The sequence below is a fragment of the Cellulosimicrobium sp. SH8 genome (assembly GCF_025818875.1).
GTDB classification, from domain to species: Bacteria; Actinomycetota; Actinomycetes; order Actinomycetales; family Cellulomonadaceae; genus Cellulosimicrobium; species Cellulosimicrobium cellulans_D.
Genome location: NZ_JAMXMH010000010.1, coordinates 115,056 through 171,918 on the forward strand (window position 1 = coordinate 115,056; position 56,863 = coordinate 171,918).

A 56,863-nucleotide genomic window follows, 5' to 3' on the forward strand; every position below is an offset into this window, starting at 1 on the left:
TCGTGGTCGTCGACGAGCTCGCGGACCTCATGATGGTCGCCCCGCGCGACGTCGAGGCGTCGATCCAGCGCATCACGCAGCTCGCGCGCGCCGCGGGGATCCACCTCGTGCTCGCGACGCAGCGGCCGTCGGTCGACGTCGTCACGGGCCTCATCAAGGCCAACGTGCCGTCGCGCCTCGCGTTCGCGACCTCCTCGCTCGCGGACTCGCGCGTCGTGCTCGACCAGCCGGGCGCCGAGAAGCTCATCGGCCAGGGTGACGCGCTGTTCCTCCCGATGGGCGCCGCGAAGCCCATGCGCGTCCAGGGCGCGTGGGTCTCGGAGTCCGAGGTGCACTCGGTCGTCGAGCACGTCAAGGGCCAGCTCAAGCCGGTCTACCGCGAGGACGTGGCTCAGTCCGTCACGAAGAAGCAGGTCGACGAGGACATCGGCGACGACCTCGACCTGCTCCTGCAGGCGACGGAGCTGGTCGTGACCTCGCAGTTCGGCTCGACGTCGATGCTCCAGCGCAAGCTGCGCGTCGGGTTCGCCAAGGCGGGTCGCCTCATGGACCTCCTCGAGTCGCGCGAGATCGTCGGCCCGTCCGAGGGGTCCAAGGCCCGCGAGGTGCTCGTGACGCCGGAGGAGCTGCCGTCCGCGCTCGCGCTGATCCGGGGTGAGCCGGCGCAGGAGGTCTTCGACGGGCAGGCTTCCGCGCCCTCCGCCGCCCCCGGTGGGCGCGCGGGGCACGACTACGGCGAGGGCACCGACGGGCACATGCCGCCGGTGGCGACGGACTACCACGACGGGGCCGACGTGGAGTCGGGCTGGCGCTGAGCAAGCGACCGCGGGGGCGGGCCGCGGACGGGGCACCCCGGGCGACCCCCTAGGCTGGTGACGTGGTCACTGCCGTCCCCTCGCCGTGGAACTCCGCGAACCTCGTCACCATGGCGAGGATCCTGCTCGTCCCGTTCTTCGCGTGGGCGCTGCTCGTCGACGGCGGGGAGTCCGTCACGTGGCGGCTGGTCGCGACGGGGATCTTCGTCCTCGCCGCGACGTCGGACCGCCTGGACGGCTACCTGGCGCGCAAGTACGACCTCGTCACGGACCTCGGCAAGCTGCTCGACCCGATCGCGGACAAGCTGCTCGTCGGCACCGCGCTGGTCCTGCTCGCGTGGCCGCTCGGCGAGCTGCCCTGGTGGGTGCCCGTGGTCGTGCTCGCGCGCGAGCTCGGCGTCACGCTCCTGCGGTTCGCGGTCCTCAAGTACGCGGTCATGCCCGCGTCCCGCGGCGGCAAGCTCAAGACGGTGCTCCAGACGGTCGCGATCACGCTCTTCCTCCTGCCGCTGGCGCACCTGCCCGCGTGGATCGGCGTCGTCGCGTGGGTGGTGCTCGCCGCGGCGATCCTCGTCACCGTCGTGACGGGGGTGGAGTACGCCTACCAGGGCTGGCGGCTGCGGCGCGACGCGATCCGCGCGGCCCGCCTCGCCGAGCGCGGGGCGACGCCGGACACCGCCTCGGCGTCGTGACGGGGGCGGCGCGCGACGCCGGTGCGGGGACCCCGGTCGCCCGACCGGACGTCGTCGGCCTCCTCGCCGCGCTCGAGGCGCGCGGGTGGACCCTCGCGACCGCCGAGTCGCTCACGGGTGGCCTGCTCTCCGCGACGATCGTCGACGTCCCGGGCGCGTCGCGCGTGCTCCGTGGCGCCGTCGTCGCGTACGCGACGGACGTCAAGCGGTCGGTGCTCGGGGTCGACGGCGACCTCCTCGCCGCCCACGGGGCCGTCCACCCGGACGTCGCGCGCCAGATGGCGGAGCGGGTGCGGGAGGTGCTCGGCGCGGACGTCGGGGTCGCGACCACGGGCGTCGCGGGACCGGACCCGCAGGACGGCCAGCCGCCGGGCACGGTGTTCGTCGCCGCCAGCGGGCCGCGGGGGACGCAGGTGCGGCGGCTGCACCTCGGCGGCGAGCGCGCGACGGTCCGGGCCGGGACGGTCGCGGCGGCGGTCGACCTCGCGCGCGCGGTGGCCGAGGAACAGCCTCTCGAGGACCGGCGGGGTGAAATCCGCGGGTGAACCGCGGTCGTCAGAGACGCCTGCCGACCCCGGGCCCGCGGCGCGCGTGGAGAGGTCGTGAACGTGCCGCGGGGGGTTCGCCGGGCGGCGGGGCGCGGGAACAAGGCCCCACGTCGGGACGTTGCACAGCACGTGATCGCCAACAGGACCGTCAACCGACCGGTGGGCCGCACGGACAACGCGCCGACGGCCGGTCCGGCACGCCGAAACGGAGACGTGAGCGGACCGCGGGCGGGGTACGGTAGGACGACCCCGTCACGCGGGGCAGTGAACAGGAAGACCGGCACGAGCAGTTCGCGCACCCCGGTGGGGGCCTCACCGGCTCCCGGGGGCGCACAGGACACGGAAGGGGGTCGCCAGATGATTGTTCTTCGACGAGAGATCGGGGACGTGCTGCGAGACGCTCGCCAGCGACAGGGGCGCACCCTGCGAGAGGTGTCCTCCGCCGCACGGGTCTCGCTGGGCTACCTCAGCGAGGTCGAGCGCGGTCAGAAGGAAGCGTCGTCGGAGCTCCTCGGCTCGATCTGCGAGGCGCTCGACATCCCGATGTCGTTGGTGCTGCGCGAGGTCAGCGACCGGGTCGCCGTCGCCGAGGGTCTGCTCATCCCGGACACGATCCCGGCAGACTTCGCGACCGCGGTCCTCGGGCGGCAGAACCCCGAGGGCACGGCACGACGAGAGGACCTGCAGCCCGTCGGCTGACGGTCCACGCCGGGGGCCGCCCCGGAGCAGGTGCCGGGCAGCGACGCTCGCGCTCACCCGCTCGCGGGCGGCGCCTGGCACGAGGGACACCAGAAGACCGGACGTTCGTACGGCGGCTCGTTCGCCGTACCTTCTGCGACAGGCGTGCCACAGACGTGGCACGCCTTTCGTGTGCGCGCGTGCACGTGGCGCACGACGCCGGCCCGGGGGTCGAACCCGTGCCGCACGGTGCGCTGCATGAGCGCGCGGGCCGTGAGGAGGAGTCCTTCCAGGTCCTCGACGTCGCGCACGGGCGTCCAGGGGTAGACGCGCTCGGCGAAGAGCGACTCGGCCGTGTAGATCGTGCCGATCCCCGCGACGAGGTGCTGGTCGAGGAGAGCTTCCGCGACGGGGACGCCGGTCGCGGCCCGCTCCGGCCGGTGCCGGGGGCCGCTCCCGCCCGTCGCGTCGTCGGCCCGCATGCGCGCCACTGCCTCGGGCAGGCCGGTCTCCGGGAAGTCGTCGCCGAGCACGTCGGGCCCGAGCGGCCCGACGACCAACCGCTCGTCCGCGGTGCGCAGCACGTGCAGCATGCCGATCCGGTTCCCGACCGCAGTCCACCACTCGTTCGCGAGCACCACGCGCACGTTCGGCTCCGTGCCGCGCGCGTCCCGCGCACCCGTGCGGGCGATGCGCCACGACCCCTCCATGCGCAGGTGGGTGTGCAGCGACCGGCCGTCGTCGAGGCGCGTGAAGAGGTGCTTGCCGTACGCGACGTTCTCGACGACGGTCCGGCCGGTCAGGTCGACCTCGGCGGCGCTCGGCCAGCGCAGCTCCGCGCGCACGAGGACGCGGCCGGCGAGGGCCTCGTCGAGCCGCGCGGACACGAGGCGCAGGATGTCACCCTCGGGCACGGCTGCACCCCCTGGCGGCCGCGACGGGGCGGCGGCGCGCGCGTCCCGTGCCCTCGGCCGTCACTCAGGCCGCCCGCAGCCCGCGCGGCGTCGCGCGAAAGCCGGCGTCGAGGAGGGCGCGCACCGCGTCGTCGGCGGGGGTTGCCGTCGTGCCCGCGCCGGCCAGTGCCTCGACGCCGTCCACCCGCTGCACGACGACCTTGCCGAGCCTCCCCGCGCGGACCGCCCGGACGAGCTCTGCGCTCGCCTCCGCGAGCCGCGGGCCGTCGACGAACGACAGGACAGACCGGCCCCCGCGCTCGACGTACAGCGCGAGGTCGCCGTCGCTGAGCACGACGACGGCCCCGGCCTTGCGCCCGGGCCGGTGCCCGCGCGACGTGTCGGCACCGGTCGCCGCGCGGTCCGCAGGCGCTGCGCCGCCGCCGGCGTGCGACGCGACGGTCGTGGTGGTCGCGGCACCCGGCCCGGCGGGGGACGGTCGCGCCGGCCACGGCAGCGCGGCGCCGTAGGGGTTGGCGGGGTCGGTCGCGGCGAGGAGGACGGCACCCGGGCGCGGACCGCCGCGCCCGGTCCGGGTGCTGCCGAGCACCGGGCCACCGAGCGTCGGGCCGTCGCGAACCGCGTCGTCGTGCATCGGGTCGCCGGGCGCCGGAGCGAGACGGTCACCGGGCGCACGGCGCAGCCCGCGGGCCGCGGCCGCCTCGAGCGCACGCTCGCGGTCCTGCCCGTCGGTCCGGAGCTGGTCGACCGCGCCCGGGAGCGCGAACTGGGAGCCGCCGAGGTGCTCGACGAAGTATCCGCGCCGCGCGGCCCCCGTCGCCTCGAGCTCGCTGAGCACGCGGTAGACCGCGCGGAACGATCCCGCGACACCCTCGGCGGGGGCGACGGCGCGCGTGAGCACACCGTGCCGGTCGAGCAGGACGCGCGCGAGCGCGTGCGCGCGCCGGGTCGGGTCCGGCTCGCGCGGGGGCAGCGCCGACCAGCGGCCGGCGCCTCCGCGCAAGGTGGTGTCGGGGGAGACCGGGGGGCGCAGCCCGGCGAACCGCCCGCGCCCGACCGGCCGCGCGCGCGCCGGCGCGCGGGGTGCGCGGTGGGCGCCGCCCCCGGCACCGAGCCGGGCGCGCAACGAGCCCAGCCCGTCGTTCGTCACGTGGCCGGACCACACGAGGTCCCACAGCGCCTCGAGCGTCGGGCCGACGTCCGCGCCCGCCCGCTCCGCGAGGCGCGGGAGGAAGTAGCCGCCCGAGCCGTCGAGGAGGTCGAGGAGGGTCGCGTGCAGCCCCGTCTCGGGCGTCGGACCGGGGTCCGGGAGCGTGAGCGGCGCCCACTCCGCGAGGTGCAGGCTGACCAGCCCGTCGCCGCCACCGGACCCCGGGAGGGCCGCATGACCGCACCAGACGACCTCTCCGGTCGTCGTCAGCTCGTCGAGCATCGTCGGGGTGAAGTCCGTGACGCGGGACGGCAGGACGAGCGTCTCCAGAGCGGACGCGGGCACGGCCGCTCCCGAGAGCTGCTCCACGACACGCAGCAGGCCGTCCGTCCCGCGCAGCGCCCCGAGCCCCTGCCACCGCGGCAGGAAGACGCCGAGGGTCTCCGCGGGGACCGGCTCCACCTCCGCGCGCAGCGCCGCGAGCGAGCGGCGTCGCAGCACGCGCAGCACCTCGGCGTCGCACCAGTCATCCCCGGTGCCACCGATCGACTCGGGCCGCAGGCGCCCCCGGACCACGAGGCGTGCCGCCTCGAGCCGTTCGAGCGTCTGCACCACGACCGCGACGCCCAGGCCGAGGCGCGCGGCGAGGTCGGCGGCGGTGAACGGGCCGTGCGTGCGCGCGTGGCGGCGCACGAGGTCGCCGAGCGGGTCGGGGACGGGCTCGGTGAACACCTCGGGGATGCCGACCGGCAGCGCGACGCCCAGCGCGTCGCGCAGCCGCCCGGCGTCCTCCACGACCGCCCACTGCACCGCCCGCTCGGGAGCGACGCCCGCCAGCCGGACGCGGATCACGCGCCGGGCCGCCTCGAGCTCGCGCACCCACGCCCCGGCGTCGGTGCGCACGTCCTCGCGGGTGCGGGCCGCGACCTCGGCGTCCGTGAGCGGCCCGACCCGCCGGAGCACGTCCCACACGTCCTCCGCGTGGCGGGCCTGCCGCTCCGGCGCGAGCGCGCCGAGCTCGGCCTCGGTGCGCTCGATCTGCGCCGGGTCGAGCAGGTCCGCGAGCTGGGCCGCGACGCCGTCGCCGCCCAGCAGCTCGGCGAGCAGGGTCGGGTCGAGCGAGAGCGCCGCCGCCCGCCGCTCCGCGAGCGGGGCGTCGCCGTCGTAGAGGAACTGCGCCGTGTACCCGAACAGCAGGGACTGCGCGAAGGGCGAGGGCGTGGGCGTCGTCACCTCGACGAGGCGCACGCGCCCCGCTGCGAGGTCGCGCATGAGCTCGGTGAGCGCCGCGACGTCGAAGTCGTCCTGGAGGCACTCGCGTGCAGCCTCGAGCACGATCGGGAACTCGGGGTACTGCGACGCGACCGAGAGGAGCTGGGCCGAGCGCTGGCGCTGCTGCCACAGCGGCTGGCGGCGGTCCGGGCGACGCCGGGGGAGCAGGAGCGCGCGCGCCGCGGCCTCGCGGAACCGGGACGCGAACATGACCGACCCGCCGAGCTCGTCGCGCACCGCGTCGAGCACCTCGTCGGGGTCGAGCAGCAGGTCCTCCACCGGGACGACGGGCGCGTCGCCGCCGAGCCCGCCCGTCCCGTCGCTCGATCCTTCCAGCCACGAGTCCCCGGTGTCCGGCAGGCGCAGGACGATGCCGTCGTCCGCGTGCATCGCCGCGGCGTCGACGCCGTACCGCTCCCGCAGCCGCGCGGCGAGCACGAGCGCCCACGGCGCGTGGACCTTCGCCCCGTAGGGCGAGTGCACGACGACGCGCCAGTCGCCGAGCTCGTCGCGGAAGCGCTCGACGACGACCGTCCGGTCGTCCGGCACGCGTCCGGTCGCGTCGCGCTGCTCGCGGAGGTAGGCGAGCAGGTTGTCGCTCGCCCACGCGTCGAGCCCGGCGGCGCGCAGCCGGTCGGCCGCGGCGTCGTGGTCGTCCGCGGCGAGGGTGTCGGTCTCGCGCACCCAGGCGCCGAGCGCGCGCCCGAGCTCGGCGGGCCGGCCGGGGGAGTCGCCCTTCCAGAACGGCAGGCGCCCGGGGATGCCGGGCGCCGGGGTGACGAGCACGCGGTCAGGCGTGATGTCCTCGATGCGCCAGGTGCTCGACCCGAGGGTGAAGGTGTCGCCGACGCGCGACTCGTACACCATCTCCTCGTCGAGCTCGCCGACGCGCTTCCCGCCGCGTGGCGCCCGGCCGCCCGCGGTGTCCGGGTCTCCGGCGACGGTCCCGGTTCCGGAGTCCGTCGCGAGGAAGACGCCGTACATCCCGCGGTCGGGGATCGTCCCGCCGCTCGTCGCGGCGAGGCGCAGCGCGCCCGGGCGCCCCGTGATCCGGCCCGACGCGCGGTCCCACACGACGCGTGCGCGCAGCTCGCCGAAGTCCTCGCTCGGGTAGCGCCCCGCCAGCATGTCGAGCACGGCGTGCAGCGACGCGTCGCCCAGGTGGGCGTAGGGCGCGCTGCGCCGCACGACGGTGGCGAGCTCGGCGACGGTCCACTCGTCGACCGCGACCATGGCCACGACCTGCTGCGCGAGCACGTCGAGCGGGTTCGCGAGCACGTGCAGCTCCTCGATGCCCCCGGTGCGCATGCGCTCGGCCACGACGGCCGACGGCACGAGGTCGCCCCGGTGCGTGGGGAACACGACGCCGTGCGACACGGCGCCCACCTGGTGCCCGGCGCGCCCGATGCGCTGGAGCCCGGACGCGACCGACGGCGGGGCGCCGACCTGCACGACGAGGTCGACCGCGCCCATGTCGATGCCGAGCTCGAGGCTCGACGTCGCGACCACCGCGGGCAGGCGGCCGTCCTTGAGCTCGGTCTCCGTGCGCGTGCGCTCCGCGCGGCTCATCGACCCGTGGTGGGCGCGCGCGATGACGGGCTCGACGCCCGAGCTCGCGCCCGACTGCGCCTGCACCTGCGCGGCGGTGATCGTGCCCGGGTCGAGAACGTCCTCGCCCTGGCGCTCCGCCCAGACCTCGTTCATGCGTGCCGTGAGGCGCTCTGCGCCGCGTCGCGAGTTGGTGAAGACGAGCGTGGAGCGGTGGTCGGCGACCAGGTCGACGACGCGTTCCTCGACGTGCGGCCACACCGACGGCCGCGGAGGGCGCACGTCCGGCGCCCCGGTGGGTCGCGAGGTCGCCGGTCCTGACAGGTCGGGCTCGCTCGGGGGCAGGGGCGGGAGGCCGTCGAGGGCCGTCCCCGGTGCCGTGCCACCACCCCCGCGGCCACCTGGCGCCGGGCGCGCCGCCGTCCGTCGCGAGGTGTCGGGAACGAGGGCCGCCGAGCCGAGGTCCGCGAGGTCGGGGACGGGCACCACGACGTCGACCTCGATGCGCTTGCTCGCGGGCGGTTGCACGACGACGACCTCGCGACCGGCCTCCGCCTCCGGGCGGTGGCCGCCGAGGAACGTCGCGACGGCCTCGACGGGCCGGACCGTCGCCGACAGCCCGACGCGCTGCGCCGGCGGGCGGTCCTGCGCCTCGAGGAAGGCGTCGAGCCGCTCGAGGGACACCGCGAGGTGCGCGCCGCGCTTGGTGCCCGCGACGGCGTGGATCTCGTCGACGATCACCGTCTCGACGCCCGCGAGCCCGGCGCGCGCCTGCGAGGTCAGCACGAGGAAGAGCGACTCGGGCGTCGTGATGAGGATGTCCGGCGGGTGCGTCGCGAGGCGGCGGCGCTCGCTCGTCGGCGTGTCGCCCGTGCGGGTGCCGACGACGACGTCCGGCACCTCGAGCCCCAGGCGCACCGCTGCCTGGCGGATGCCCGCGAGCGGCGACCGGAGGTTGCGCTCGACGTCCGCCGCGAGCGCCTTGAGCGGCGAGACGTACACGACGCGGCAGCGCTGCCCACGCGCGACCTCCGCGCCGGACGCCGGCGCGGCCATGATCCGGTCGAGCGACCACAGGAACGCCGCGAGCGTCTTGCCCGACCCGGTCGGGGCGACGACGAGCGCGTGCCGGTCGCTCGACACCGCGTCCCACGCCCCCGCCTGCGCGGCGGTCGGGGCGTCGAACGCGCCCGAGAACCAGGCGCGCGTGGGCGCGGCGAAGCGCGCGAGCGGGTCCACGGTCACCCGCCCATTGTCGTCGTGCCCACCCACACGCCGCGCGACGGGACGCTGGCACGCCCCGCCCGCGCGAGGGAACCGTCCGAGCGCTGCGTCGGCGGGCGAGCGATGCGTCCCGGGACGCATCGCTCGCGCACGGCCGCAGCGCTCGTCAGGCGGGGGACGGGACGGCGGTCCGTCCGTGGGAGGCTGGTGCCGTGCGCTACCGCGAGTTCTCCGAGCTGGTCGACGAGGTGTTCGGCGCGTCCCTGGGACGCGCCTACGTCCGCGAGCAGGTGCTGTCCGCGCTCGACGACCGGACCGCCGCCCAGGCCCTCGAGGACGGTGTCGAGCCGCGCGTCGTCTGGCACGCCCTGTGCGACGCCCTCGACGTGCCCGACGCGCGGCGCTGGGGCCACGACGACCACCGCCAGGCCCCGCCGCGCCGCTGACCTGGTCCGCGCCTGCCGGCCGGTGACGGCCGAGGGGCGCGACGGGCCGCGCGCCGCGATGATGGCCGCATGAGCGCTCCCGCCCGAGGCCGCGCCGCGGTCCGCGTGACCGCGGCCGACGTGCGCGGAGCGGTCTGGTCGCTCGTCTCGACGACGTTCGGCCTCGGGCTCGCGATCTGGTTCGTGCCCGGGGTCGAGGTCACCAACCCGTGGTCGCTCGTCCTCGCGGCGCTCGCGGTCGGCCTGGGCGACGTGCTCCTGCGCCCCGTGCTGCGACGGCTCGCGCACCGGTTCGGCGTGGTCGGTGCGCTCGTGTCCGGCGTCGTCGCACAGCTCGCGGTCGCGTGGGCGGCCCTCACGTACCTGCCGGGGTTTCGGAGCGGCTCGTGGGTGGACGTGCTCGCGGTCCTCGTGCTCGCGGCCGTCCTCATGGCGCTCGGGCGCTGGGTGGTCGGGGCGAGCGACAACGAGTACGTCCTGGGCGACCTCCTGCGGCGCGCGCGCCGGCAGGCGGGACTCTCGCGGCGGGACCTCGGGGCGGAAGGTGCGGCGGGTGCGGCCGGGCGGCCGGCAGGGCTGCTCGTCGTCCTGCTCGACGGCGTCGCGCGTCCCACGCTCGACTACGCGCTCCAGGCAGGCCTGACTCCGACGCTCGCGCGCTGGCTCGGGAGCGGTAGCCACCACCTCACGACGTGGTGGGCGCGCGTTCCCGCGACGACCCCCGCCTCGACGATCGGCCTCCTGCACGGCTCGACCGAGCACGTGCCCGCGTTCCGGTGGTGGTCGCGCGCGCTCGGCCGGCTCGTCGTGACGAACCGCCCCGCCGACGCGGCGGCGGTCGAGGCGCGCACGAGTGACGGTTCCGGGCTCCTCGCGGGCGGGGGAGTCGCCGTCTCCACGATGTTCTCCGGCGACGCGGCGACGAGCCTGCTCGTCATGAGCCGAGCCCGCGAGGGGCTCGGGCCCGGCCAGATGTTCGTGCACTTCTTCGCGAGCCCGTTCGTGCTCGTGCGCGCGGTCGTCGTCGCGCTCGGCGAGTTCTTCAAGGAGCTCTACCAGGGCTGGCAGCAGGCCGTGCGGGGCGTGGAGCCCCGGGTGTCGCGCCTCGGGTGGTACCCGGTGCTGCGCGCGGTCACGAACGTCGTGCTGCGCGACCTCAACACGACGCTCGTCGCGGAGCAGCTCGTGCGCGGGGCGCCGGTCGTGTGCGTCGACCTCGTCGACTACGACGAGATCGCTCACCATGCCGGGCCGCTGCGCCCCGAGTCGCTGCGCGCGCTGGAGGGCCTCGACCGGGTCGTCGGGCTCTGGGAGCAGGTCGCCGCGGTGGCCCCGCGCCGCTACGACGTCGTCGTGCTCTCGGACCACGGGCAGTCCCTCGGGTCCACGTTCGAGCAGGTCGAGGGCCGGTCCTTCCTCGACGAGGTGCGTCGGCTGATGGCGCTCCGACCCGGCCCGCACGACGGGCCGCGCCCGGGCGAGGGCGCCGCGCGCGGCGAGGGGCGCCGTCGGGCCACCGCCCCGGACAGCGAGGCCTGGGGCCCGACCAACACCGCCCTGAACGCCCTGCGGCCGACGGCGCCGGACGCCGCCCCGGAGGGCGCGGGCCGCATGCTGGTCGGGCCGGACCGCTCGGAGCGACGTGGCGGACCCGAGGCCGCCGCGCTGCCCGAGCTCCCCGAGGTCGCCGTCGTCGGGTCCGGCAACCTGGGCATGGTGTGGTTCCCGCGCGAGCCGCGGCGGCTCACGGGGGACGAGGTCCGCGACCGGTGGCCGGGGCTGCTCCCGGGGCTCGTCGCCAACCCCGCGGTCGGTGTCGTCGTCGAGCGCGGGGCCGGTGGGGAGCCCCGGGCGCACGGGCGCGGCGGCTCGCGCGACCTGCGCACCGGGGAGGTCGTGGGAGAGGACCCGCTCGCGGGCTACGGGTCCCGCGCGGCGGCGGACCTGCTGCGCGTGGCGGGTCTCGAGGAAGCGGGGGACCTCGTGCTCGTCTCGCGCGTGGACGAGGTCGGGATGGTGCACGCGTTCGAGGGGCTGGTCGGGTCGCACGGCGGCCTCGGCGGGGCCCAGAACGAGGCGGTCCTGCTGCATCCCGCGCACCTGGTGCTGCCCGACGACGAGCTCGAGGACGTGGACGGCGCGCGGATGCTCGTCGGGGCCGAGGCGGTCCACCGGCGCCTCGTCGCCTGGCTCGGCGACCTCGGCCTGCGACCCGCTGCGCCCGCGGCGGAGGGGGCGCGGCGGCGGGAGGGGGAGCCGTGAGCGTCCGGGTGACGTGGCTCGGCCACTCGAGCGTCGTCCTCGACGTGCCGTCCGGTCGCTCCGGCGTGCCGGGCGTGCGCCTCGTCACCGACCCGCTCCTGCACCGGCACGCCGGGATGCTGCGGCGGCGCGGGGAGCGGCCCGCCGCGGTGTGGCAGGACAGCGACGCCGTCCTGCTGTCCCACCTGCACCACGACCACGCCGAGCTGCGCTCGCTGCGCCTCCTCGGCGACGTGCCCGTGCTCACGGCTCCGGCGAACGCGCGGTGGCTGCGCGCCCGGGGCCTGCGCGGGGTCGGTCTCGACGACGCGTGGCACGCGGTCGGCCCGGCCGCCGCGGGGGTCGAGGTGCGCCTCGTGACGGCGGTGCACGGCCACCGGCCGATGCCGCACCGGCCCAACGCGGCGAACGGGCACCTCGTGCGGTCGGACGGTCCGGGCGGAGTGCGGGTGTGGGTCGTCGGGGACACCGAGCACTATCCGGACATGGTCCACCTGCCGGCGCTCGCGGGCGGTCCGGTGGACGTCGCGCTCGTGCCGGTCGGCGGGTGGGGACCCCGGCTCTCGGGCGGGCACCTCGGCCCCGTGCAGGCGGCACGGGTGTGCGCCGAGGTGGGCGTGGGCGTCGCGATCCCGGTGCACTGGGGCACGCTCCACGCGCCGGGCGGGCGGCACCTCCCGCGCGGCTGGATGGACCACGCGGGGGCGGCGTTCGAGGCGGCCGCGCAGCGCGAGGCGCCGGGGACACGTGTCGTGGTCCTGCGCCCGGGGGAGTCGTGGTCGTCGTCCGACGACGCACGAGCGGTGCGGTCGTGACACGCCGAGGTCCGCGTTCCAGGATCGAACACGTGTTCGGCTAGAGTTGTGCACAGGGCGCGCTCCGGCGGGTCCAGGACGCCGGTCCGGCACGACGATCCACAGGCTCGAGGGTCGCCGGAGCCGCGTGTCGGTGGCTGCCCGTAGCGTCGGGCCACAACGAACAGATGAACGTCGAACCGAAGGTGGACTGACATGCCCGCACCCGCAGACCGCGAGAAGGCGCTCGAGGCAGCCCTCGCCCAGATCGACCGGAGCTTCGGCAAGGGCTCCGTGATGCGCCTCGGCGAGGAGGGTCGCGCCCCCGTCGAGGTCATCCCCACGGGCTCCATCGCGCTCGACATCGCGCTCGGCATCGGCGGCCTGCCGCGCGGGCGCGTCATCGAGGTGTACGGCCCGGAGTCCTCCGGCAAGACGACCGTCGCGCTGCACGCCGTGGCGAGCGCCCAGCGCGCCGGAGGCATCGCGGCGTTCATCGACGCCGAGCACGCGCTCGACCCCGAGTACGCCAAGAAGCTCGGCGTGGACACGGACGCGCTCCTGGTCTCCCAGCCGGACACCGGCGAGCAGGCGCTCGAGATCACGGACATGCTCATCCGCTCGGGCGCGCTCGACATCATCGTCATCGACTCCGTCGCGGCCCTCGTGCCCAAGGCGGAGATCGAGGGCGAGATGGGCGACAGCCACGTCGGTCTCCAGGCCCGCCTCATGTCGCAGGCGCTGCGCAAGATCACCGGTGCGCTCAGCGCGTCCGGGACCACCGCGATCTTCATCAACCAGCTCCGCGAGAAGATCGGCGTGTTCTTCGGCTCGCCCGAGACGACGACCGGCGGCAAGGCGCTGAAGTTCTACGCGTCCGTCCGTCTGGACATCCGCCGCATCGAGACCCTCAAGGAGGGCACCGACGCCGTCGGCAACCGGACCCGCGTCAAGGTCGTCAAGAACAAGATGGCCCCGCCCTTCAAGCAGGCCGAGTTCGACATCCTCTACGGCGTCGGCATCTCTCGCGAGGGTGGCCTCATCGACATGGGCGTGGAGCACGGGTTCGTGCGCAAGTCCGGGTCGTGGTTCACCTACGGCGGCGACCAGCTCGGCCAGGGCAAGGAGAACGCGCGCTCGTTCCTGCGGGACAACCCGGACCTCGCCAACGAGCTGGAGAAGAAGATCAAGGAGAAGCTCGGCGTCGGGGCCAAGGTCGACGCGCCGGCCGACCCGGCCGTGGGCGTGACGGTCCCGGCCGACGCCGCTCCGGCCGCTCCCGCCGCGACGAAGGCCCCGGCCGCGGCCGCCAAGGGGAAGAAGTCACCGTTCTGATCGAGGAGCGGGACGGGGACGAGGGCGTCGAGGCCTTCGACCCGCCCGACGAGGACGACGGGCGCCGTGCCGGCCGCAAGGCCGGGCGGCGCCCGCGCCCGACCTTGCACGAGCTCGTGGAGCGCGGCGAGATCAGCGACGCCGACCTTTCCGAGCGCGCGCGGGAGACGGTGCTGCGCATCCTCACGGCCGCGCCGAAGAGTCGCGCGGAGCTCGTGCAGTCCCTCGCGCGCAAGGGTTACCCCGAGCACGTCGTGCTGCCGATCCTCGACCGGTTCGAGGAGGTCGGCCTCGTCGACGACGCGCAGTACGCCGAGATGATCGTCCGCACCCGGCACGCCGAGCGCGGGCTCTCACGCCGCGCGATCTCGACCGAGCTGCGGCGACGCGGCATCGACGGCGAGGTCGGCGCCGCGGCGCTCGAGCAGGTCGACGACGACTCCGAGGCCGACGCGGCCCTGGATCTCGCCCGCACGCGTCTCGCCCGCACGCGCGGCCTCGACCGGGACGTGCGGGTGCGCAGGACCGTCGGGGCGCTCGCCCGCAAGGGCTACAGCCCGTCGCTGGCGTTCGAGATCGTCCAGCGAGAGCTCGATGCCGAGGCGGCAGGCTCCGCGCTCGACTGAGGGCGTCAGCGGGTGACGGAGACCGCAGGTGCGTCCTCGGTCGGACCGCCCGCGACGACCGTGGGGTTGCCGATCCCCGGGCCGGCGGCGGTCGCGCCCGCGGTGCGACCGCTGAGGAAGCGGGAGAGCCAGCGGGCCACGAGGGTCAGCAGCCAGTTGATGACGATGAAGATCACCGCGGCGAGCACGAGCGACTGCAGGATGTTGCCGTTGCCCACGCCGTAGAGCTGCGCAGCCCGCAGGAGCTCGTTGTACGTGATGATCTGCCCGAGCGCGGAGTCCTTGAGGACGACGACGAGCTGCGAGACGAGCGCGGGGAGCATCGCGATGAGCGCCTGGGGGAGCTGGACCGAGCGCAGCGTCTGACCCTGGGTGAGCCCGATCGCGAGCCCGGCCTCGCCCTGGCCCTTCGGGAGGTTCCCGACGCCGGATCGCACGAGCTCGGCGATGACCGAGCCGTTGTAGAGCACGAGCGCGAAGACCACGGCGAGGAACGGGGCGTCGTCGACGTTGTTGAAGCCCAGGAGCAGCCAGAAGAAGATCATCATGAGCAGCACGGGCACGGCACGGAAGAACTCGACGACGATCCCGCACACGGTCCGCACCGCGCGCAGGTGCGACAGCCGGCCGGTGCCGAACAGGAGCCCGAACGCGAGCGCGCCGACGATGCCGAACGCGGCGGCGCGCAGCGTGTTCTGCAAGCCGGGGATGAAGTAGTACTGCCACGCGTCGGCGGTGAACAGCGACGACCACAGCTCGGGGGCGAGCTGGCCCTTGTTGCCCAGCGCGACGAGCACGAGCGCGGCGATCCCGAGGACGACGATCGCGCCGACGATGTTGCCCAGCAGGATCGCGCGGCGCGCGCGGGGGCCCGGGGCGTCGAAGAGGACGGACTGCTGGGTGCTCATCGGCGGACCGCCAGTCGGTTCGAGAGGGACGTGGTGAGCAGGCCGATGGGGATGACGAGAATGACGTAGCCGATCGCGAACGTCAGGAAGATCCCGTAGATGTAGTTCGAGTTGAACTCGATCATGGTCTTCATGAGGCTCGAGGTCTCGGTCGTCACGCTCGCCGCCGCCGCGACGGTGGAGTTCTTCAGCAGCGCGATGAGCGTGTTGCCGAGCGGGGCGACGGAGCCGCGGAACGCCTGGGGCAGGATGATGAGCCGCGCCGCGGGCAGGAACGACAGGCCGATCGCACGCGCCGCCTCTGCCTGGCCGATCGGGACCGTGTTCACGCCCGACCGGATGGACTCGCACACGAACGCCGCGTGGTAGATCGAGAGGCCCACGACGGCGAGGCGGAAGAAGTTTGCCGCGAAGTCGGGGGCGAGCGTGACGTTGAGCTGCCCCCACAGGCCCAGCACCATGAACGTCATGATGATCGTCAGCGGCGTGTTGCGGAACACGTTGACGTACGCGGTCCCCGCCCAGCGCAGGCTCGGCACGGGCGAGATGCGCATGAGCGCGAGCGCGGTGCCGAGCACGAGCGACAGGATCGCGGCCCAGAACGTCAGCTGGATGTTGACCCAGAACGCGCCGAGCACGTCGTACTCCCGGGCGAGCGCCCAGGTCTGCGACAGGTAGTCACCCACGGTTGGTGGTCCTCCGGGAGGGTACGGGCCGGGCCGGGTCGACGGCCCGGCGGCCGGGGGAGCGGCGCACCGGCGCGCAGCTCCCCCGGCCGTGGACGGTCAGGCGCAGGGGTCGACCGTCGGCGGGTTCTCGCTGGCGTTCGGCGTGTAGCCGGTGCCCTCGGTGTTCTTGGTGACGAACTCCTCCCAGGAGCCGTCCTCGATCATCTTCTCGATCGCGGCGTTGACGTCCTCGCAGACGTCGTTGTCCTGCGGGAGCCCGACGCCGTAGCGCTCGGTCGAGAACGGCGCCCCGACGACCTTGACCTTGCCCTTGTTGGCGGGCTGGGCCGCGAGGCCCGCGAGGATGATGTCGTCGGTCGTGACGGCGTCGACCTGGCCGGCGGTGAGCGCCGTGACGCACTCGGCGTACCCGGGGCGCTCGAGCAGCTGCACGCCGGCGGCGTACTCGTCCTTGATGCGCTGCGCGGACGTCGAGCCCGTGACGGAGCACAGGTTCTTGCCCTCGAGCGACTCCGGCCCGGTGATGTCGGTGTTGTCCTCGGCGACGAGCAGGTCCTGCCCGGCGACGAAGTAGGGCCCGGCGAACGCGACCGTCTCCTTGCGCGTGTCCGTGATGGAGTAGGTCGCGAAGATCATGTCGACCTGACCGGTCTGGAGCATCGTCTCGCGCTGGGCGGACGGCGCCTCGACCCACTCGATCTGGTCCTCGCCGTACCCGAGCTCGCCGGCCACGTACGTGGCGACGTCGACGTCGAAGCCCGTGTAGGTGGAGCCGTCCTGGTACCCGAGACCCGGCTGGTCGAACTTGATCCCGATCTTGATCGAGCCCTCGGCGCCGCCGCCGGTGTCGCCCGAGTCGGTCGCTCCGTCGGTCGCGGTGTCCTCGCCGCCGACCTCGCCGCCGCCGCACGCCGCGAGCGTGAGCGCGGTGAGAGCGGCCAGCACGGCAGCACCTGCGTGTCGTGTGCGCATCGTTCCTACCCTTCGTGAGTGGTGGCCGTCCGTCGAAGGTGTGCCTCGGCGGTCGACCGGGTTCTGGGGCTGTCGGGCCGGGCCCGTGGGCGCCCGGCGGGCTTCAGTGGGTGAGGATCTTCGAGAGGAAGTCCTTGGCGCGGTCGCTCTTGGGCGCCGTGAAGAACTCCTCGGGGTGGGCCTCCTCGACGATCTGGCCGTCGGCCATGAAGACGACCCGGTTCGCGGCCTTGCGGGCGAAGCCCATCTCGTGCGTGACGACGATCATCGTCATGCCCTCCTTGGCGAGGGCGACCATGACGTCGAGGACCTCGTTGATCATCTCGGGGTCGAGCGCCGAGGTGGGCTCGTCGAAGAGCATGACCTTGGGCTGCATCGCGAGCGCGCGGGCGATGGCGACACGCTGCTGCTGGCCGCCGGAGAGCTGGGCGGGCATCTTCTGCGCCTGGTTCATCACACCGACGCGGTCGAGCAGCGCGAGCGCGCGGTCCTTCGCGACCTTCCCCTTCTCACGCCGCACCTTGACGGGGCCCAGCGTGACGTTGTCGAGGATCGTCTTGTGCGCGAAGAGGTTGAAGGACTGGAAGACCATGCCGACGTCGGAGCGCAGCCGGGCGAGCTCCTTGCCCTCCTCGGGCAGGGGCTGGCCGTCGACGCGGATCTCCCCGGAGTCGATCGTCTCCAGCCGGTTGATCGCGCGGCACAGCGTCGACTTGCCGGAGCCCGACGGGCCGATGACGACGAGCACCTCGCCGCGCCGGACCGTCAGGTTGATGTCCCGCAGCACGTGCAGGTCTCCGAAGTGCTTGTTGACGTCGCGCAGCTCGACGAGCGGCTCACCGAGGACCTGCTCGGCGGGGAGGGGCTGAGCGTCCTGCGCGCTGCGCTGCGCGTCGGACGGCGAAGAGGTTTCGTCGGCCATTCCTGGACACTATGTCCCTTCTGTTGCACGGTGCCACCTCATCAGGCAACAGTCGGGCAACAGTTCCGTAACACGGCACCCGGCGCCGTACCCTGGACGGTGATGTCCACGATCGCCCCCGCCCCCGTCCCGGCCGTGCTCGCACCCGGTGCCACCTCCGGTGCGCCGGTCGACGACGCGCACCCGCGCACCTACGTCGTCCGCACGCTCGGCTGCCAGATGAACGTCCACGACTCCGAGCACATGGCCGGGATGCTGGAGGAGGCGGGCTACACGCGCGCGAGCGCGGACGACGAGGCCGCGAACCGCGCCGACGTCGTCGTCATCAACACGTGCGCCGTGCGGGAGAACGCCGCGACGCGCCTCTACGGGAACCTCGGCCAGCTCGCCTCCGTGAAGGCCGCGCGGCCCGGGATGCAGATCGCCGTCGGCGGCTGCCTCGCGCAGAAGGACCGCGGCACGATCGTCGCGAAGGCGCCGTGGGTCGACGTCGTGTTCGGCACGCACAACCTCGACGCGCTGCCCGTGCTGCTCGAGCGCGCACGCCACAACGAGGCCGCGCAGGTGGAGATCGCCGAGTCGCTGCAGGTGTTCCCGTCCACGCTGCCGACGAAGCGCGAGTCGGTCTACGCCGGCTGGGTGTCGATCAGCGTGGGCTGCAACAACACGTGCACGTTCTGCATCGTCCCGCACCTGCGCGGCAAGGAGCGCGACCGGCGCCCGGGCGAGGTCCTCGCCGAGGTCGGGGCGCTCGTCGAGGCCGGAGCCATCGAGGTCACCCTGCTCGGCCAGAACGTCAACAGCTACGGCGTCGAGTTCGGCGACCGCGGCGCGTTCGCCAAGCTCCTGCGCGCGTGCGGGACGATCGACGGCCTCGAGCGCGTCCGGTTCACGTCGCCGCACCCGGCCGCGTTCACCGACGACGTCATCGCGGCCATGGCCGAGACGCCGAACGTCATGCCCCAGCTCCACATGCCGCTCCAGTCGGGCTCCGACCGGATCCTGCGCGCCATGCGCCGCTCGTACCGCTCCGAGCGCTTCCTCGGCATCCTCGACCGCGTGCGGGCCGTCATGCCCGACGCCGCGATCACCACCGACATCATCGTGGGCTTCCCAGGGGAGACCGAGGAGGACTTCGCGGAGACGATGCGCGTCGTCGCGGCCTCGCGGTTCTCCTCGGCCTTCATCTTCCAGTACTCGCCCCGCCCCGGGACGCCCGCCGCCACGATGGACGACCAGCTCCCCAAGGAGGTCGTCCAGGAACGCTTCGAGCGGCTCCAGGCGCTCCAGGAGCGCGTCGCCGGCGAGGAGTCGGCCCGGCAGGTGGGCCGCACCCTCGACGTCCTCGTCGGCGAGGGCGCCGGGCGCAAGGACGGCGCGACGCACCGGGTGACCGGCCGCGCTCCCGACAACCGCCTCGTGCACCTCGCGCTCCCCGCGGACGTCGTCCCCACGACGCCCGACGACGCCGCGACCTCGTCGGGCGCGACGGCCTGGTCCGCGGACCCGCGCCTCGCGGACGACCTCGACCTCCGCATGCCGCGACCCGGTGACGTCGTCACGGTCGAGGTCACGCGCTCCGCGCCCCACCACCTCATCGCCGACTCGGCGCTCGCGGGCGGCACGTTCACGGTGCGGCGGACCCGCTCCGGCGACGCGTGGGCGCAGCGCGAGCGCGCCCGCCTGGGCGGTGCCGACGCCGACCACGGGCACGGTCACGGCGGCGGCGCGTCCGGCCCGGTCGCCCTGGGCCTCCCCACGCTCCGCGCCTGAGCCGCCGATCCCGCCGACGGACCCGGCCCCGCACGCCCGGCCGTGCGTGCCCGGACGTGACGGCCGGCGTCAGTCGTCCAGGGTTCCCGGGGGGAGCTGGGCGCCGATGGCGTGGAAGAGCTGGACTGCGGTCCCGAGGCCGCACGAGACGGTCTGGGCGAGCTGGTCGTCCGTCGCCCCGTGCTCGAGGTCGACGGAGACCTCGGCGTAGAGCGCGAGCCGACCCGCCTCCTCGCGGACGTAGACCTTGGGCCAGATGCGCTCGCGGTTCCAGTCGTTGACGGCCTGCAGGGTCACGAGCCGCGACTCGAGGGGGAGCGACGTCGACCAGCGGCCCCGGACCTGCAGGATCTCGGAGCGGTCGCCGAGCAGCAGGAACCAGAAGCGGTGCCCGTCCCACGTGCCGGTGATGTCCCCGTCGTCGTCCACGCGGAAGTGGTACCCCCGCCGCGTGAGGTGGTCGCCGATGCGCGCCATGGACAGCGCGCGCGGCAGCTCCTCGTCGCGGGGGAGCGACTCGGGCGCCTTGGGGCGACGGTTGCCGAACAGGCGCGTGAACCAGTTGGTGCGGGCCTGCGTCATGGCGCCTGCCTCGCGGGGTCGGGGTAGAACTCGTCGAGCGCGTCGAAGAACATCGACCCGGTGCTCAGCCCGCACTGGAGGAGCTGGTCGAGCTGGTCGTCCGTCACCCCGTGCTCGAGGTCCACGGTCACCTCGGTGAAGACCTGGATCATCCCGTTGTCGCGCACGCGCGTGTACGTCTTGGGCCAGATCCGGTCCGCGTTCCACTCGTTGCAGAACTCGAGGATCTCCTCCAGCCGCTCGAGCGCGAGGTCGCGGTTCCACTGGCCGCGGACCTGGAGGATCTCGTCGCCGTGGCCGAAGAGCAGGAAGTAGAACAGCCGGCCGTGCCACAGCCCGCCCACGTCACCGTCGGAGTCGACGAAGTAGCTGTAGCCGCTGTCCGTGATCCACTCGATGACCCGGGAGAGCGTCAGCGGGGTCGGAGGGCGCAGCACGTCGGTCGCGACCTGCCCCAGCTCTCGCGCCAGGAGGTCCTCGACCTGCGACTGCAGCTCGTCCCCGGCGCGGCTGGGCACTGCCTCGCCGCCGTCCGGAGCCCCGCCGGGATCACCGTCCCGCCGGTCGTCGTCGTCCTGCGCCCCGAAGAACCTCACCGTCCCACCGTACTCGCGCGCGCCCCCGGACGCCGCATCGCCGGCGTCGTCCCGACGACCGTTACGGTGGGCGCGTGACCGTCCGCGCCGTCGTCCTGCCCGGTACCCCGCTCCTCGTCCCCGGCGCCGCAGGCGCCGCCGCGGTGCTCGACGACACGCGCGCCGCGGCGCTCGCGGCGCTGAGCAGGCTCGTGGACGGTGTCCGGCGCGCGGAGGGGGACGGACCAACCCCTGTGGTCGTCGTGGCCCCGGGAACCCCGCGGACGCGGGGGCCGGCGCAGGCGTCGCTCGCGGCGGTGGGCGTCGCGGTCGCCTGGCTCGACCCCGACTGGGCCGTCGCGGCACGAGGGCGCGCGGCGGACCTCCCGACGGCGGGGACGGCCGCGTCGGTCGGGCTCCTCGCTCTCGCCGGCTCAGGCTGGGCGGGCCCCGTCGACGTCGTCGAGCTCGACGACGTCGACCCGATCGCCGCACACGCGCTCGGCGCGGACCTCGGACGGCAGGGCGCGCGTCTGGTCGTCGTGCACGACCCGCGGAACGCGGCGCCGGACGCGGTGCTCACCGGGTTCGGCGCCGCGCCCGGCGGCGGGCACCGCCACGTCGCGACGGGGGAGTACGAGGAGCACGGCTACGAGGTGCGCTGGTACGACGACGGCGCCCTCGCCTCCCCGGGGTCGGCAGGGTTCGTCAGCCGCTGAGTCCCGCACCGACGGCGTCCGCGTCCTGCTCGCGACCGAGGCGGCGCAGCGCCGCGACGAGGTCGTTCGCGACCGTCGTCCGCGCGTCACGGTCGTGGACGATCGCGAAGCCCTCCATCGCGGACTCGAGCAGGTCGACGGCGTCCGCGTCGGCCCCGGCCTCGCTGCGGGAGCGTCCCGCAAGCCAGAACGCGTGCGCGGCGTCGCCGACCTGGCCCGCGCGGGCGAACTCCTCGGCCACGGCCTCGGCGAGCGTGGCCGCGTCGTCGAGCTCGCCCGCGGTCGCCAGCAGCCGGGCGCGGGTGTCCCGCAGGTCGCGGCGCTCCCGCTCGTCGGCTGCGGAGTCCCGCTCGACGAGGTCGGCCGCGCGGGTCGCCGGGCCGACGACGTCGGGACCGGCGGCGTCGAGGTCGTCCAGCGTCCGCCGGAGCTGCGCGAGCGCGCCTGCGACGTCGCCGCGCCCGGCCTCCAGCCGGGCGTACGCGCGGACGACAGGACCGACGAACCGGGGTGCGACGCCGCCCGCGCGCAGCAGCGCGAGGGCGTGCACGAACGCCGGGGCGGCCCCGTCCTCGTCGCCCTCGACCGCGGCGTGCTGGGCCGCCTCGGCGAGCGCAAAACCCGCCCGGTCGAGGTGGCCGGCCGACTCCAGCAGCGCCGACGCGCGCCGCAGGAGCTGCGCGGCGCGCACCGGGTCCTCGGCCGCGACCTCGTCGGCGAGCCCGAGCAGATCCTCGGCGTCGGTGGGCCCGGCCATCATGAGCTCAGCGTGCTCGGCGTGCTCGGCACCGCCGGGCTCCGTGCCCGTGGTGCCGCCGGCGGGCGACGTGGCCAGGCTGCCCGACGGGAGCGCCGTCGCCTGGTCGTCCGCCTCGCTGGTTCCGCCCGTCACCGGGGCGCCCGGAGCCTCCGCCGGCGCCTCCGGCCCGACCGACAGCACCGAGAGGTCCACGAGCAGCGAGCGCGCCCCGTGGTCCCAGGCGGCGCGCAGTCGCTCGGTCGCGGCGGGCGTGCCGTTGCGGGCGTCGAACGAGCGTGCGAGCCCGGCCGCCTCGCAGCGTAGCCAGTCGTCGAGCTCCGCGACGGTCGTCGCAGGCACGTCGCGCAGGGCGACCGGGGTGTCGGCGTGCTCGGCACGCAGCGCGCCCGTCGCGACGCTCGCGCTCGTGAGGAAGCCGAGCCGGTCGCCCGGCGAGTCGGCCTCCGTGAGGAACGCCTGGTGCTCGGCGAGCAGGCGCAGCGCGCGCGACGCGTTGCCCGTGCGCGCGAGGAACTCGACGTGCCGGCCCTTCGGGCCCGTCATCGACACGCCGGTGTCGAGATGCCGCAGCCCGCGCCGGTGCGTGCGGGCCGCGGCCTCGGCGTCGCCGACCTCCACGTACGCGAGCTGCAGGTGGGAGAGCATGTCGCCGGGCTCCGTGGCGCACGAGGGCGACCCCTGCAGCACCTGCTCGAGGAGCCGGATGCCCTCTGCGTGGCGCCCCGTCTCGAAGAGGTACGCGGCACGGTCGCCCGGCTCGCACGCCTCGCACTGGGAGTACTCGTCCCGCGGGGTCGCGACCCACGCCCGGTAGGCGTCCTCGACGTCCGCGCTGCCGCGCTCGCGGGCCCACTCGAAGCGCTCCAGCGCGACGGCGTTCGTGCCGTTCCCCGCGAGCGCGTAACGCCGTGCCATGTCGTCGAGCGTGCGCTCGATCTGCGCGGCGGGGACCGTGGGGAACTCCATGAGGTGCCCGACCATCCACTTGAACGACCAGAAGAGCGAGTGCGCGTCCTCGGCGTCGAAGTGCTCGGGGTGCTCGTCCCACCAGCGCAGCATCTTGGTGAACGGCAGGTAGGCCTTGGTGACCTCGCCGCCCCAGACGTAGGACTCGACGAGGACGAAGAGCGCGTAGGCGCGCGCCCCGTCCGGCCCCTCGGCCTCCACCCGCTCGACCTCGGCCGCGGCGGCCGTGGAGCGCGCGACGCCGTAGGGCATGCGGCGGACGTCGTACAGCGTGGCGTTCACCTGGTCCACGGACCGGGTCATCGGTTCTCCTCGTCGGTGTGCGGGTCGGTGTGCTGGTTGGGGCTGGGGTTGGGGCTGGGGCTGGGGCCGGGGGTCGCGAGGGCGCGGGCCAGCAGGAGCGACAGCGAGTCGTTCATGAGCGCCGCCTCGACGGGCTGCAGCGCCTTGCCCGAGGCCAGCACCGCGGTCACGTAGAGGGAGCGGGCGCCCGCGGCACGGACCTCGGCGTCGGGGCTCGCGAGCAGGTCGCGGACCGTGTCGTTGGCGTCGTTGAGGACCAGCCGACGGGGGCGGACCGGGCCGCTGAGGCCCGCGAGGATCTCGCCCCACAGGTCGTCGCCCGTCTCTGCGACGCGGGCCGCCTCGCGCGCGTGGTCGCCGTCGCGGTCGTGCAGCAGCATCGCCGGCAGGGCGTCCGGCTCGTACCGGCGCAGCACGACGTCGCAGTCCTGGTCGGCGAGCGCGGCGTCGACCGACGCGAGCGCGTCCGCGACCTCGAGCTCGCGCAGGGGGTCGACGTCGGCGAGGACGTGCGCGACGTCGGTGGCGGAGACCGGCGACAGCCGCCACTGCGGGAACCGCGCCGCGGCGCGCTCGAGCAGGTCCGCGTCGTAGACGTACCCGCCGTTGACGACGGCCAGGCCCTGGGCGGCCGCGACGGGGGCGATGCGGCGGAACTCCTCGACGCTCGACGTGTAGAGCAGGCGGCCCTCCGGGTGCGCCTCCGCGAGGTCGGCGAGCGTCCCGGTCCCGGCCGTCGTCTCGAACGGCAGCACGCGCACCGCGACGTCGAGCATCTCGTCGTCGGTGAGCGCGAGCGCCCGGACCGCGAGGTGGTGCGTCTCCAGGAAGCGGCGCGCGAGGACGGTGTCCGCCGCGAGCGTCTCGAGCAGCCACCGGCGGACCTGCGCGCCGAGCGCGTCCCGGGTCGCGAGCAGGACCTCGTCCTCGTACAGGCCCTCGCGCGACGCGGTCGGGCGCAGCACGGACGCGTCGAGGACGCAGCGGACGAAGAACGCCCACGGGGGCAGGAGGTCGTCGACGGCGCTGCCGAGCAGCATGCGCTTGAGGTAGACCCGGTGCCGCGCCGTGGTCGTCGGCGCGACCGCGGCAGGCAGCACGTACCCGACGCCGGACAGCCCCGCGAGGGGCAGGTCGAGGTCGATCCGGGCGAGCGGGCCGAAGCCCAGCGTCCGCTCGGCGTAGGCCGTCAGCGCCGCGTCGCGCGCGGCGGGCGTCGGGTGCGCGGCACGCCAGGGGAGCTCGTCGCCGCTCAACCGGCGCAGCACGACGGGGGCGTCCTCGCCGACCGGGGCCGCGTCGTCGAGACGTGTCTCGACGAGCAGCTCCACGGGCAGGAGCGAGCCGAAGTCCTGCGCGAGCGCAACCACGGTCTCGGGCGCGAGCCAGTGCTCGGTGTCCCGGCGCGGTCGCAGGCGCACGACGCTCCCCGGCTCCGCGGGCGCGTCCGGGTCGTCCGTGCCCAGCTCGACGAGCTCGTACCGTCCGTCCGCCCGACCCCGCCAGCGGACCGGGGCCGCCCGTCCTCCCGAGGGCGACGGGCGGGCGGAGCGCGAGACGAGCTCGATCTCGTCGGCGACCATGAACGCCGAGAGCAGCCCGATCCCGAACTGGCCCAGGAACTCCTCGCGCCCCGAGCCCAGCTCGACGTCGCGCTTGGAGCTGCGCCCGATGGTGGCGAGCAGCTCCTGCGCCTCGTCGCGGGTCAGGCCCACTCCCGAGTCGTGCACCTCGAGACCGCCGTCCGGGAGCGGGCGCAGCAGGATGCGGCTCGGGGACTCCGGGCCCTCCAGCGCGACCCGCGCCGTGATCGCGTCGACCCCGTTCTGCAGGAGCTCGCGCAGGTAGACGCGGGGGCTGGAGTACAGGTGCCGGGCGAGGAGGTCCACGACGCCCCGCAGGTCGACCTGGAACGCTGCCGTCGCGTCCCCGCCCGGGGCCGTGGCGTACGGGTGGCTCCCGCCGTCGGTGCGCTCGTGCGCCGCGCTCACCGCGCGTCGACGTCGGCGGTGCCGTCGGTGACCACGCCCTGCGCCGCCGTGTCGGGGAAGCGCTCGTCGAGCGCGTCGAAGAACTGGAGGCCCGTGAAGAGGCCGCACTCGACGAGCTGGCCGAGCTGGTCGTCCGCCGCGCCGAACTCGAGGTCGGTCGCGACCTCGGTGTACACGGCGACCTGGTCGTCCTCGACCCGGGTGTAGACCTTGGGCCAGATCTTGTCGCGGTTGAACTCGTTGGCGACGAGCACGACCTGCGCCTCTGCCGCGGCGGGCAGCGTCCGGTGCCACCGGCCGCGGACCTGGAGGATCTCCTGCTTCTCGCCCATGAGGAAGAAGAAGAACACCTTGCCGTCCCAGTTGCCGCCGAGGTCCCCGTCGGAGTCGACGAAGTACTTCCAGTCGCGGCTCTTGAGGAACGCCTCGACCCGCTCGCGCGTCAGCGGCGCGTTCTGGCTCGTCGGGGCGGCGTCCGGCTTGGTGAAGAAACCCATGTCTCGAGTCCTTGTCGTCGGTGTCAGGGTCCGTGCGCCGCCTGCGAGAGGGCAGGTCGGGGCACGCGACGGGGTGGGTGGCGGGACCGCGAGCAGGCGGACCGTCCACCGGACACACTACGCATCACCGCCCACACGACCCATGCCCGGGCAACCCTGCCGGTACCGTTGCGCGGGTGAAAACCGAGCACGACCCGACCGGTGCGCACGACGGGAGCCACCAGCGCGACCGCCGCGTCGTCGTCGCCGTCGTGGGCCCGACCGCCACCGGCAAGTCGGACCTCGCCCTCGACCTGGCCGAGCGGCTGTCCGTCCCCGGGGCGCCGGCGGAGATCGTCAACGCCGACGCCTACCAGCTCTACCGCGGCATGGACGTCGGCACCGCGAAGGTCCCCGTCGACGAGCGCCGCGGCGTGCGTCACCACCTGCTCGACGTGATCGACCCGGTCGAGGACGCGTCGGTCGCGCGCTACCAGGCCGAGGCCCGGCGAGTGCTCGACGAGATCGCCGCGCGCGGGGCGCGCGCCGTCGTCGTGGGTGGGTCGGGCCTGTACGTGCGCGCGCTCCTCGACGACATGCGGTTCCCCGGGACGGACCCCGCCGTGCGCGCGGCGCTCGAGGCGCGCGCCGAGGCCGAGGGGACGCGCGCGCTGCACGACGAGCTGGCGCGGCGCGATCCTGCGGCCGCCGCGAGCATCGGCCCCGCCAACACGCGGCGGATCGTGCGCGCCCTGGAGGTCATGGAGCTCACGGGCGAGCCGTTCACGGCGAACCTCCCGCGGCAGGCCTACGTGCGCCCGACCGTCCAGGTCGGTCTCGACTGCGACCGCGAGGTCCTCGACGCGCGCGTGGCCGGACGCGTCGAGCGCATGTGGGCGCAGGGGCTCGTCGAGGAGGTGCGCCGCGTCGACGCGCAGGGGATGGGCCGCACCGCGCGTCGTGCCGTCGGGTACGCCGAGGTGCTGGCCGCGCTCCACGGGGAGACGACCGAGGACGCGGCGCGCGAGGCCGTCACCGCGAACACCCGTCGCCTCGCGCGCAAGCAGATGGGCTGGTTCGGCCGCGACCCGCGCGTGCACTGGCTCGACGCCCAGTCCCCGACTCGCGTCGAGGACGCGCTCGCGCTCGTGGACCGGGCCGACGAGCGCGCGGACGCCGTCGCGCGGGGCGACGTCCCCGAGCCGGACGAAGCGGACAGCGACGCCCCGGTGCGCCGTAGTCTGGGCTCATGACGCGCACCCGCTTCACCAAGGGCCACGGGACCCGCAACGACTTCGTGCTGCTCGCGGACACGAAGGGCGAGCTCGACCTCACGCCCGAGCTCGTGCGCGCGCTCGCGGACCGCCGCGGCGGGATCGGTGGCGACGGCGTCATCCGCCTCGTCCCGACCGCGCTCGTACCCGAGTCGCGCGAGGTGCTCACGGAGGACCCGCACGCCATCTGGTTCATGGACTACCGCAACGCCGACGGCTCCGTCGCCGAGATGTGCGGCAACGGCGTGCGCGTGTTCGCCGCGTTCGCCGAGCGGCTCGGGCTCGTCAGCTTCGCGGGCGGCAACGAGGTCCCCGTCGGGACGCGCGCGGGCGTCAAGCGCGTGCGCAAGGAGGACGACGGCTGGTTCGCGGTCGACATGGGCCGGTGGTTCCTCCCCGGTGGCCGGCCCGCGCTGCACGACGGCTACGACGCGACCGTCGTCGTCCGCGGCTGGGAGGTCCCGCGCCCCGCGCTGAGCGTCGACCTCGGCAACCCGCACACGGTGCTCGCCGTCGCGCGCGAGGACGTGCTGGCGCGCGCGGACCTCACGGAGGCGCCGGTCGTCGAGCCGCACCCGGCGCACGGGACGAACGTCGAGCTCGTGGTGCCGCTCGGCGAGACGACGGCCGACGACGGCACGCTCGTCGGGCGCGTCCGCATGCGCGTGCACGAGCGCGGCGTCGGGGAGACGCCGTCGTGCGGCACCGGCGCGTGCGCCGCGGCGCTCGCGGTCCGCGTCTGGGGGGGCCCGGACGCGCCGGACGCCTGGCTCGTCGAGGTCCCGGGCGGGACGGTGCGCGTGCGGGCGCTCGAGGGCGACCGCGTCGAGCTCGCGGGTCCCGCCGAGCTCGTCTACGCGGGCGAGGTCGACCTGGCGTCGCTCCTGCCCGCTCCGGCCGCCCCGGAGCCCGACGACGACGGCGTTGCCACGACCGCGGACGACCACGAGGCCGAGTCCGTCGCGGCCGAGGACGACCGCGCGTCGGTCTGACGGCCGGGCTCAGCCCGGGGCCACGACCTCCAGCACCCGGAACCCCTTCGCGCTCGCGGCGCGCTCGACGACCGCGCCCGGCAGGAGCGGTGGCAGCGCCTCGGCGAGCCACCGCTGGAGCGAGTCCGACCCGAGGTTGCGCTGCACGACGAGGTGCGCGCTCGCGCCCGGCGCGAGGCGCGGGAGCCAGTGCAGCAGCATCGCGTGCAGGACGTCCTTGCCGACCCGGATCGGCGGGTTCGACCACAGCGCGGCGAACGCGACGTCGGCGGGTACCTCGTCCGGCACGACCGCACGGACGTTCGTCAGGCCCAGCCGCTCCGCGTTGCGCCGCACGAGGTCGAGCGCGCGCTCGTTGACGTCGACCGCCCACACGGTCGCGTCGGGGGCCTCGAGGGCCATCGTGAGGGCGACCGGTCCCCAGCCGCAGCCGAGGTCGAGGACGTGCGCCACGCCGTCGTCGGACCCGCCGTCCGCGCGGGCGGACCGGGTCGCGAGGACGGCGTCGAGCGGCGGGGTGGTCCGGAGCAGGACCTGCGTGCCGAGGTCGAGGCGCCCGGGGGAGAAGACGCCCGAGGCCACCTCCACCTCGACGTCACGGCCGGCGAGGCGCACGGAGATCGTGCGGCGCTCGGCGGCGGACGCCGGCCGGGCGGTGAAGTAATGGTCCTGCGCGCCGTCGTGCGCAGGGTCGACGGTGGGGTCCTGGTCCTCGGTCACGTCGGCCGATCCTACGCGGGCACACCCCGCGGTGGTGGGGGTCCGGCCCGTCGGCGCGGGCCTCACCCGCTTATCCGCTGGCCTCGGGACGTTTTTCCGTGCCACGCTTGTTCTGTCACCAGGGCGCACGCGCGCCTCTTCCCGACGAAAGGCGGCACATGAGCGCTACCCCGGCAAACACACCGGCGAACCCCACCCCGGCTCAGGACGAGCCGACCGGCGCGACGCGGGACATCGCGAGCGACGTCGTGGCACGGGTGCTCGCTCGGGCCGGGACGGCGCGCGCCGAGGGCGGTACGGTCCATGCGCAGCACGACGGCGAGCAGCTCGAGCTCGAGGCGCGCAGCGCGTTGCGCCGCGTGGTCGGTCTGTCGACCGAGCTCGAGGACGTCACCGAGGTCGAGTACCGGCAGCTGCGCCTCGAGAAGGTCGTGCTCGTCGGGCTGTGGAGCCCCGGCTCCGACCCGCGCGAGGACGGCGCGCCCTCGTCCGCGGAGGAGGCCGAGATCTCGCTGCGCGAGCTCGCGGCCCTCGCCGAGACGGCGGGCTCCCAGGTGCTCGACGGCGTCATCCAGCGCCGCGCGAAGCCCGACCCGGGCACGTACCTGGGCTCCGGCAAGGCGGCCGAGCTGGCCGACGTCGTCGCCGCCAGCGGCGCCGACACGGTCGTGATCGACGGCGAGCTCGCGCCCTCCCAGCGGCGCGCGCTCGAGGACATCGTCAAGGTCAAGGTGATCGACCGGACGGCCCTGATCCTCGACATCTTCGCCCAGCACGCGAAGTCCCGGGAGGGCAAGGCGCAGGTCGAGCTCGCCCAGCTCGAGTACCTCCTCCCGCGCCTGCGCGGGTGGGGCGAGTCGATGTCCCGGCAGGCCGGTGGTCAGGTCGGCGGCGCGGGCGCGGGAATGGGCTCGCGTGGTCCCGGTGAGACGAAGATCGAGCTGGACCGCCGCCGCATCCGCAACCGCATGGCCAAGCTGCGCCGGGAGATCCAGGCGATGGCCCCGGGCCGCGAGACCAAGCGCGCGTCGCGCAAGCGGCACGCGGTCCCGTCCGTCGCGATCGCGGGCTACACGAACGCGGGCAAGTCGAGCCTGCTCAACGCCATCACGGGCGCGGGCGTGCTCGTCGAGAACGCCCTGTTCGCGACGCTCGACCCCACGGTGCGCCGCACGCGCACCGAGGACGGTCGCGTGTACACGCTCGCCGACACCGTCGGGTTCGTGCGCGCGCTGCCGCACCAGCTCGTCGAGGCGTTCCGGTCGACGCTCGAGGAGGTCGGCGACGCCGACCTGCTGCTCCACGTGGTGGACGCGTCGCACCCCGACCCCGAGGGCCAGATCGCGGCGGTGCGCCACGTCCTGGCCGACATCCCGGGCGTGGAGGACGTGCCCGAGGTGATCGTCCTCAACAAGGCCGACGTCGCGGACCCCGAGACGATCGCGCGGATCCGCCTGCGCGAGCGGCGCACGGTGGTGGTCTCGGCGCACACGGGCGAGGGGATCGAGCACCTGCGCGAGCTCATCGCGCACGAGCTGCCCCGCCCGGACGTCGAGATCGACGTCGTCGTGCCCTACCACCGCGGCGACCTCGTGCACCGGGTCCACACCGAGGGCGAGATCGACCACGAGGAGCACACGCCCGAGGGCACGCTCCTGCGCGGTCGCGTCGCCCAGGCGCTCGCGACCGAGCTCGTCGGGGCCTCGGCCCAGGGCTGACCGGCCCGCACCGGACCCCGGCCCGACGTTCTCCACGACCCCGTGCGGCGCCTGCCGCACGGGGTCGCGCCGTGCCCGGCGCCGTCGTCCACAGGGCCGCCGCCCCGTGGGCGAGCGACCGTAGACTCGGCGGGTGCCCCCCTCCACGCGACCCGCCCCCGACCGCGTCGACGCCGAGGGGCCGGGGACGACGGCCGGTGCCTCGGCGGGCGAGGTGCCCGACGTCGACGCGCTGCTCGACGTCGCCGTGACGCGCCTCGGCGGCGCACGGCGCGACGGCCAGCACGCGATGGCGCGCGCGGTCACCGACGCGATCGAGGGGTCGGAGCACCTCGTCGTGCAGGCGGGGACGGGCACGGGCAAGTCGCTCGGGTACCTCGTGCCGGCCGTGCGGCACGCGGTGGCGACCGACGAGCGGGTGATCGTCTCGACGGCGACCCTCGCGCTCCAGCGCCAGGTCATCACCCGCGACCTGCCGCTCGTCGCCGACGCCGTGGCGGACCGTCTCCCGCGGCCCGCCACGATCGCGCTCCTCAAGGGGTGGCACAACTACCTGTGCGTCCACAAGATCGCGGGCGGGTACCCGGCCGACGAGCCGACGCTGTTCGACCTGCCGGGCGAGTCCGCGGGCGCCGCCGACCACCCCGCCGCGCGCGGCGGGACCAGCGCGGCCGCGCTCGGCGAGCAGGTCGTGCGGCTGCGGGAGTGGGCCGACGAGACGTCGACTGGCGACCGGGACGACCTCGTGCCCGGCGTGAGCGACAAGGCGTGGCGGCAGGTCTCGGTCACCGCGCTCGAGTGTCTCGGTCAGCGGTGCCCGATGCTCGCCGAGTGCTTCCCGGAGAAGGCGCGCGCGACGGCGCGCGAGGCCGATGTCGTCGTGACCAACCACGCGATGCTCGGCATCGCCGCGATGGGCTCGCCGGGCGTGCTGCCCGAGCACGACGTGCTCGTCGTCGACGAGGCGCACGAGCTCGCCGACCGGGTGACCGCGGCCGCGACGGTCGACCTCTCGGTCCCGGCGATCGAGAGCGCGGCGCGCCTCGCGCGGCGGCACGGGGGCGTGACGACGGACGCGCTGGACGCCGCGTCGGCCGCGTTCGGGACGGTCGTCGGCGCGCTGCCCGCCGAGCGGTTCCCGGACGGGCTGCCCGACGGCGCGCGCTCCGCCGTCGCCGCGGTGCGCGACGCCGCGCGCGAGGTCCTCTCGACGCTCAAGCCCGAGACCGGGGTCACCAAACCGGCCCAGCCCGACTCCGGGCTGAAGATGGCGCAGTCGACCATGCTGCAGCTCTTCGAGGTCGCCGAGCGCATGGCCGCCGACCCGACCGGGCACGACGTGCTCTGGTGCTCGCGGCCCGGCGAGGGTGGCTGGTCGTCCGACCGCTTCGGGGAGGGTGCGAGCCGCCTGCACGCGGCCCCGCTGGGCGTCGCGGGCCTCATCCGGACGCACCTGCTGGCCGAGCGGACCGGCGTGTTCACGTCCGCGACCCTCGCGCTCGGCGGGAGCTTCGACGCGGTCGCTCGCACCTTCGGGCTCGGGAGCGGTGGTGAGGAGAAGTCTGCCGACGCGCCGCGGTGGCGCGGGCTCGACGTCGGCAGCCCGTTCGACTACGCGCGGCAGGGCATCCTCTACGTCGCCAAGGGCCTCCCGACGCCCGGCCGCGAGGCGTCCACGGAGCACCAGCTCGACGAGATCGCCGCCCTCGTGGAGGCCGCGGGCGGGCGCACGCTCGGCCTGTTCTCGTCACGCCGCGCCGCGGTCGCCGCGGCGGAGGCGATGCGCGAGCGGCTCGACGTGCCGATCCTGTGCCAGGGGGACGACCAGCTCCCGACGCTCGTGCGCGAGTTCGCCGCCGACCCGGCGACGTGCCTGTTCGGCACGCTGTCGCTGTGGCAGGGCGTCGACGTCCCGGGGCCGTCGTGCCAGCTCGTGCTCATCGACCGCATCCCGTTCCCGCGCCCGGACGACCCGGTGAAGTCCGCCCGGGCCCGGGCCGTCGAGGCCGCGGGCGGCAACGGGTTCATGCAGGTCTCCGCGACGCACGCCGCGCTCCTCCTGGCCCAGGGAGCCGGCCGGCTCGTCCGGTCCACGGCGGACCGCGGCGTGGTCGCGGTCCTCGACCCGCGCCTCGTGACCGCGCGCTACGGCACGTTCCTCACGCGGTCCATGCCGGGGTTCTGGCAGACGACGGACCGCGACGTCGCTACCGCTGCGCTCCGGCGCCTCGCCGCCCTAGGCTGAGTCCTTTCCCGCGAGCATCAGGGATCCAGCGAACTTCACGGAGGCGACATGACGACGAGCACGTCCCCGCAGGGCACGGGCGACGCGACCACGGGCGGAACGGGAGGGGGAGCGCGGACCACCAAGCTCGCGATCGTCGGGGCCGGCGCCGTCGGGTCGACGTTGGCCTACGCGGCCCTCATGCGCGGGGCCGCGCGCACGGTGGCGCTCCTGGACGTCAACCGGGCGAAGGTCGAGGCGGAGGTGCTCGACCTCCAGCACGGCATCCAGTTCATGCCGATGGCCCGCGTCGAGGGGTCGGACGACGTCGCGGTGTGCGCGGGGGCGGACGTCGTCGTCGTGACCGCCGGGGCGAAGCAGAAGCCCGGCCAGACGCGGCTCGACCTCGCCGAGGGCACGATCGGCCTCATGCGCACGATCCTGCCCGGGCTGGTGGAGGTCGCCCCGGACGCGGTCTACGTCATGGTGACGAACCCCGTCGACATCGTGACGTACGCGGCGCTCAAGTTCTCCGGGCTGCCGCCGACGCAGCTCTTCGGCAGCGGGACCGTGCTCGACTCGTCGCGCCTGCGCTTCCTCGTGGCCCAGCACTGCGGAGTCGCGGTGCAGAACGTCCACGCGTACATCGCGGGCGAGCACGGCGACAGCGAGATCCCGCTGTGGAGCTCGGCGACCATCGGCGGGGTGCCGCTCCTCGAATGGCCTGGTCTCGGCGGACGGGGACCTCTCACCGGGGACGTCCGTGACGACATCGCGCGCGAGGTGGTGCAGTCGGCCTACCGGATCATCGAGGGCAAGGGCGCGACGAACTACGCCGTCGGGCTCGCGGGCACGCGCATCATCGAGGCCGTGCTCGACGACGAGCACCGCATCCTGCCCGTCTCGACGCTCCTGGACGGCGCGTACGGGCTGGACGACGTCTGCCTCTCGCTGCCGACGCTGGTCGACCGCCGGGGCGCCGCCGAGCGGGTCGAGGTCCCGCTCGCCGACGCGGAGCTCGCCGGCCTGCGGTCGTCCGCCGAGTCGCTGCGCGCCGTCGCTCGCCGCTTCGGTCTCTGACCGACCCCGCCCGCGGCCCGGGTCCGAGCACCGCGAGAGCCGGGTGGTCGACGACCACCCGGCTCTCGGCGTGCGGAGGGTAGGGACCCCGGTCGCTCAGAGGCTGCGCAGGACGGAGACGACGCGCCCCAGGACCTGGGCGTCGTCGCCCGGGATCGGGTCGTACGCGGCGTTGTGCGGCATGAGCCAGACACGACCGTCGGCGCGGCGCAGGGACTTCACCGTGGCCTCGCCGTCGATCATCGCCGCGACGATCTCGCCGTTCTCCGCGACCGGCTGGCGGCGCACGACGACCCAGTCGCCGTCGCAGATCGCGGCGTCGATCATCGAGTCGCCCTGGACCCGCAGGAGGAAGAGCTCACCCTCGCCGACGAGCTGGCGGGGCAGCGGGAAGACGTCCTCGACGACCTGCTCCGCGAGGATCGGCCCGCCGGCCGCGATGCGTCCGACGACCGGGACGTACGACGGCGCGGGGTGCGCCTCGTCGTAGGCGGGCTGGGGCGCCGCGCCCGCCGCCCCGAGCGGGGTCGCGCGGCGCGCGTCGTCCGGCTGGACGACCTCGATCGCGCGGGGACGGTTCGGGTCGCGCCGCAGGAAACCCTTGCGCTCGAGCGTCGTGAGCTGGTGCTTCACGGACGACGGGCTCGTCAGGCCGACGGCCTCGCCGATCTCCCGCATGCTCGGCGGGTAGCCGCGCTGCTCGACGCATGCGCGGATGGTCTCGAGCACGAGGCGCTGCCGCGGCGTGAGCCCGTCACCCCCCGCCGACCCGTCCGGGAGCTCGCGCACCTCGGCGAGCCCCCGTGCCCTGTCCGTGCCTCGTGCCGCCATGGTCGCTCCGCCTTCGTCCGTCGCGGCCGCCGACGCCTCCCGGCCTGCGGCCTCCCCTCCCCGGGGCGTGCGCACCGGGACCTCGGTCGTTCCTCCAGGTCCGAGCGGACATGTCCGGCGAACCGACCTGACCCCAGGCTAGGGGAGGTTGCGACACGAATCAAACACCTGTTCGAGCATGTCTCGACTCTGTCGGTCGTTCGTGATAGACCTTCGTACAGGTGTTCTACGTACACGTGTTCGACCGACCCGGTCGGCACGGAGGCGAAGGGCTCGCGGCGTCCGATCGACCGGGGAAGGCGATCGGGCCCGCGAGCCGGGACGGAGCAGGCATGGATGCGATGGCGATCTCGGCGGTCGGGCCCCTCGGCCGCGCGGACGGGGCTGCGGTGCCGGAGCGCGCGGGCGGCCGACCGCTGCGACTGACGCGGCGGGGCCGGGTGGTCCTCGTGCTCCTGGCGGCCGTGGTGCTCCTGCTCGCCGCGCGCGTGGGCGTCGCCGTCGCGAGCGGGCCGGGCGAGCCCGTGGAGGTCCGGGTCCACGTCGTGGCCGCAGGGGAGACGCTGTGGGAGCTCGCGCAGGGCGTGGCTGCTCCGGGTGAGGACCTGCGCGACGTCGTGAGCGGGCTCGCCGAGCTCAACGGGCTCTCGTCGTCGGGCCTCCAGGCCGGGCAGAAGATCCTCCTTCCGGCGTCCGCATAGAGGAGGCATGGCGGGTCCGCCCGTCGGTGTCGGCGGGGACGAGGGCGTGATGTGACGCAGGACACGGTGCGGATCCGGCCCGCACCGGCCGTCAGGGGTTGCGTGGCTGATTAGGTCCACCTAAGTTAGTGGCACCTCACAACGCCGGCTGGGGGGCTGGGCGGACGAGGCGAGGAGCACGCGGTCCACCGCGACTCCTGTGCACGTCGCCGCGCGTGAGGCGAGTCACGCGCGAGATGGGGACGGGGGCGTCCCGACGGGGGCGGTCGACCACGACCGCCCCCGTTCTGCTGTCCACGAGCCGTCGCCCGCTCGCGGCCGCCAGTCCTCGGGCGGGGCGCGGCGTCGGAGGCGTGTTGCACCGCCCCGCCGCGACGGCATACGTTCGTCGCGCCGACCCGTCGGCGCCGACCGCGGAGGAGCCCGCCATGCACTGCCCGTTCTGCCGCCACGCGGACTCCCGCGTCGTCGACTCGCGCACCTCGGACGACGGCGCGTCGATCCGTCGGCGTCGCCAGTGCCCCGAGTGCAACCGCCGCTTCACGACGATCGAGACCGCGAGCCTGTCCGTGGTCAAGCGCTCGGGCGTCACGGAGCCCTTCTCGCGCGAGAAGATCGTCAACGGCGTGCGCAAGGCCTGCCAGGGGCGCCCCGTCAACGAGGACGACCTGGCGGTGCTCGCGCAGCGCGTCGAGGAGACGATCCGGGCGAGCGGCAGCGCCGAGCTCGACGCGTACGAGATCGGGCTCGCGATCCTCGGGCCGCTGCGTGAGCTCGACGAGGTCGCCTACCTGCGGTTCGCGAGCGTCTACCAGGCGTTCGACTCGCTCGAGGACTTCGAGAGCGCGATCACCTCGCTCCGGGTCGAGCGCGAGGAGCGCGAGTCGGCGGCGGCACGAGCCGACGGCCCGGACGGCGCCGCTCCCGCAGCGGACGCGCGGGAGGAGTCCGCGCCGCACGCCTGAGGTCCCGTCCCGTGGCCCTGCCCGCCGTCCACGAGACGTTGGTCTCGCCGGGCTACAGGTCGCTGGACCGCGATGCCCAGATGTTGATGCCGGTGTCCGCGGGCAGGTCGTCGACGGCGGCGAGCTCCTCGGCGGAGAGCCCTGGCGCGTCGAGCGCCGCGAGGTTCTCGTCGAGCTGGCGAGTCGAGCTCGCGCCGAGCAGGACCGAGGTGACGCGCTCGTCCCGCATCGCCCAGAGGATCGCCGTCGTGGCGAGGCTGCGCCCGTGGTCGCGGGCGAGGCCGTCGAGACGGCGGACGCGGTCGAGGTTCGCGTCGGAGAGGAACGCCGGTCGTAGCGGGCCCCCGCGCGCCGCGCGAGAGCCGTCCGGGACCCCGCGCAGGTACCGGTCGGTGAGCATCCCCTGGGCGAGGGGAGAGAAGGCCACGACGCCGAGGCCCTCGGCGCCGGCGACGTCGAGCACGGACGCGCCTGCGGGGTCGTGCGGGTCGGGCTCCTCGACCCACCGGTTGAGCATCGAGTACGACACCTGGGTCACGACGAGGTCGACGCCGAGCCGCTCCGCGACGCGCAGCGCCTCGCGGGTGCGGCGCGCCGAGTAGGACGAGATGCCCGCGTACCGCGCCCGCCCGGAACGGACCGCGCTGGCGAGCGCGCCGACGGTCTCCTCGAGCGGCGTCGTCGGGTCGAAGCGGTGGGAGTAGAAGATGTCGACGTGGTCGAGCCCGAGGCGACGCAGGGACGCGTCCAGCGAGGAGAGCAGGTACTTGCGCGAGCCGCCCTCGCCGTACGGACCGGGCCCCATGCGGTAGCCGGCCTTGGTCGTCACGACGAGCTCGTCGCGTACCGGGCGCAGCTCGCGTGCGAGCAGGTGCCCCAGCGACTCCTCGGCCGCTCCGCCCGGCGGGCCGTAGTTGTTCGCGAGGTCGAGGTGGGTCACCCCGCGGTCGACCGCGTGCAGCACGATCTCGCGCTGGGTCGCCTCCGGGTCGGCGCCGCCGAAGTTCTGCCACAGGCCCAGCGACACGGTCGGCAGCGCCAGCCCGGAACGACCGAGCCGGCGGTGCGGCAGCGGGCCGCGGGCCGTGGGCGACCCCCCGGGCGGGCGGGCGGCGGGAGCGGAGGAGGAGTCGGGCAGCACGAGGCCGACGCTACCCGACGCCCGGCGACCGTCCGCCCGGGGCGGGCCCGCCGGCGGACAAATCAGGTGGCGTCCGGCGACGGGGTGCGGGAGGCTGGCGACGTGCCCGCACCGTCGGGCCGACCGCAGTGCACGACCGAGTTCCCCCATCGACGAGGAGACCGCCATGGCGTCCGACCAGCAGCGATCCGCTGCAGACACCGCACCGACCGACGAGGCCAAGGCGAAGTTCCGAGAGGCGCTCGACCGGAAGAACGCGGCGCGCCACCGCACGGCCGACGGCGAGTCGAACACCGGGTCGGTGCACGGGTCCGAGACCGTGGGCCCGGTCCAGCGCACGTTCCGCCGCAAGTCGGGCTGACCGCGGTCCGGCTCAGCGCTCGTCGTCGTCCGGTCGCCCCGTCGGGGCGGCCGGACGACGCACGTCCGGGACAACGTCGGTCGCTAGGTGTCCGAACGCGCGAAGCGTCGGCCGGTCAGCTCGCGTACCTCGATGACGACCCACTCCTCGGTCGGCACGTCGACGACGGGAACGAGAGGGGCCGCGTCCTCCAGGACGGCGTCGACCTCGTGCTCGGTGCGCACCCGGTGCGCAGTCCCGTGGGCGACGACGCTCCAGGCCCCGTCGTCGTCGACGTGATCCCACTCGAGCGCCACGCGCTCGTTGGTCGTGAGCGTCGCGAGCTTGGTCCCGGGCACGGTGCGGAACGCGAGCGTGCGCTCGTGCGCGCGGACGGTCACGGGGTAGATGTCCGGCTCGCCCCGCACGCTCACGGCGAGGCGTGCGACGTGGGTCCCCTCCACGAGGTCCCACGACGCGTCGGCGTCGAGGATCTGCGGCCCGTCGTGCGTGTATCCGGTCATGCCTCATCGTGGCACCGCAGCGCACGGGGCGCTCAGCGGCGAAGGTCATGCCGCCCGAGGACCTTCGCCGCGTGCGCCGGGGTCACCGGTGCACGCGGCGAGGCTCCTCGTGGTGGGCCTCAGTCGAGGACGCGCAGGGCGATCGTCTGCTCCATCGCGGCCAGCGCCTCGATGACGGCGGGCTCGACGCGCGAGCCGACGTCCGTGACGACGTAGCCGATCTCGCCACGCGTCGCGAGGAGCTGGCCCTCGATGTTCGTGCCGTGCTCCGCGAGGGTCGCGTTGACGGCTGCGAGGACGCCCGGCGTGTTCCGGTGCAGGTGCGTGATGCGCGTGATCCCGGTCGTCTGCTCGAGCGCGAGGTTCGGCACGTTGACGCTGAGCGTCGTCGAGCCCGTCGTGAGGTAGTCGCGCAGCTTGGCCGAGACGAACTGGCCGATCGCCTCCTGCGCCTCCTCGGTCGAGCCGCCGATGTGCGGCGTGAGGATGACGTTCGGCAGACCGCGCAGCTCGGAGTCGAAGCTGTCTCCCTTGCGCTTGGGCTCCTGCGGGAACACGTCGACGGCGGCGCCGGAGACGCGGCCCTCGACGATCGCCTCGCGCAGCGCGCCGTAGTCCACGACGAACCCGCGCGAGAGGTTGAGGAAGATCGAGCCCTGACGCATGCGGGCGAACTGCTTGGCGCCGAACAGCCCGGCGTTGCCCTGGCGGCCGTCGACGTGCAGCGTGACGACGTCCGCCTGCTCCAGCAGCTCGTCGAGCGTGTCCATGCGGCGCGCGTTGCCGAGCGCGAGCTTCTCCGCCGTGTCGTAGAAGACCACGGACATGCCGAGGTTCTCCGCGACGACCGAGAGCTGGGTGCCGATGTTGCCGTACCCCACGATGCCGAGCGTGCGGCCGCGGACCTCGTGCGCCCCCTCCGCCGACTTGTCCCAGCGGCCCTCGTGCAGCGCGCGGTCGCGCTCGGTGAGGCGGCGCGTGAGCGCGATGATCTCGGCGAGCGCGAGCTCGACGACGGAGCGCGTGTTCTGGAACGGGGCGTTGAACACCGCGACGCCCTGCGTCGCGGCGGAGCGCAGGTCGATCTGGTTCGTCCCGATGCAGAACGCGCCGAGCGCCACGAGGTCGGGGGCGTTCTCGAGCACGTTCGCAGTGACGTTCGTCTTGGACCGGATGCCGAGCAGGTGGACCCCGTCGAGGGCCTCGATCAGCTCGGACTCGTCGAGGGCGCCGGTGCGGACGGTGACGTCGATGCCCGCCGCCTCGAGGTTCGAGGCGGCGAGAGGGTGCAGGTTTTCAAGGAGGAGGGCGCGTAGCACGCTCCCATGGTGCGCCCGGTCCGTGGTCCGGACCAAACGGGTCTTGACCCTCGGGACGAGGTGAACGGCCCTCCCGCGGCCCGCGGACCGGCCGCGTCACGGGGCGACGCGGGCCCCGTCGTCCGCGTCCGTGCTCGTCCGGGTGCTCGTCCGCGTGCTCGTCGTGCTCGTGCCCGTCCCTGGACCGGCCACGCCCGCCGGGAGCGCGCGAGCGTGCACGACGACCAGGCGCTGGGTCGGGCGGGTCATGGCGACGTACAGGTCAGAGGCGCCGGAGGGGCCGGTCGCGACCTCGGCGGGCTCCACGAGCACGACGGCGTCGAACTCGAGCCCCTTCACCTGGACCGGGTCGAGGACCGTGAGCGGCGCGTCCGGGCCGGCGTCCTCGAGGCCGAGGGCCGCGCGCAGGGCGGGGACGGCCGGCGCGGCGGCGACGACGGCGACCCGCCCCGTCTCGGCGGCGACGAACTCCGCGCGCGCCGCGTCGGCCTCGACCCGGACCCGGGCGAGGAGGTCGGCGGACGTCGCCTCCACGAGGCGCAGGGCGTCCTCCACGTCTCGCGCGGACGTCAGCGGCGAGACCGGCAGCCCCGCGGCGAGGGCGGCGCGGCGGGCGGCGTCGGCGACGGAGGCGGGGGTCCGGTAGTTGACGGTCAGCTCGGCGAGGCGCCACGCGTCGCGGAAGACCGGGTCGAGCATGCCCTTCCACGAGCGCGCCCCCGCGAGCGACGACGTCTGCGCGACGTCGCCGACGACGGTGAACGAGCGCGTCGGGCACCGGCGCACGAGCATGCGCCACGCCATCGCGGAGAGCTCCTGGGCCTCGTCGACCACGACGTGCCCGTAGGCCCACGTCCGGTCCTGCGCGGCGCGCTCCGCCGTCGTGAGGCGCGGGCCGGTCGCGGAGAAGCGCTCGGCCAGCACGTCCGCGCCGACGATCCCGCCGCCCGCGCCGGACGACTCGAGCACCTGCCGCGCGTACTCCAGGTCCTGCGCGCGCTGCGCCGCCCGGGCGGCGGCCTCGGCCCGTTCCGCCTGGTCGTCCTCGCCGAGGAGCTCGGCGGCCTCGTCGAGCAGGGGGACGTCGGCGGGCGTCCACGGCGAGCCCTTCGGCCGCTCCAGCAGGCGTCGGTCGGCGGGCGAGAGCTCGGGCGCCGCCTCGGCGAGCCGGTGCGGCTTGGTCCACAGGTCCTCGACGAGGCGCTCCGGCGTGAGGGGCAGCCACGCGAGGTTGAGCGCGACGCGCACGTCGCGGTGGGAGCGCAGGTCCTCGAGCGCGAGCGCGCGGTCCTCGCCGACGAGCGGCTCGCCGAGCTGGCGGCCGTACTGCTCGACGAGCCGCGAGAGCATCTCGCGGACGAAGGTCACGCGCGCGAGGTTGTGCGGCTTGTGCGTGCGCCGGGCCTTGGCGATCGCGTCGCGGACGTCGCGGCGCCGGATCAGCAGGTCGTGGCCGTCGAGGCGCACCGGCACGTCCGCCGCGGGCACGCGCTCGCGCGCACGCACCGCGCGTCGCACCGCCCGGGCCATGACCGCTCGGCCCTTGACGCGCGCGACGCGAGGGTCCTCCGCGCCGTCGGCGACGATGCCGGGGACGAGGTCGGCGATCGTCGTGCTGACGACCCCCGTCTCGCCGAGCGACGGCAGCACCTGGTCGATGTACCGCAGGAACGAGTGGCTCGGGCCGACGAGGAGGACCCCCGAGCGCTCCAGCACCCTTCGGTGCGCGTAGAGGAGATACGCGGCGCGGTGCAGGGCTACGGCCGTCTTGCCCGTGCCCGGGCCGCCCTGCACGACGAGCGCGCCCGCCAGCCCCGACCGGATGATCGCGTCCTGCTCGGCCTGGATCGTCGCGACGATGTCGCCCATGCGCCCGGTGCGTCCCGCCGCCATGGCCGCGAGGAGCGCGCCCTCGCCCGAGAGCGTCGTCCCGGTCACGGCCTCCGGCGCGTCCAGGTCCAGGAGCTCGTCCTCGAGCCCCGTCACGTCGCGCCCGCGCGTCACCAGATGCCGCCGCCGGACGACGCCGTCGGGGTGTGCCGCGGTCGCGCGGTAGAAGGACTGCGCCGCGGGGGCGCGCCAGTCGGTGAGGAGGCTCGTGTGCTCGGCGTCGGTCAGCCCGATGCGCCCGACGTAGCGGCGCGTGCCGTCGTCGAGGTCGAGACGGCCGAACGCGAGCCGGTCCTCGACCGCGTCGAGCTGGGCGACGCGGTCCTCGTACAGGGTCGCGAACGCGTCGCGCTCGCTCCGGTTCTGCGGCGAGCCGGACGGGCCGGACCGACGGACGCCGTCGAGCCGCGCACGGGCGGCGGCGCGCAGCTCGTCGAGGCGCGCGTAGAGGGTGTCCACGACCTCCTGCTCGAGCCGGAGCTCGTCGTTGCGTCCCACGCTGTCCCTTCCCTCGGCCGGGCGTCGCGCCCGAGCGCACGCCCGTGACACGGCCGTCCATTATGGCCCACGAGCGTGGGTCTCCGGACCCGTCCTCGGCGCGTCCCGCGCCCGCGACCGGGCCCGACGCACGGCTGAGGCTAGGATCGTGGGCCATGGCGACCAGAGGGGAGCGGGCGTCGTGACCGGGACCGACCGTCGGGTCCCCGCGCGACCCTCTGCGCGGGGCGACGAGGCCGCCGCGCGTGACCAGGTGCTGTCCGGGCGCGCGGTCCTCGCCCCGACGGACGAGCTGCGCATCCTCCTCGTCGAGGACGACGACGGCGACGCGATCCTCGTCGAGGAGCTGCTGTCCGACGGCAACCTGACGGTCGAGCTCGACCGTGCGACGACGCTCGACGCCGCGCTCGAGATGCTCGTCTCCACGCACGTCGACTGCGTCCTGCTGGACCTCGGGCTTCCCGACTCCGTCGGGCTGTCGGCGGTCGAGCGGGTGCGGACCGGGGCCCACCCGCCCGCCCTGGTGGTCCTCACGGGACACTCGGGCATCGACCTCGGCGTCCAGGCCGTCGCGGCCGGAGCCGACGACTACCTGGTGAAGGGTGAGGTCGACGGCGACCTGCTGGGCCGTTCGGTGCGCTATGCCGTGCAGCGGCGCATGTCCGTCGAGCAGCAGCGGGCGCTGTACCGGAGCGAGGTGCGGGCGGCCGAGACCGCGCGGCTGGAGCGCGCGCTCCTGCCCACACCGCTCGTCCAGGACGAGCGGCTCGACGTCATGGTGGGCTACGTCCCCGGCGGCAACGGCCTCCTGGGCGGCGACTTCTTCGACGCGGTCGAGCGCCCGGACGGGAGCGTCCTGTGCGTCATCGGCGACGTCGCGGGCCATGGTCCGGACGAGGCCGCGCTGGGTGCGACGCTGCGCACGGCCTGGCGCACCATCGTGCTCTCCGACACCCAGCCGGACGGCATCCTCCCGCTCCTCGAGCGCGTCCTCGTGCCCGAGCGCGCGCGTCCCGAGGTCTTCGTCACGCTCTGCCAGGTCGTGGTCTCCGCGGACCGCCGTCGCGCCGAGGTCTATCTCGCGGGGCACCTCGCCCCGCTCCTGCTGCGCGACACCGCGACCGAGATCACGCCCACGGCGCGTGGCCGCGCGCTCGGCATCCCCGTCCAGGGCGGGTGGACCTCCCAGGCCGTCGACCTCGGGGAGCGCTGGGCGCTCATGCTCTACACGGACGGGCTCGTCGAGGCGACCGTCGCGGGGCCCGGAGGCGCCACGGGGCCACGGACCCGCCCGGAGCGCGTCGGCGTCGACGGCCTGCGCCGCGCCGTCGACAGCGCGCTCGAGCAGGGCGTCGAGGGGGTCGTGGAGCGGGTCTTCCGCCGCGTGCGCGACCTGCACGGCGGTCCGCTGGCGGACGATGCCGCGCTCCTCGTGATCGGCTGGGGCGGGGACGAGGGGACCCCCGGCGAGCGCACGGCCACCCTCGCGGACTCGGACGAGTGGGCACGGTGACGCCGACGGCGAGCGTGACGACCGGTGCGGAGCACGGCGGGCGGCATCGTGCCCCGACCCTGCGCCGCCGGCTCGGGTGGGCGCTCGTCGTCGCGGGCGTGATCCTCCTCGGTGTCCTCGCGACCTCGGCGATCGCGCTCTCGCGCGTGCTCACCATCCAGAGCGAGGTGACCGGGCCGTTCTTCGACGCGGTGACCGAGGCCGACGCCGCGTACGTGGGCCTGCTCGACGCCGAGGTCGCGGTCCGCGCGTACGTCGCGACCGGCGACGACACCGCCCTCGAGGCCTACACGCGCGCGGTGGGGACGGACGCCGAGGGCGTCGTGCCGGACCCCACCCTCGTCGACCGCCTCGGGTTCGGCGCGGAGCTCGCGGCGCTGGCCGCGCAGTCCGACACCTCGGTGCGGGCCTGGGTCACCGACTACGCCGAGCCGGCCATCGCGACCACCGAGGACGACGGACCGGGGCGGGTGCGGGCCGTCGACCAGGCCCACGGCGCCGAGCTGTTCGCGGCCGCCCGGGCCGACACCGCGCGGTACGTCGACGCGCTGCGGGCCGAGCGCGTGGAGCGGCTCGACGCGCTCGACCGGTGGAGCCGGGCGCTCTTCGGGAGCGTCCTCGTCCTCGTCGGCTCGGCGCTCGCGGTCGGGATCATCCTCTGGGTGTGCCTCAAGCGCTGGGTGACCGAGCCGATGGCCGAGCTCGCGCACCGCGTGCGGCTCGTGAGCTCCGGGAGCCTCGACGAGCCGGTCGTGACCTCGGGCCCTGCGGAGATCGCGGACCTCGCCCAGGACGTCGAGCACATGCGCGTCGAGCTCGTGAACCAGGTCGCCGAGATCAAGGCGTCGCACGAGGACGCCGCCCGCTCGCACGCGCTCCTGGCCGAGCAGGCGAGCGAGCTCGAGCGGTCCAACCGCGACCTCGAGCAGTTCGCCTACGTCGCGTCCCACGACCTCCAGGAGCCGCTGCGCAAGGTCGCGAGCTTCACGCAGCTCCTCAAGAAGCGGTACGGCGGGGAGCTCGACGACCGCGCGGACCAGTACATCGACTTCGCGGTCGACGGCGCCAAGCGCATGCAACGGCTCATCCAGGACCTGCTCGGGTTCTCGCGCGTCGGCCGGACGGGCAGCGAGCGCGTCGACGTGGACCTCGAGCGGGAGCTCGAGGGCGTGCTCGAGGACCTGTCCGAGAAGGTCGCGGAGACCGGGGCGAGCATCACGCACGACCCGCTGCCCGTCGTCGTCGGCGAGCGCGCGCTCCTGCACCAGCTGCTCGCCAACCTCGTCGGCAACGCGCTGAAGTTCCGCGACCCGGACCGGCCGCCGGCCGTGCACCTGGGGGTCCTCGCGCGCGACACGCACTGGGAGATCTCCGTCGAGGACAACGGGATCGGGATCGACCCGCAGTACGCGGAGCGCGTGTTCGTCATCTTCCAGCGCCTGCACGCCAAGGACGTGTACGAGGGCACCGGGATCGGCCTCGCGCTGTGCAAGCGCATCGTCGAGTACCACGGCGGCCGGATCTGGATCGAGCCGCGCGAGGGCGGGACGACGGTCCGCTTCACGCTCGCCCACGCGTACGTGCACGCGCAGGTCGGCTACGCTCGCTCCGACCACGACGGCACGGAGCAACGACCCGGAGCGACCCCTGGGTGACGCTGCCGCGCCCCGACGACGAGGAGAGCCCCGCATGAGCCACGGCAGCAAGCCGATCGACGTCCTCCTGGTGGAGGACGACCCCGGCGACGTGCTCATGACGCGCGAGGCGTTCGAGGACCACAAGGTCACCAACCGCCTCTCGGTGGTCTCCGACGGGGTGAGCGCGCTGCAGTTCCTGCGCAAGGAGGGTGAGCACGCGGGCGCCCCGACGCCGGACCTGATCCTCCTCGACCTCAACCTGCCCCGGATGGACGGGCGCGAGGTCCTCGCCGAGCTCAAGGCGGACGAGGCGCTGCGCAAGATCCCGGTCGTCGTGCTGACCACGTCGGAGGCCGAGGAGGACGTCGTGCGCAGCTATTCGCTGCACGCCAACGCCTACGTGACCAAGCCCGTCGACTTCGACCGCTTCATCGACGTGGTGCGCCAGATCGACGACTTCTTCGTCTCGGTGGTGCGGCTGCCCGGTCGCTGACCCGGGCGCGGGCCCGACGCGGGTCCGCGCGGTCGTGCCGGTCCGGGAAGAACGGCGGGCCGAGCCGTGTTGTCCTCGTCAGGCCCGCCGCGCGCCGTCGGCAGCGCACGGGCGAAGGACGTCACGAGGAGGATGCATGCTGGACCCTCGCGGGATCTACGAGCTCGACGAGCAGGCCGTGGCACGCCTGTGGCCCACGCCGCCCGAGGTGGGCGCGGGGCCCGTGCTGCTGCACGCCGTCGCGGGGTTCGTCGACGCGGGCAGCGCGGGCGAGGTCGCGGTCGACCACCTGCTGGAGATCGGCGAGGTCACCCGCGTGGTGACGTTCGACGTCGACCAGCTCCTCGACTACCGCTCCAAGCGCGCCACGATGACCTTCAGCACCGACCGCTGGTCCGACTACGACGAGCCGCACCTGGTGATCGACCACGTGCGCGACGCCGAGGGGACGGGGTTCCTGCTGCTGCACGGCGCCGAGCCGGACGTGCAGTGGGAGCGCGTGGTCGCCGCGGTGCGCGACGTCGTCGAGCGCCTCGGGGTGTCCCTCACGGTCGGCTTCCACGGCATCCCGATGGGGATCCCGCACACGCGTCCGCTCTCGGTCACGGCGCACGCGACGCGGCCCGAGCTGCTGGGGGAGCACACGTCGTGGTTCGGCACGGTGAAGGTCCCGGCCAGCCTCGCCGCCCTGCTGGAGCTGCGGCTCGGTCGGGCGGAGCACGACGCGCTCGGCTTCACGGTGCACGTGCCGCACTACCTGGCGCAGTCGTCGTACCCGCCCGCGGCGGTGGTCGCGCTCGAGCACGTGCAGCGGGTCACCGGTCTGGACCTCGCGACGAGGGGGCTCGCGGAGGCGGTGCAGGACGCGACGACCGAGGTCGAGCGTCAGGTGCGCGACTCCGAGGAGGTCGCGGCCGTCGTGCGCGCCCTCGAGGAGCAGTACGACGCGTTCGCGCGCTCCGTCGGGCGCACGAGCCTGCTCGCCGAGTCCGCGCCGATCCCGACGGCCGACGAGCTCGGGGCCGAGTTCGAGCGCTTCCTCGCCCAGCAGTCGGGCGACTGAGCCGCGGTGCGCCCGCGTCCGCCCCGGTCCGAGGACCGGGGTGGTATGTGCCGAAAAATCAGCACGAGACGTGGCGATCTCCGTGGCGGACCAGACGTGGTCCATGCCACACTGTGACCCGTTGCAGTGACGTACTTGCGCACGACCCGGTGCAGGGCCGGTACGTGGGTCCGCCCGGCGGGGTGGTCCGACGTCGGGCCTGCCGGCCGCACACGGCCGGGGCGCCGGCGGAGGACGTGGACATGGCATTGCGGCGCACGGGGGTGGACGAAGGGTCCGCTCGCTGATGTCCCGGATGGACAGAAGGTCAGAGGAAGAGCATGGCGCAGGGTTCTGTGAAGTGGTTCAACGCCGAGAAGGGCTACGGCTTCATCGCGCAGGACGGCGGCGGTGCCGACGTCTTCGTGCACTACTCGGCGATCGAGTCGAACGGGTACCGCACGCTCGACGAGGCGCAGCGGGTCGAGTTCGAGATCACCCAGGGGCCGAAGGGCCCGCAGGCGGAGAAGGTTCGTCCGCTCTGACGTCCACGACGTCGGGCGACCGGGTCCGCCGGTCGTCGCAGCAGCGCAGGAGCCGCGCCCCTCGGGCGCGGCTCCTGTCGCGTCTCACGACCCGCCCGCGGCGAGGCCGTCGGTCGGCTCTCCCTCGGGATCGTCGAGCACCGGCGCGGTGCCCACGAACGCGCGGAGCTCGTCGCGCGTGACCACGCGTGCCGGGACGGCGAGCGAGCGGACCGCGCGAGCGAGCGTCGCGCTCGACAGGGTCGGTGCCACTGCGTCGGCTCCTGTGCCGGCTTCTGTGGCGACTTCTGTGCCGGCTCCTGCGCTGGCTCCCGTGCCGGCCCGGACCGCGGCCAGCACGACGTTGCCGTAGCGCCGGCCCTTGAGCTGCGCGGGCTCGGCGATCGCCGCCACCCGGCCCTCGGCGTAGGACGCCTCCCCGAACGCCGCCGCGAGGGTCGCGGTCTCGCGGCGCGCTGTGGTGAGCGGCGGCCGGTCGGCACAGTTGACGAGGTAGACGCCGCCCGGGCGCAGGACGCGGTGCACCTCGTCCGCCATGCCGCGGGTCGCCAGGTGGTCAGGTGTGCGGTCGCCGTCGAACACGTCGCGCACGACGACGTCGTACGAGGCGGCGGGGAGGCCCGCCACCGCGTGCCGTGCGTCGTCGGGGCGCAGCCGGAGGCGGGGGGACCGCGGCAGGTCGAACCACGTGCGCACCAGCTCGAGCAGGCGGGCGTCGAGGTCGACGCCGAGCTGGGACGAGCCCGGCCGGGTGTGCTCGACCCAGCGCGGCAGGCTGCACCCCGCCGCGCCGAGGTGCAGGGCGCGCAGGGGCCCGGGGGCGAGCTCGTCCACGACGGCCGCCATCTGCTGCATGTACTCGAACGCGAGCATCCCGGGGTCGTCGAGGTCGAGGTACGAGCTCGGGACCCCGTTGACGTAGAGCGTGACGGCCGACGGGTGGTCGAGGTCGCGCTCGACGTGCGCGGTCCCCGTCGACGTCGGCACGGGACCGGTCGGCAGCTCTGGCCCGACGGCCCCGCCTCGGCCCCCGCCGCCCCGGCGCCGGGAGGGTGTGGGTGGTGCGGAGGACCCTGAGGAGCGTCGGGAGGTGCGGCGAGCCATGTGCTCACGGTACGGGCTGGGGGCCGCCCGACGTTGACAGGATCGAACAGGTGTTCGATAGTGGAGGAGGAGGTGCGCGATGTCGAACGAAGCAGGCGCGAGGAGGGCGGTCGCCGTCCCCGCCGAGGTCCGTCGGCTGCTGGACCGCGCGGACGCTGAGCTCGTCGCGGCCGCGCTCGCGCAGGACGCGGGCGAGCGGTTCGTGCACGCCCACCTCGGAGCCCTGCGTGCCGCGGCGGCGGTCGTCGCGCTGCGTGCCCGGCCCGTGCGTCGCGGACGCGCGCGCTCGGTGTGGGACCAGCTCGCGGACGCCGAGCCGTCGCTCGCGGCGTGGTCCGGCTACTTCGCGAGCGGGGCGCGCGTGCGCGCCGCCGTCGACTCGGGTCGGTTCGACGACGTGGCGCCGCAACGGGCCGACGAGCTCATGGCGTGCGCCGAGGACTTCCGCGACGAGGTCGCGATGCTCGTCGACCCCGATGCCGGGTTCGTCCGGCTGCCCGGTCTGCGGACGGTGGCGTCGTGACCCGGGCGTGGCCCGCGTCGGGTGCCCGGTGAGGCAGCGATGAGCCGCGGGCCGCGCGCGGTCGTCCGCCGCGACTGGGGCGACGACGAGGAGGGCTGCTCGATCCTCCATGTCGACATGGACGCGTTCTTCGCGTCCGTCGAGCTCGCGCGGCGTCCCCAGCTCGTGGGGCGACCGGTGATCGTCGGCGGTGCCGAACGGGGCGTCGTCCTCGCGGCGACGTACGAGGCCCGGGCGTTCGGCGTCCACTCGGCGATGCCGATGGTGACGGCGCGTCGCCTGTGCCCCCAGGCGATCGTCGTCCCGCCGGACCACACGCGCTACTACGAGGTCTCCCGCGCGGTCATGGCGGCGATCGGCGAGATCACCGCGCTCGTGGAGCAGGTGAGCGTCGACGAGGCCTTCCTCGACGTGAGCGGCGCGCGCCGGCGCCTCGGGCCTCCGACGCGGATCGCGGCCGAGCTCCGGCGTCGGGTGCGGGCCGAGCACGGCATCACCTGCTCGGTCGGGATCGCGACGAACAAGTTCGTCGCCAAGCTGGCCTCGACGCACGCCAAGCCCGACGGCGTGCTCCTCGTGCCGGCGGCCGCCACCGTCCCGTTCCTGCGCACGCTGCCTGTCGGCGCGCTGTGGGGCGTGGGGGAGCGGACCGAGAGCGCGCTCGCGCAGTGGGGCATCCGCACGGTCGCCGAGCTCGCCGACACGGACGTGGCGTCGCTCCAGACGGCGGTCGGCAAGGTCGCGGGCGCGCACCTGCACGACCTCGCGTGGGGGCGCGACCCCCGGCCGGTCGAGCCGGAGCGGTCGGAGCGGAGCATCGGTGCCGAGACGACGTTCAGCCACGACCTGCGCGACCTCGCGGCGGTCCAGGCGCGTGTGCTGGAGCTCGCGGACCGGTGCGCCGGCCGGCTGCGCCACCAAGGTCTCGTCGCGCGCACCGTCAGCGTGAAGGTCCGGACGAGCGACTTCCGCACCGTGACCCGCGCGCGCACCCTGGGCGCCCCGACGGACGTCGCGCGCGAGATCTATCTGGTGGCTCGCGAGCTGGTCGCGAGCGTCGACCTGCGGGGCCTCGCCGTCCGGCTCGTGGGGGTCCGCGCCGAGGGCCTCGAGCCCCGCGCAGAGGCCGTCGTACAGCCCACGCTCGAAGAAGCGGTCGAGGAGACGGGCGCGGCGAGGCGTCGGGTCGAGGAGGCCGTCGACGCCGTCCGTGGGCGGTTCGGGGTGAGATCCATCGCCATGGGCCCCGCCAGGGCCCGCTCGACTACCACCCCCGCGGATGTCGATCTATCCTGAGGGTGACACACGACCACCGTGGAGAAACGGGGTGCTCATGCCTCTGTCTGAGTACGAGCAGCGGGTCTTGGAGCAGATGGAGCGCGCGCTCACCTCGGACGACCCGCGGTTGGCGAACACGCTCCAGGCGCCACGACGACGTTCGGCGCTGCGCTATGTCCTGGCTGGAGTCGGCGTCGTCGGCGGCCTCCTCCTCCTCGTGCTGGGTGCTGCGCTCTCGCAGACCTGGCTCGGGGTGATCGGCTTCGTCCTCATGTTCGGGGGCGTCGTCCTGGTCTTCCAGTCTCCGCGCTCGTCGCGCAAGGGACCGGTGGGGACCGTCGAGGCGGACGGCACCGTCCGCCCGGCCGCGCCGAGCAAGCCGGCCCGCAAGCCGTTCCTCAGCCGACTGGAAGAGCGCTGGGACCGTCGGCGCGAGCAGGACGGTCGCTGAGCGACTCCTCGACGGCGTCGACCGCCGCGTCGACGAGCTCCTGGAGCCGGTCGGGGCGGGCGACCGTCCGCGGCTCCGGGGCGTAGCGCTCGGCCTCGAGGGCTGACGCCAGCGCGGCGACCGCCTCGGCGACGTCCTCGTCGCGGGGATGCTGACCGCGGCGGGACTGCAGCGACGCGACGACCGCCGCGGGAACGCGCCGAGGTGTCGTCGACGTCGGCCACCGGACCTCGAGCGCCCCGAGCCGCTCGGTGAGCTCGGCCCACGCGTCCTCGGCGTCCCGCAGGCTCTGCGGCTCGGACCGTCGCCGCAGCACGAGCCACAGCGCCCCTCCGACGGCGAGCGCGACGAGGAGCGCGACGCCCACGACGAGCGGCCACGGTGCGCCCTCGTCCTCGGCGCCTCCGGTCGTCCCGCCGGTCCCGGGCGTGGTGGGCACCGGGCTCGCAGGTGCGGAGGGGGCCGCCGTCGTCGCGCCGGGCGTCGGCACGTTGCCGGGGTCTCCCGGGCCACCCGGGGTCACGGCAACAGGCGTCGCCCACCGCGGGGTCGGACCCGTCTGCTGGGCCGGCGTCGGCTCGAACCGCACCCAGCCCTGGCCCGGGAACCAGAGCTCCGGCCAGGCGTGGGAGTCGCGGCCGGTGACCTGGAAGCTCGAGTCGTCCACGCGCTCGCCCGGAAGGAACCCGACGCCGAGACGCGCGGGGATGCCGAGGGTCCGCGCCATCATCGTCATCGAGGTCGCGAACTGGACGCAGTAGCCCGTCCGGTCCTGCAGGAAGTCCCAGACCGCGTCGCCGGAGTCACCCGGCGGGACCTCGGTCGAGTACGTGAACTGCGAGACGTCGCGGAAGTAGGTCTGCAGGGCGAGCGCCTGGTCGTAGCGCGTCGGCGCGCCCTCGACCACGGTGGCGGCCAGGTCGCGGATGTCCTGCTCGTGCTCGGTCGCGGGGACGTCGAGGTAGTTGGGGTCGTCCGGGTCCGCGCCCGTCGCGTCGCGCAGCGACGCGGCGTCCAGCGGTCGCGGGAAGACCGCGAGCTCGTACGCGGTGCCCGCGCCCGTGGGCCGGTCGCCGAGCACCTCGTCGCGGACGTCGTCGTACGCCCAGTCCCCGTCGATGTCCACGGAGCGGGGCTCGGTCGGGACGGGGAGCTTCGTGTCCCGGAGCGACTCGAGCGTGACACGCACGGACGTCGGCTCCTCGAGGCCGGCCGGGTCGGTGGGCCACAGCACCTGGTCGGCACCCTCGATCGGGGTGCCGTCCCGGTCGGCGCCGCGCCGCCAGTTCGTGCCGTCGAAGCCCGTGAGGGTGAACACGCGGAGCGGACCGACCTCGTCACCGTCGGTCCGGTAGCGCAGGACGACCTCGCCGGAGCGCTCCGCGAGATCGCGCCGCATGTCGAGGTCGTCGGAGAGCCGTACCGTCTGCCCGGTCGAGGAGAAGAGCCGTGACCACGACGCCGAGGCGACCTCGGGGAGCGAGGCGCTCGCCGACCCGAGTCCCAGGGCGACGACCGCGACGGCGACCGCCACGACGAGCGCCCCGGCGGCACGCAGGCCGCCGGCGGCACGATCCTCCACACGTCGCGCGGACGCGCCGCGCCGCACCGTGCGGTGCGGGTTGTCCACCGCGAGGAGCAGGACGAGCGCCGCCACCGTCACGACGAACGCCAGGGGCGGGATCTCGCTCATGATCACGAGCCCGGGGATCCACAGCGCGAGGATCGGCAGCGCGACCCCTGCGCCGAGCCGGAGGCCGCCAGCCATGAGGTCGGCGACGAGGAACACCACGACCGCGCCCCCGACCGCCATGAGCGCGATCGGAAGGCTGGGGTCGATCGGGGCGACCTCGGCGAGCGTGAGGTCGCGTGCGGTGGAGAGCCGGGACAGGACCCGGTCGACGTTGGAGAGACCGATGAGGAGGGAGAAGCGGTCGGTCGGGCCCCCGTAGAGCCCGAGCAGGGCCCAGAGGCCGACGACGAGCCCCGCGAGCGAGGGGAGCAGCGCGGCCGGCGGGGCGAGGATCTCGCCCCGCGTGGCGTGGCCTCGCTCGAGGGCGTAGCGCGAGAGGCCGGTCACGAGCGCCAGGACCGCGACGGTGCGCACCGCGGTGCCGGTCCAGCCGCCCGGGCCGATGACGCTCCCGAGCGCGTAGGTCGACGCGACGACGGCGAGGGCGACGAGCCCGCTCGTCGCGAGCACGCGGAAGCCGACGGGGGCCGAGGTGTCCGGTCGGGACGTGGTCATCGCGAGCCCTCCACGAGCAGGGTCCAGGCGTGCTCGAGGGACGCCGACGGGTCGACGAGCGCCGCGTGCCACCCGGTGGACCGCAGGGCGGCCACCGTCTCGAGCGCGTCGGCGTGCTCGGGCGCCCAGGGTCGCGCGCTCACCACGAGCGCGCGGTGCAGGCCGTCGCCGGCCATCGCCGCGACCGTGTACCGGGCGACGGAGCCGAGCGGGCCGAGCACCGCGACGGTGATCTCGCCCGGGCGCCGGTCCCGGCGCAGCGCCTCGGACGTCGCGACGACCGAACGGTCGCCGTCCGCGACGACGTGGTGCCCGTGCAGGTCGACGGTCGCGTCCAGGAGGTCGGCCGGCCCCTCGCCCGAGCGGTTGACGCGGAAGCCCGTGCCGGACACGACCGGCGCGAGCGACGTCGGGACGAGACGGACGGGGTGCCCCGCCTGGAGGAGGGACACACCGATCGAGGCCGCGCACTCGACCGCCCACTCGCCGTCGGCGAGCGCGCGGGGGCTCGATGCGGCGAGCTCGGGGTGGGGCAGCAGCCCGCGGTCGAGGAGGACGCTGACGGGCGGCAGGCCCGCGCTCTCGTCCGCGCGGACCATGAGCTGGCCGTGCCGGGCCGCGCTGGCCCAGTGCACGCGCCGCGGGTCGTCGCCGGCGACGTAGTCGCGCAGCACCGAGTCGTCGCTCGACGCGAGCCGCGCGCCCGACGCGGAGCGCTCGTGCTCGCCGAACGCGCGCGAGCCGCGGACGGGCAGCTCCACCGTGCGGGGCCACACGGCGACCGCGGTCGGATCGCCGAGCTCCTGGGTCGCGCTGACCAGGCCGAAGAGGTCGACCCGCGTCGTGAGGAGCGGACCCAGCGGCCACCGGCCGCGGCGGAGCGGGCGCAGGCGGTAGCGGACCGCGATGTGGTCGCCCACCGTCGCGACCTGCGCCCGCAGCGAGCCCTGGTCGCACAGCTCGTGCGCCGCCTGCTCGCTGATCCGCAGGCGGGAGAGGGTCGAGGCCGTGGACGACGTCGCCCGCGTGGCCGCCACCGTGAGACGCGCCGTCGTGAACTGCCCGCGCACGGCGGGGTTCGGCTGGACGCGGCGCGTCACGTGCAGGGCGCCGCGACCGCGGTCGATCCGGCGGACGGCCATCCAGCACCAGGCGGCGCCGACGGCGAGCGCCCCGGCGACGCCGAGCCCGACGAGGTCGGGCAGCCCGAGCGTGACGCCCAGGACGACGAGCGCGCCGCCGGCGGCGAGCACCACCGTGCCGCGCCGGGTCAGGCGTGCGCTGGCGAGGCTCCTGCTCCTGCCGCGGAGCCGCGCGAGGAACGACGGGGCGCGCACGTCAACGTCGCTCGGTCGCGTCCAGGGCGGGGATCGGCGTCTGCGCCACGATCGACGCGACGACGGCCTCGGCGTCCTGGCCCGAGAGCCGGGCCTCCGTCGTGACGACGAGCCGGTGCGCGAGCACGGGGACGGCGAGGTACTGCACGTCGTCGGGGAGCACGTGGTCGCGCCCCGCCATGGCCGCGAGAGACTTCGCGGCCCGCAGGAGCTGGAGGGTCGTGCGGGGCGACGCCCCGAGGCGCAGGCCGGGGTGCTCGCGCGTCGCCGTGACGAGGGCGAGCACGTACCGCTTGACGGCGGTCGACGCGTAGACGGCGCGGGCCACGCCCGCGAACCGCAGGACGGCCGCGCCGGTCGTCACGGGGCGGAGGTGGGCCAGCGGGTTGTCCGACTCCTGCCGGTCGAGCATCCGGAGCTCGGCGTCGACGTCGGGGTAGCCGACGGTCAGCCGCGCCATGAACCGGTCGCGCTGCGCCTCCGGGAGGGGGTAGGTGCCCTCCATCTCCACGGGGTTCTGCGTCGCGACGACGAGGAAGGGGCTCGGCAGGGGGTGGGTCGTCCCGTCGACCGTGGTCTGGCCCTCCTCCATGCACTCGAGGAGCGCCGACTGCGTCTTGGGGGAGGCGCGGTTGATCTCGTCGCCGATGACGATGTTCGAGAAGACGGGTCCGGGGCGGAACTCGAACTCGTGGTTCGCCGCGCGGTAGATGTTGACGCCGGTCAGGTCGCTCGGCAGGAGGTCCGGCGTGAACTGGATGCGGCCGACCTTGCAGTCGATCGTGCGCGCCAGCGCCTTGGCGAGCGTCGTCTTGCCGACGCCGGGGACGTCCTCGATGAGGAGGTGGCCCTGCGCCAGGAGGACGGCGACGGTCACCGTCACGAGGTCCGGGCGGCCCGTGACGACGGACTCGATGCCGGAGCGGATCCGGCCCGTGGTCTCGACCAGCTCGTCGAGGCCGGTGAGGGCGTCGCCCCCGGGCTCGTCGGAGGGCGCGACAGGGGCGATGTCGGGGAGCACGGAGACCTCCGTCGTCGGTGGCGCGGGGCCGCGGACCAGGGAGACCGCGGGTGGGAAGAGCCTAGTGGACCGTCGGCCGTCCGCCGAGCGCCGCCGCGAGGGTCTGGCGCGGCACGGGCCGCGCCCCCTGCGTGCGCCGGAGAGGTGCGACCGGCGCCCGACCGCCGTCGCGACGCGCCATGGGGAGTAGTCCCCTCCACGTCCCTCCACCCCGCGTGACCTGCGGAGATCCTGCGAAGGCGGGTGAAAGCCCGGGGATTCACCGAGAGCGGTGGAGGGAAGTGGAGTACCGTGGAGGAGAAGGGAGCAGGAGGGGAGGTGCCAGGTGCATGTCCGGTTTCGTGGACGACGTGCTCGGCGGTTCCTCAGGCCTGCTCCTGGGCACCTTCACGCCACGTCTGGACGACAAGGGGAGGCTCATCCTCCCCGCGAAGTTCCGGTCGCGGCTCGCACCGGGTCTCGTCATGACGCGGGGGCAGGAGCGCTGTCTGTTCCTGCTGCCGATGGACGAGTTCCGGCGCATGTACGACCAGATCCGGCAGGCGCCGGTGACGAGCAAGCAGGCCCGGGACTACCTGCGCGTCTTCCTCTCGGGGGCGAGCGACGAGATCCCGGACAAGCAGGGACGTGTCTCGATCCCCGCGCCCTTGCGGGCGTACGCGGGGCTCGACCGCGACGTCGCCGTGATCGGCGCCGGCACGCGGGTCGAGATCTGGGACGCGCAGGCGTGGGAGACGTACCTCGCGGAGCAGGAGTCGGCGTACTCCGACACCGCCGAGGAGGTGTTCCCGGACCTGCGCTTCTAGGGTCGCGACCCACGGCTCCCGCACGGTGAGGCCTCCTCCCGCCCGGTCTGACGCACTTCCCCGGCGCCAGAAAGGACGCGGAGGGAGACCTGACCGTACGGGGCCGGTCCGACGAGGAGCACCACCCGGCGGCGCGTCCGGCGCCACCCGGACACCGACCAGCACGGAGAGGAGACCGACATGACGAGCACCCCCGACGACGCCGCCGAGCGGCACGTCCCGGTCCTCCTCCAACGGTGCGTCGACCTTCTCGCCCCCGCGCTGGCGGAGCCCGGCGCCGTCCTCGTGGACTGCACGCTCGGGATGGGCGGGCACACCGAGGCCGTCCTGGAGCAGGTCCCCACCGCGCGCGTCGTCGGCATCGACCGCGACCCCGAGGCCATCGCCCGCGCGTCGCGCCGGCTCGAGCGGTTCGACGACCGGTTCCGTGCGGTGCACGCGGTCTACGACGAGATCGGCGACGTCGTGACCGACGTCGTCGGCGGACCCGTCCAGGGCGTGCTCATGGACCTCGGGGTGTCGTCGCTGCAGATCGACGAGGCGGACCGCGGGTTCTCCTACGCGCACGACGCGCCGCTCGACATGCGCATGGACCCGACGACCGGCCAGACGGCCGCCGACGTCCTCAACACCTACGACGAGCGCGCGCTCACCCGGATCCTGCGCGACTACGGCGAGGAGCGGTTCGCGCAGCGCGTCGCCCGGGCG

General features: G+C 74.8%; 50 protein-coding genes (2 of these 50 only partly in view). 29 read left to right on the forward strand and 21 right to left on the reverse strand.

From position 1 onward, the window contains the following. The 4 genes from NF338_RS14780 to NF338_RS14795 form a co-directional block, all read left to right on the forward strand. Positions 1-815, forward strand: partial view of a DNA translocase FtsK gene (locus NF338_RS14780; RefSeq protein WP_264031486.1) — the end only. 2,020 nt of this gene lie to the left of the window's left edge; only the last 815 of its 2,835 coding nucleotides appear in the window; its start codon lies beyond the left edge, outside the window; the stop codon is at positions 813-815. A gap of 62 nt (positions 816-877) precedes the next feature. Continuing rightward, positions 878-1,507 (forward strand): CDP-diacylglycerol--glycerol-3-phosphate 3-phosphatidyltransferase, encoded by a 630-nt coding sequence (gene pgsA / locus NF338_RS14785; RefSeq protein WP_264031487.1) that lies wholly within the window; start codon positions 878-880, stop codon positions 1,505-1,507. Continuing rightward, a complete protein-coding gene (locus tag NF338_RS14790; RefSeq protein ID WP_264031488.1) occupies positions 1,504-2,052 on the forward strand; it encodes a CinA family protein in 549 nt (182 codons plus the stop codon). Before pgsA ends, NF338_RS14790 begins: the two co-directional genes overlap by 4 nt. A 360-nt stretch (positions 2,053-2,412) precedes the next feature. Further along, positions 2,413-2,754: a helix-turn-helix domain-containing protein gene (locus NF338_RS14795; RefSeq protein ID WP_047234712.1), complete on the forward strand. Its 342-nt coding sequence runs from the start codon at positions 2,413-2,415 to the stop codon at positions 2,752-2,754. 53 nt (positions 2,755-2,807) lie between these two features. Here the strand turns inward: NF338_RS14795 and NF338_RS14800 are convergent, their stop codons facing one another. Next, the gene (locus NF338_RS14800; RefSeq protein WP_264031489.1) at positions 2,808-3,647 is read right to left on the reverse strand and encodes a DNA-formamidopyrimidine glycosylase family protein; all 840 of its coding nucleotides are present in this window, start codon (positions 3,645-3,647) and stop codon (positions 2,808-2,810) included. 64 nt (positions 3,648-3,711) lie between these two features. Further along, complete coding sequence (locus tag NF338_RS14805) at positions 3,712-8,862, reverse strand: DEAD/DEAH box helicase (protein WP_264031490.1); 5,151 nt, start codon at positions 8,860-8,862, stop codon at positions 3,712-3,714. Positions 8,863-9,053: 191 nt separating this feature from the next. On the opposite strand from NF338_RS14805, the gene NF338_RS14810 reads away from it, so the two are divergent. The 5 genes from NF338_RS14810 (at position 9,054) to NF338_RS14830 (ending at position 14,304) form a co-directional block, all read left to right on the forward strand. Beyond that, positions 9,054-9,287 carry a DUF3046 domain-containing protein gene (locus tag NF338_RS14810; RefSeq protein ID WP_087471778.1) on the forward strand — a complete coding sequence of 78 codons (234 nt, stop codon included), beginning with the start codon at positions 9,054-9,056 and terminating at the stop codon, positions 9,285-9,287. A 69-nt stretch (positions 9,288-9,356) separates the two neighbouring features. After that, positions 9,357-11,549, forward strand: a complete 2,193-nt coding sequence (locus NF338_RS14815; protein ID WP_264031491.1) for a phage holin family protein — start codon at positions 9,357-9,359, stop codon at positions 11,547-11,549. Further along, positions 11,546-12,364: an MBL fold metallo-hydrolase gene (locus NF338_RS14820; protein ID WP_264031492.1), complete on the forward strand. Its 819-nt coding sequence runs from the start codon at positions 11,546-11,548 to the stop codon at positions 12,362-12,364. Before NF338_RS14815 ends, NF338_RS14820 begins: the two co-directional genes overlap by 4 nt. Positions 12,365-12,559: 195 nt before the next feature. Continuing rightward, entirely contained in the window at positions 12,560-13,678 is a 1,119-nt protein-coding gene (recA, locus tag NF338_RS14825; protein ID WP_087471781.1) for a recombinase RecA, read from the forward strand. 104 nt (positions 13,679-13,782) lie between these two features. Then, positions 13,783-14,304 (forward strand): regulatory protein RecX, encoded by a 522-nt coding sequence (locus NF338_RS14830; RefSeq protein WP_264031493.1) that lies wholly within the window; start codon positions 13,783-13,785, stop codon positions 14,302-14,304. 5 nt (positions 14,305-14,309) lie between these two features. On the opposite strand, the gene NF338_RS14835 is transcribed toward NF338_RS14830, so the two are convergent. The 4 genes from NF338_RS14835 to NF338_RS14850 form a co-directional block, all read right to left on the reverse strand. Beyond that, entirely contained in the window at positions 14,310-15,212 is a 903-nt protein-coding gene (locus NF338_RS14835) for an amino acid ABC transporter permease (RefSeq protein WP_087471782.1), read from the reverse strand. Further along, the gene (locus NF338_RS14840; RefSeq protein WP_264031494.1) at positions 15,209-15,898 is read right to left on the reverse strand and encodes an amino acid ABC transporter permease; all 690 of its coding nucleotides are present in this window, start codon (positions 15,896-15,898) and stop codon (positions 15,209-15,211) included. The genes NF338_RS14835 and NF338_RS14840 overlap by 4 nt, the downstream gene beginning before the upstream one ends. Positions 15,899-15,997: 99 nt before the next feature. Continuing rightward, complete coding sequence (locus NF338_RS14845) at positions 15,998-16,873, reverse strand: glutamate ABC transporter substrate-binding protein (RefSeq protein ID WP_053371634.1); 876 nt, start codon at positions 16,871-16,873, stop codon at positions 15,998-16,000. A 103-nt stretch (positions 16,874-16,976) separates the two neighbouring features. Next, positions 16,977-17,795: an amino acid ABC transporter ATP-binding protein gene (locus NF338_RS14850; protein WP_082141369.1), complete on the reverse strand. Its 819-nt coding sequence runs from the start codon at positions 17,793-17,795 to the stop codon at positions 16,977-16,979. 102 nt (positions 17,796-17,897) lie between these two features. Here NF338_RS14850 and miaB point away from each other — a divergent pair, with 102 nt between their 5' ends. Further along, entirely contained in the window at positions 17,898-19,568 is a 1,671-nt protein-coding gene (gene miaB / locus NF338_RS14855; RefSeq protein ID WP_264031495.1) for a tRNA (N6-isopentenyl adenosine(37)-C2)-methylthiotransferase MiaB, read from the forward strand. A gap of 69 nt (positions 19,569-19,637) precedes the next feature. Here the strand turns inward: miaB and NF338_RS14860 are convergent, their stop codons facing one another. Further along, positions 19,638-20,150, reverse strand: a complete 513-nt coding sequence (locus NF338_RS14860; protein ID WP_087471786.1) for a YbjN domain-containing protein — start codon at positions 20,148-20,150, stop codon at positions 19,638-19,640. After that, complete coding sequence (locus NF338_RS14865; protein ID WP_412846941.1) at positions 20,147-20,746, reverse strand: YbjN domain-containing protein; 600 nt, start codon at positions 20,744-20,746, stop codon at positions 20,147-20,149. Before NF338_RS14865 ends, NF338_RS14860 begins: the two co-directional genes overlap by 4 nt. A 74-nt stretch (positions 20,747-20,820) precedes the next feature. Between NF338_RS14865 and NF338_RS14870 the strand changes: the two genes are divergently transcribed. Next, positions 20,821-21,444, forward strand: a complete 624-nt coding sequence (locus NF338_RS14870) for a hypothetical protein (protein WP_264031497.1) — start codon at positions 20,821-20,823, stop codon at positions 21,442-21,444. On the opposite strand, the gene NF338_RS14875 is transcribed toward NF338_RS14870, so the two are convergent. The 3 genes from NF338_RS14875 to NF338_RS14885 are packed head-to-tail and all read right to left on the reverse strand — an operon-like array spanning position 21,434 to position 25,961. Continuing rightward, a complete protein-coding gene (locus NF338_RS14875) occupies positions 21,434-23,473 on the reverse strand; it encodes a hypothetical protein (protein ID WP_264031498.1) in 2,040 nt (679 codons plus the stop codon). The two genes, NF338_RS14870 and NF338_RS14875, sit on opposite strands and share 11 nt — an antisense overlap. Further along, the gene (locus NF338_RS14880) at positions 23,470-25,464 is read right to left on the reverse strand and encodes an HSP90 family protein (protein WP_264031499.1); all 1,995 of its coding nucleotides are present in this window, start codon (positions 25,462-25,464) and stop codon (positions 23,470-23,472) included. The genes NF338_RS14875 and NF338_RS14880 overlap by 4 nt, the downstream gene beginning before the upstream one ends. Next, positions 25,461-25,961 (reverse strand): YbjN domain-containing protein, encoded by a 501-nt coding sequence (locus NF338_RS14885; RefSeq protein ID WP_264031500.1) that lies wholly within the window; start codon positions 25,959-25,961, stop codon positions 25,461-25,463. The genes NF338_RS14880 and NF338_RS14885 overlap by 4 nt, the downstream gene beginning before the upstream one ends. A gap of 176 nt (positions 25,962-26,137) precedes the next feature. Between NF338_RS14885 and miaA the strand changes: the two genes are divergently transcribed. Together miaA and dapF are read left to right on the forward strand one after the other, a co-directional pair. Next, positions 26,138-27,193, forward strand: a complete 1,056-nt coding sequence (miaA, locus tag NF338_RS14890; RefSeq protein WP_264031501.1) for a tRNA (adenosine(37)-N6)-dimethylallyltransferase MiaA — start codon at positions 26,138-26,140, stop codon at positions 27,191-27,193. After that, positions 27,190-28,206, forward strand: coding sequence for a diaminopimelate epimerase (gene dapF / locus NF338_RS14895; RefSeq protein WP_264031502.1), 1,017 nt, complete (start codon positions 27,190-27,192; stop codon positions 28,204-28,206). Before miaA ends, dapF begins: the two co-directional genes overlap by 4 nt. 9 nt (positions 28,207-28,215) lie before the next feature. Here dapF and NF338_RS14900 read toward each other — a convergent pair whose 3' ends face one another. Next, positions 28,216-28,926, reverse strand: a complete 711-nt coding sequence (locus tag NF338_RS14900; protein WP_264031503.1) for a class I SAM-dependent methyltransferase — start codon at positions 28,924-28,926, stop codon at positions 28,216-28,218. A 158-nt stretch (positions 28,927-29,084) separates the two neighbouring features. Here NF338_RS14900 and hflX point away from each other — a divergent pair, with 158 nt between their 5' ends. From hflX to NF338_RS14915, 3 genes are all read left to right on the forward strand, one after another. Further along, positions 29,085-30,644 (forward strand): GTPase HflX, encoded by a 1,560-nt coding sequence (gene hflX / locus NF338_RS14905; protein ID WP_087471794.1) that lies wholly within the window; start codon positions 29,085-29,087, stop codon positions 30,642-30,644. 133 nt (positions 30,645-30,777) lie between these two features. Then, on the forward strand, positions 30,778-32,889 hold the full coding sequence (locus NF338_RS14910) for an ATP-dependent DNA helicase (protein WP_412846946.1): 2,112 nt from the start codon (positions 30,778-30,780) through the stop codon (positions 32,887-32,889). A 48-nt stretch (positions 32,890-32,937) separates the two neighbouring features. Further along, positions 32,938-33,948 carry an L-lactate dehydrogenase gene (locus NF338_RS14915; protein ID WP_087471795.1) on the forward strand — a complete coding sequence of 337 codons (1,011 nt, stop codon included), beginning with the start codon at positions 32,938-32,940 and terminating at the stop codon, positions 33,946-33,948. Between the two features lie 96 nt (positions 33,949-34,044). On the opposite strand, the gene lexA is transcribed toward NF338_RS14915, so the two are convergent. Then, complete coding sequence (gene lexA / locus NF338_RS14920) at positions 34,045-34,779, reverse strand: transcriptional repressor LexA (protein WP_087471796.1); 735 nt, start codon at positions 34,777-34,779, stop codon at positions 34,045-34,047. Between the two features lie 332 nt (positions 34,780-35,111). Between lexA and NF338_RS14925 the strand changes: the two genes are divergently transcribed. Both NF338_RS14925 and nrdR read left to right on the forward strand, forming a co-directional pair. After that, positions 35,112-35,480 (forward strand): LysM peptidoglycan-binding domain-containing protein, encoded by a 369-nt coding sequence (locus NF338_RS14925; RefSeq protein ID WP_264031505.1) that lies wholly within the window; start codon positions 35,112-35,114, stop codon positions 35,478-35,480. A gap of 428 nt (positions 35,481-35,908) precedes the next feature. Then, positions 35,909-36,445, forward strand: coding sequence for a transcriptional regulator NrdR (nrdR, locus tag NF338_RS14930; RefSeq protein ID WP_264031506.1), 537 nt, complete (start codon positions 35,909-35,911; stop codon positions 36,443-36,445). A 52-nt stretch (positions 36,446-36,497) separates the two neighbouring features. On the opposite strand, the gene NF338_RS14935 is transcribed toward nrdR, so the two are convergent. After that, a complete protein-coding gene (locus tag NF338_RS14935; RefSeq protein ID WP_412846950.1) occupies positions 36,498-37,586 on the reverse strand; it encodes an aldo/keto reductase in 1,089 nt (362 codons plus the stop codon). A gap of 166 nt (positions 37,587-37,752) precedes the next feature. Between NF338_RS14935 and NF338_RS14940 the strand changes: the two genes are divergently transcribed. Next, positions 37,753-37,947, forward strand: coding sequence for a DUF5302 domain-containing protein (locus NF338_RS14940; RefSeq protein ID WP_047233781.1), 195 nt, complete (start codon positions 37,753-37,755; stop codon positions 37,945-37,947). Between the two features lie 83 nt (positions 37,948-38,030). On the opposite strand, the gene NF338_RS14945 is transcribed toward NF338_RS14940, so the two are convergent. The 3 genes from NF338_RS14945 to NF338_RS14955 form a co-directional block, all read right to left on the reverse strand. Then, positions 38,031-38,450 (reverse strand): pyridoxamine 5'-phosphate oxidase family protein, encoded by a 420-nt coding sequence (locus tag NF338_RS14945; RefSeq protein ID WP_264031507.1) that lies wholly within the window; start codon positions 38,448-38,450, stop codon positions 38,031-38,033. Between the two features lie 119 nt (positions 38,451-38,569). After that, the gene (gene serA / locus NF338_RS14950) at positions 38,570-39,769 is read right to left on the reverse strand and encodes a phosphoglycerate dehydrogenase (protein ID WP_087471799.1); all 1,200 of its coding nucleotides are present in this window, start codon (positions 39,767-39,769) and stop codon (positions 38,570-38,572) included. A gap of 96 nt (positions 39,770-39,865) precedes the next feature. Then, positions 39,866-42,157, reverse strand: coding sequence for a HelD family protein (locus NF338_RS14955; protein WP_264031508.1), 2,292 nt, complete (start codon positions 42,155-42,157; stop codon positions 39,866-39,868). A gap of 181 nt (positions 42,158-42,338) precedes the next feature. Between NF338_RS14955 and NF338_RS14960 the strand changes: the two genes are divergently transcribed. The 5 genes from NF338_RS14960 to NF338_RS14980 all read left to right on the forward strand — a co-directional run bounded on the left by NF338_RS14960 (position 42,339) and on the right by NF338_RS14980 (position 47,387). After that, positions 42,339-43,670 carry a PP2C family protein-serine/threonine phosphatase gene (locus NF338_RS14960; protein WP_264031509.1) on the forward strand — a complete coding sequence of 444 codons (1,332 nt, stop codon included), beginning with the start codon at positions 42,339-42,341 and terminating at the stop codon, positions 43,668-43,670. Continuing rightward, positions 43,667-45,325 (forward strand): sensor histidine kinase, encoded by a 1,659-nt coding sequence (locus NF338_RS14965; RefSeq protein WP_264031510.1) that lies wholly within the window; start codon positions 43,667-43,669, stop codon positions 45,323-45,325. Before NF338_RS14960 ends, NF338_RS14965 begins: the two co-directional genes overlap by 4 nt. Positions 45,326-45,359: 34 nt before the next feature. Then, complete coding sequence (locus NF338_RS14970) at positions 45,360-45,800, forward strand: response regulator (protein ID WP_087471801.1); 441 nt, start codon at positions 45,360-45,362, stop codon at positions 45,798-45,800. Positions 45,801-45,936: 136 nt separating this feature from the next. Further along, positions 45,937-46,863: a proteasome assembly chaperone family protein gene (locus NF338_RS14975; protein ID WP_264031511.1), complete on the forward strand. Its 927-nt coding sequence runs from the start codon at positions 45,937-45,939 to the stop codon at positions 46,861-46,863. Between the two features lie 320 nt (positions 46,864-47,183). Then, complete coding sequence (locus tag NF338_RS14980) at positions 47,184-47,387, forward strand: cold-shock protein (RefSeq protein WP_034655075.1); 204 nt, start codon at positions 47,184-47,186, stop codon at positions 47,385-47,387. A gap of 84 nt (positions 47,388-47,471) precedes the next feature. Here NF338_RS14980 and NF338_RS14985 read toward each other — a convergent pair whose 3' ends face one another. Beyond that, positions 47,472-48,374 (reverse strand): fused MFS/spermidine synthase, encoded by a 903-nt coding sequence (locus NF338_RS14985; protein ID WP_318783098.1) that lies wholly within the window; start codon positions 48,372-48,374, stop codon positions 47,472-47,474. 196 nt (positions 48,375-48,570) lie between these two features. Between NF338_RS14985 and NF338_RS14990 the strand changes: the two genes are divergently transcribed. From NF338_RS14990 to NF338_RS15000, 3 genes are read left to right on the forward strand one after another with little or no spacing between them, the layout of a single operon-like run. Beyond that, the gene (locus NF338_RS14990; protein ID WP_264031513.1) at positions 48,571-49,014 is read left to right on the forward strand and encodes an SAV_6107 family HEPN domain-containing protein; all 444 of its coding nucleotides are present in this window, start codon (positions 48,571-48,573) and stop codon (positions 49,012-49,014) included. Between the two features lie 39 nt (positions 49,015-49,053). Beyond that, entirely contained in the window at positions 49,054-50,310 is a 1,257-nt protein-coding gene (locus NF338_RS14995; protein ID WP_264031514.1) for a DNA polymerase IV, read from the forward strand. A gap of 37 nt (positions 50,311-50,347) precedes the next feature. After that, positions 50,348-50,743 carry a DUF3040 domain-containing protein gene (locus NF338_RS15000; protein WP_047233786.1) on the forward strand — a complete coding sequence of 132 codons (396 nt, stop codon included), beginning with the start codon at positions 50,348-50,350 and terminating at the stop codon, positions 50,741-50,743. Here NF338_RS15000 and NF338_RS15005 read toward each other — a convergent pair. From NF338_RS15005 to NF338_RS15015, 3 genes are read right to left on the reverse strand one after another with little or no spacing between them, the layout of a single operon-like run. After that, positions 50,691-52,991, reverse strand: a complete 2,301-nt coding sequence (locus NF338_RS15005) for a DUF3488 and transglutaminase-like domain-containing protein (RefSeq protein ID WP_264031515.1) — start codon at positions 52,989-52,991, stop codon at positions 50,691-50,693. The genes NF338_RS15000 and NF338_RS15005 overlap by 53 nt on opposite strands. After that, positions 52,988-54,328, reverse strand: coding sequence for a DUF58 domain-containing protein (locus tag NF338_RS15010; protein WP_264031516.1), 1,341 nt, complete (start codon positions 54,326-54,328; stop codon positions 52,988-52,990). The genes NF338_RS15005 and NF338_RS15010 overlap by 4 nt, the downstream gene beginning before the upstream one ends. A 1-nt stretch (position 54,329) precedes the next feature. Beyond that, the gene (locus NF338_RS15015; protein WP_204543629.1) at positions 54,330-55,337 is read right to left on the reverse strand and encodes an AAA family ATPase; all 1,008 of its coding nucleotides are present in this window, start codon (positions 55,335-55,337) and stop codon (positions 54,330-54,332) included. A gap of 383 nt (positions 55,338-55,720) precedes the next feature. Between NF338_RS15015 and mraZ the strand changes: the two genes are divergently transcribed. Together mraZ and rsmH are read left to right on the forward strand one after the other, a co-directional pair. Then, positions 55,721-56,155 carry a division/cell wall cluster transcriptional repressor MraZ gene (gene mraZ / locus NF338_RS15020; protein ID WP_031316739.1) on the forward strand — a complete coding sequence of 145 codons (435 nt, stop codon included), beginning with the start codon at positions 55,721-55,723 and terminating at the stop codon, positions 56,153-56,155. Positions 56,156-56,335: 180 nt separating this feature from the next. Next, a protein-coding gene (gene rsmH / locus NF338_RS15025) for a 16S rRNA (cytosine(1402)-N(4))-methyltransferase RsmH (RefSeq protein WP_264031517.1) crosses the window boundary here: on the forward strand, positions 56,336-56,863 show its 5' portion. 507 nt of this gene lie beyond the right edge of the window; the window shows 528 of its 1,035 coding nt (coding positions 1-528); it begins with the start codon at positions 56,336-56,338; the stop codon falls past the right edge of the window.

Excerpts from the sequence above, each read along its gene's own strand:
- NF338_RS14795 (WP_047234712.1), top strand. The coding sequence starts at position 2,413 with ATGATTGTTCTTCGACGAGAGATCGGGGACGTGCTGCGAGACGCTCGC.
- NF338_RS14815 (WP_264031491.1), top strand. The coding sequence starts at position 9,357 with ATGAGCGCTCCCGCCCGAGGCCGCGCCGCGGTCCGCGTGACCGCGGCC.
- recA (WP_087471781.1), top strand. The coding sequence starts at position 12,560 with ATGCCCGCACCCGCAGACCGCGAGAAGGCGCTCGAGGCAGCCCTCGCC.
- NF338_RS14835 (WP_087471782.1), bottom strand. The coding sequence starts at position 15,212 with ATGAGCACCCAGCAGTCCGTCCTCTTCGACGCCCCGGGCCCCCGCGCG.
- NF338_RS14845 (WP_053371634.1), bottom strand. The coding sequence starts at position 16,873 with ATGCGCACACGACACGCAGGTGCTGCCGTGCTGGCCGCTCTCACCGCG.
- NF338_RS14850 (WP_082141369.1), bottom strand. The coding sequence starts at position 17,795 with ATGGCCGACGAAACCTCTTCGCCGTCCGACGCGCAGCGCAGCGCGCAG.
- miaB (WP_264031495.1), top strand. The coding sequence starts at position 17,898 with ATGTCCACGATCGCCCCCGCCCCCGTCCCGGCCGTGCTCGCACCCGGT.
- NF338_RS14860 (WP_087471786.1), bottom strand. The coding sequence starts at position 20,150 with ATGACGCAGGCCCGCACCAACTGGTTCACGCGCCTGTTCGGCAACCGT.
- NF338_RS14875 (WP_264031498.1), bottom strand. The coding sequence starts at position 23,473 with ATGACCCGGTCCGTGGACCAGGTGAACGCCACGCTGTACGACGTCCGC.
- NF338_RS14885 (WP_264031500.1), bottom strand. The coding sequence starts at position 25,961 with ATGGGTTTCTTCACCAAGCCGGACGCCGCCCCGACGAGCCAGAACGCG.
- dapF (WP_264031502.1), top strand. The coding sequence starts at position 27,190 with ATGACGCGCACCCGCTTCACCAAGGGCCACGGGACCCGCAACGACTTC.
- hflX (WP_087471794.1), top strand. The coding sequence starts at position 29,085 with ATGAGCGCTACCCCGGCAAACACACCGGCGAACCCCACCCCGGCTCAG.
- NF338_RS14915 (WP_087471795.1), top strand. The coding sequence starts at position 32,938 with ATGACGACGAGCACGTCCCCGCAGGGCACGGGCGACGCGACCACGGGC.
- lexA (WP_087471796.1), bottom strand. The coding sequence starts at position 34,779 with ATGGCGGCACGAGGCACGGACAGGGCACGGGGGCTCGCCGAGGTGCGC.
- NF338_RS14925 (WP_264031505.1), top strand. The coding sequence starts at position 35,112 with ATGGATGCGATGGCGATCTCGGCGGTCGGGCCCCTCGGCCGCGCGGAC.
- nrdR (WP_264031506.1), top strand. The coding sequence starts at position 35,909 with ATGCACTGCCCGTTCTGCCGCCACGCGGACTCCCGCGTCGTCGACTCG.
- NF338_RS14940 (WP_047233781.1), top strand. The coding sequence starts at position 37,753 with ATGGCGTCCGACCAGCAGCGATCCGCTGCAGACACCGCACCGACCGAC.
- NF338_RS14945 (WP_264031507.1), bottom strand. The coding sequence starts at position 38,450 with ATGACCGGATACACGCACGACGGGCCGCAGATCCTCGACGCCGACGCG.
- NF338_RS14970 (WP_087471801.1), top strand. The coding sequence starts at position 45,360 with ATGAGCCACGGCAGCAAGCCGATCGACGTCCTCCTGGTGGAGGACGAC.
- NF338_RS14975 (WP_264031511.1), top strand. The coding sequence starts at position 45,937 with ATGCTGGACCCTCGCGGGATCTACGAGCTCGACGAGCAGGCCGTGGCA.
- NF338_RS14980 (WP_034655075.1), top strand. The coding sequence starts at position 47,184 with ATGGCGCAGGGTTCTGTGAAGTGGTTCAACGCCGAGAAGGGCTACGGC.
- NF338_RS14990 (WP_264031513.1), top strand. The coding sequence starts at position 48,571 with ATGTCGAACGAAGCAGGCGCGAGGAGGGCGGTCGCCGTCCCCGCCGAG.
- NF338_RS14995 (WP_264031514.1), top strand. The coding sequence starts at position 49,054 with ATGAGCCGCGGGCCGCGCGCGGTCGTCCGCCGCGACTGGGGCGACGAC.
- NF338_RS15000 (WP_047233786.1), top strand. The coding sequence starts at position 50,348 with ATGCCTCTGTCTGAGTACGAGCAGCGGGTCTTGGAGCAGATGGAGCGC.
- NF338_RS15005 (WP_264031515.1), bottom strand. The coding sequence starts at position 52,991 with ATGACCACGTCCCGACCGGACACCTCGGCCCCCGTCGGCTTCCGCGTG.